The 57,671-nt window shown below is 68.5% G+C and carries 48 protein-coding genes and 2 pseudogenes (1 of these 50 running past the window's edge); 27 read left to right on the top strand and 23 right to left on the bottom strand.

Going from position 1 to position 57,671, the window contains the following annotated elements:
- Positions 1–204 carry the beginning of a DEAD/DEAH box helicase gene (locus AB0I34_RS33075; protein WP_360452712.1) on the bottom strand. Its footprint begins 1,725 nt before the window's first position, so 204 of the gene's 1,929 nt are visible here — the first part of the coding sequence; it begins with the start codon at positions 202–204; its stop codon lies off the left edge, out of view.
- 419 nt (positions 205–623) lie between these two features.
- Here AB0I34_RS33075 and soxR point away from each other — a divergent pair, with 419 nt between their 5' ends.
- Both soxR and snpA read left to right on the top strand, forming a co-directional pair.
- The gene (soxR, locus tag AB0I34_RS33070) at positions 624–1,097 is read left to right on the top strand and encodes a redox-sensitive transcriptional activator SoxR (RefSeq protein WP_131353068.1); all 474 of its coding nucleotides are present in this window, start codon (positions 624–626) and stop codon (positions 1,095–1,097) included.
- 223 nt (positions 1,098–1,320) lie between these two features.
- A complete protein-coding gene (gene snpA, locus AB0I34_RS33065; protein WP_360452709.1) occupies positions 1,321–1,989 on the top strand; it encodes a snapalysin in 669 nt (222 codons plus the stop codon).
- Between the two features lie 117 nt (positions 1,990–2,106).
- On the opposite strand, the gene AB0I34_RS33060 is transcribed toward snpA, so the two are convergent.
- Complete coding sequence (locus AB0I34_RS33060; protein WP_360452796.1) at positions 2,107–3,126, bottom strand: LacI family DNA-binding transcriptional regulator; 1,020 nt, start codon at positions 3,124–3,126, stop codon at positions 2,107–2,109.
- 230 nt (positions 3,127–3,356) lie between these two features.
- On the opposite strand from AB0I34_RS33060, the gene ugpC reads away from it, so the two are divergent.
- A complete protein-coding gene (ugpC, locus tag AB0I34_RS33055) occupies positions 3,357–4,436 on the top strand; it encodes a sn-glycerol-3-phosphate ABC transporter ATP-binding protein UgpC (protein ID WP_360452707.1) in 1,080 nt (359 codons plus the stop codon).
- Positions 4,437–4,445: 9 nt separating this feature from the next.
- Here ugpC and AB0I34_RS33050 read toward each other — a convergent pair whose 3' ends face one another.
- Entirely contained in the window at positions 4,446–5,444 is a 999-nt protein-coding gene (locus tag AB0I34_RS33050; protein ID WP_360452705.1) for a glycosyltransferase family 2 protein, read from the bottom strand.
- Positions 5,445–5,537: 93 nt separating this feature from the next.
- On the opposite strand from AB0I34_RS33050, the gene AB0I34_RS33045 reads away from it, so the two are divergent.
- A complete protein-coding gene (locus AB0I34_RS33045; RefSeq protein WP_360452703.1) occupies positions 5,538–8,027 on the top strand; it encodes a YfhO family protein in 2,490 nt (829 codons plus the stop codon).
- Here the strand turns inward: AB0I34_RS33045 and AB0I34_RS33040 are convergent.
- Both AB0I34_RS33040 and AB0I34_RS33035 read right to left on the bottom strand, forming a co-directional pair.
- Positions 8,017–9,009: an ABC transporter permease subunit gene (locus AB0I34_RS33040; protein ID WP_360452701.1), complete on the bottom strand. Its 993-nt coding sequence runs from the start codon at positions 9,007–9,009 to the stop codon at positions 8,017–8,019. The two genes, AB0I34_RS33045 and AB0I34_RS33040, sit on opposite strands and share 11 nt — an antisense overlap.
- Positions 9,009–9,929, bottom strand: coding sequence for an ATP-binding cassette domain-containing protein (locus AB0I34_RS33035; protein ID WP_360452699.1), 921 nt, complete (start codon positions 9,927–9,929; stop codon positions 9,009–9,011). The genes AB0I34_RS33040 and AB0I34_RS33035 overlap by 1 nt, the downstream gene beginning before the upstream one ends.
- A gap of 201 nt (positions 9,930–10,130) precedes the next feature.
- On the opposite strand from AB0I34_RS33035, the gene AB0I34_RS33030 reads away from it, so the two are divergent.
- Genes AB0I34_RS33030 through AB0I34_RS33015 form a run of 4 tightly spaced genes read left to right on the top strand, consistent with a single transcriptional unit; the run spans position 10,131 to position 13,891 of the window.
- Positions 10,131–10,412, top strand: coding sequence for a metal-sensitive transcriptional regulator (locus AB0I34_RS33030; protein ID WP_132189386.1), 282 nt, complete (start codon positions 10,131–10,133; stop codon positions 10,410–10,412).
- Positions 10,413–10,446: 34 nt separating this feature from the next.
- A complete protein-coding gene (locus AB0I34_RS33025) occupies positions 10,447–10,665 on the top strand; it encodes a heavy-metal-associated domain-containing protein (RefSeq protein WP_360452697.1) in 219 nt (72 codons plus the stop codon).
- Positions 10,662–11,660 (top strand): hypothetical protein, encoded by a 999-nt coding sequence (locus AB0I34_RS33020; protein ID WP_360452695.1) that lies wholly within the window; start codon positions 10,662–10,664, stop codon positions 11,658–11,660. Before AB0I34_RS33025 ends, AB0I34_RS33020 begins: the two co-directional genes overlap by 4 nt.
- Positions 11,661–11,671: 11 nt before the next feature.
- A complete protein-coding gene (locus AB0I34_RS33015) occupies positions 11,672–13,891 on the top strand; it encodes a heavy metal translocating P-type ATPase (protein ID WP_360452693.1) in 2,220 nt (739 codons plus the stop codon).
- Between the two features lie 428 nt (positions 13,892–14,319).
- Here AB0I34_RS33015 and AB0I34_RS33010 read toward each other — a convergent pair whose 3' ends face one another.
- From AB0I34_RS33010 to AB0I34_RS32990, 5 genes are all read right to left on the bottom strand, one after another.
- Positions 14,320–15,861 (bottom strand): alpha-amylase family glycosyl hydrolase, encoded by a 1,542-nt coding sequence (locus AB0I34_RS33010; protein WP_360452691.1) that lies wholly within the window; start codon positions 15,859–15,861, stop codon positions 14,320–14,322.
- 87 nt (positions 15,862–15,948) lie between these two features.
- The gene (locus tag AB0I34_RS33005; RefSeq protein ID WP_360452689.1) at positions 15,949–16,818 is read right to left on the bottom strand and encodes a carbohydrate ABC transporter permease; all 870 of its coding nucleotides are present in this window, start codon (positions 16,816–16,818) and stop codon (positions 15,949–15,951) included.
- Complete coding sequence (locus tag AB0I34_RS33000) at positions 16,815–17,771, bottom strand: sugar ABC transporter permease (RefSeq protein ID WP_360452687.1); 957 nt, start codon at positions 17,769–17,771, stop codon at positions 16,815–16,817. Before AB0I34_RS33000 ends, AB0I34_RS33005 begins: the two co-directional genes overlap by 4 nt.
- Positions 17,771–19,144 (bottom strand): extracellular solute-binding protein, encoded by a 1,374-nt coding sequence (locus AB0I34_RS32995; RefSeq protein ID WP_360452685.1) that lies wholly within the window; start codon positions 19,142–19,144, stop codon positions 17,771–17,773. The genes AB0I34_RS33000 and AB0I34_RS32995 overlap by 1 nt, the downstream gene beginning before the upstream one ends.
- Before the next feature lie 174 nt (positions 19,145–19,318).
- Complete coding sequence (locus AB0I34_RS32990) at positions 19,319–20,311, bottom strand: LacI family DNA-binding transcriptional regulator (RefSeq protein ID WP_360452683.1); 993 nt, start codon at positions 20,309–20,311, stop codon at positions 19,319–19,321.
- Between the two features lie 67 nt (positions 20,312–20,378).
- Here AB0I34_RS32990 and AB0I34_RS32985 point away from each other — a divergent pair, with 67 nt between their 5' ends.
- Positions 20,379–21,626 carry a DUF4032 domain-containing protein gene (locus AB0I34_RS32985; RefSeq protein WP_360452794.1) on the top strand — a complete coding sequence of 416 codons (1,248 nt, stop codon included), beginning with the start codon at positions 20,379–20,381 and terminating at the stop codon, positions 21,624–21,626.
- On the opposite strand, the gene AB0I34_RS32980 is transcribed toward AB0I34_RS32985, so the two are convergent.
- Both AB0I34_RS32980 and AB0I34_RS32975 read right to left on the bottom strand, forming a co-directional pair.
- Positions 21,627–22,394, bottom strand: coding sequence for an SDR family NAD(P)-dependent oxidoreductase (locus tag AB0I34_RS32980; protein WP_360452681.1), 768 nt, complete (start codon positions 22,392–22,394; stop codon positions 21,627–21,629).
- Positions 22,391–23,542 carry an acyl-CoA dehydrogenase family protein gene (locus AB0I34_RS32975; protein ID WP_360452679.1) on the bottom strand — a complete coding sequence of 384 codons (1,152 nt, stop codon included), beginning with the start codon at positions 23,540–23,542 and terminating at the stop codon, positions 22,391–22,393. The genes AB0I34_RS32980 and AB0I34_RS32975 overlap by 4 nt, the downstream gene beginning before the upstream one ends.
- Before the next feature lie 85 nt (positions 23,543–23,627).
- Here AB0I34_RS32975 and AB0I34_RS32970 point away from each other — a divergent pair, with 85 nt between their 5' ends.
- From AB0I34_RS32970 to AB0I34_RS32955, 4 genes are all read left to right on the top strand, one after another.
- A complete protein-coding gene (locus AB0I34_RS32970; RefSeq protein ID WP_360452677.1) occupies positions 23,628–24,212 on the top strand; it encodes a TetR/AcrR family transcriptional regulator in 585 nt (194 codons plus the stop codon).
- Between the two features lie 17 nt (positions 24,213–24,229).
- A complete protein-coding gene (locus AB0I34_RS32965; protein WP_360452675.1) occupies positions 24,230–25,885 on the top strand; it encodes an alkaline phosphatase D family protein in 1,656 nt (551 codons plus the stop codon).
- 48 nt (positions 25,886–25,933) lie between these two features.
- A complete protein-coding gene (locus tag AB0I34_RS32960) occupies positions 25,934–26,809 on the top strand; it encodes a S1 family peptidase (RefSeq protein ID WP_360452673.1) in 876 nt (291 codons plus the stop codon).
- A 129-nt stretch (positions 26,810–26,938) separates the two neighbouring features.
- Positions 26,939–27,823, top strand: a complete 885-nt coding sequence (locus AB0I34_RS32955) for a S1 family peptidase (RefSeq protein ID WP_360452671.1) — start codon at positions 26,939–26,941, stop codon at positions 27,821–27,823.
- 49 nt (positions 27,824–27,872) lie between these two features.
- Here AB0I34_RS32955 and rlmB read toward each other — a convergent pair whose 3' ends face one another.
- Positions 27,873–28,832 (bottom strand): 23S rRNA (guanosine(2251)-2'-O)-methyltransferase RlmB, encoded by a 960-nt coding sequence (gene rlmB, locus AB0I34_RS32950; protein ID WP_360452669.1) that lies wholly within the window; start codon positions 28,830–28,832, stop codon positions 27,873–27,875.
- Between the two features lies 1 nt (position 28,833).
- On the bottom strand, positions 28,834–30,270 hold the full coding sequence (gene cysS, locus AB0I34_RS32945; RefSeq protein WP_360452667.1) for a cysteine--tRNA ligase: 1,437 nt from the start codon (positions 30,268–30,270) through the stop codon (positions 28,834–28,836).
- Between the two features lie 73 nt (positions 30,271–30,343).
- Between cysS and AB0I34_RS32940 the strand changes: the two genes are divergently transcribed.
- The 4 genes from AB0I34_RS32940 (at position 30,344) to AB0I34_RS32925 (ending at position 34,421) form a co-directional block, all read left to right on the top strand.
- Positions 30,344–31,519, top strand: coding sequence for a neutral zinc metallopeptidase (locus AB0I34_RS32940; RefSeq protein WP_360452665.1), 1,176 nt, complete (start codon positions 30,344–30,346; stop codon positions 31,517–31,519).
- A 114-nt stretch (positions 31,520–31,633) separates the two neighbouring features.
- Positions 31,634–32,470 carry a lysozyme gene (locus tag AB0I34_RS32935; protein WP_360452663.1) on the top strand — a complete coding sequence of 279 codons (837 nt, stop codon included), beginning with the start codon at positions 31,634–31,636 and terminating at the stop codon, positions 32,468–32,470.
- A 40-nt stretch (positions 32,471–32,510) separates the two neighbouring features.
- On the top strand, positions 32,511–33,068 hold the full coding sequence (locus tag AB0I34_RS32930; protein ID WP_360452661.1) for a GNAT family protein: 558 nt from the start codon (positions 32,511–32,513) through the stop codon (positions 33,066–33,068).
- A 63-nt stretch (positions 33,069–33,131) separates the two neighbouring features.
- Positions 33,132–34,421, top strand: a complete 1,290-nt coding sequence (locus AB0I34_RS32925) for a peptidase C39 family protein (protein ID WP_360452659.1) — start codon at positions 33,132–33,134, stop codon at positions 34,419–34,421.
- 3 nt (positions 34,422–34,424) lie between these two features.
- On the opposite strand, the gene AB0I34_RS32920 is transcribed toward AB0I34_RS32925, so the two are convergent.
- Positions 34,425–35,999: a DUF2207 domain-containing protein gene (locus AB0I34_RS32920; protein ID WP_360452657.1), complete on the bottom strand. Its 1,575-nt coding sequence runs from the start codon at positions 35,997–35,999 to the stop codon at positions 34,425–34,427.
- A 207-nt stretch (positions 36,000–36,206) separates the two neighbouring features.
- Between AB0I34_RS32920 and AB0I34_RS32915 the strand changes: the two genes are divergently transcribed.
- The 3 genes from AB0I34_RS32915 (at position 36,207) to AB0I34_RS32905 (ending at position 40,610) form a co-directional block, all read left to right on the top strand.
- Complete coding sequence (locus tag AB0I34_RS32915; RefSeq protein ID WP_360452655.1) at positions 36,207–37,277, top strand: neutral zinc metallopeptidase; 1,071 nt, start codon at positions 36,207–36,209, stop codon at positions 37,275–37,277.
- A 158-nt stretch (positions 37,278–37,435) separates the two neighbouring features.
- Positions 37,436–38,467, top strand: coding sequence for a neutral zinc metallopeptidase (locus tag AB0I34_RS32910; protein WP_360452653.1), 1,032 nt, complete (start codon positions 37,436–37,438; stop codon positions 38,465–38,467).
- A gap of 1,129 nt (positions 38,468–39,596) precedes the next feature.
- A complete protein-coding gene (locus tag AB0I34_RS32905) occupies positions 39,597–40,610 on the top strand; it encodes a neutral zinc metallopeptidase (protein ID WP_360452651.1) in 1,014 nt (337 codons plus the stop codon).
- Here AB0I34_RS32905 and AB0I34_RS32900 read toward each other — a convergent pair.
- Positions 40,607–42,292 carry a DUF2207 domain-containing protein gene (locus AB0I34_RS32900; RefSeq protein ID WP_360452649.1) on the bottom strand — a complete coding sequence of 562 codons (1,686 nt, stop codon included), beginning with the start codon at positions 42,290–42,292 and terminating at the stop codon, positions 40,607–40,609. The two genes, AB0I34_RS32905 and AB0I34_RS32900, sit on opposite strands and share 4 nt — an antisense overlap.
- Before the next feature lie 57 nt (positions 42,293–42,349).
- Here AB0I34_RS32900 and AB0I34_RS32895 point away from each other — a divergent pair, with 57 nt between their 5' ends.
- Both AB0I34_RS32895 and AB0I34_RS32890 read left to right on the top strand, forming a co-directional pair.
- On the top strand, positions 42,350–43,438 hold the full coding sequence (locus tag AB0I34_RS32895) for a neutral zinc metallopeptidase (protein WP_360452647.1): 1,089 nt from the start codon (positions 42,350–42,352) through the stop codon (positions 43,436–43,438).
- A 37-nt stretch (positions 43,439–43,475) separates the two neighbouring features.
- Positions 43,476–43,736 (top strand): annotated as a pseudogene (locus tag AB0I34_RS32890) (protein kinase); the annotation flags it as partial.
- 12 nt (positions 43,737–43,748) lie between these two features.
- On the opposite strand, the pseudogene AB0I34_RS32885 reads toward AB0I34_RS32890, so the two are convergent.
- Both AB0I34_RS32885 and AB0I34_RS32880 read right to left on the bottom strand, forming a co-directional pair.
- Positions 43,749–44,092, bottom strand: a pseudogene (locus tag AB0I34_RS32885) (serine hydrolase domain-containing protein).
- Positions 44,093–44,172: 80 nt separating this feature from the next.
- Positions 44,173–44,721 carry an NUDIX hydrolase gene (locus AB0I34_RS32880; RefSeq protein WP_360452645.1) on the bottom strand — a complete coding sequence of 183 codons (549 nt, stop codon included), beginning with the start codon at positions 44,719–44,721 and terminating at the stop codon, positions 44,173–44,175.
- Between the two features lie 85 nt (positions 44,722–44,806).
- Between AB0I34_RS32880 and AB0I34_RS32875 the strand changes: the two genes are divergently transcribed.
- The 3 genes from AB0I34_RS32875 (at position 44,807) to AB0I34_RS32865 (ending at position 52,169) form a co-directional block, all read left to right on the top strand.
- Entirely contained in the window at positions 44,807–46,741 is a 1,935-nt protein-coding gene (locus tag AB0I34_RS32875; protein WP_360452643.1) for an HNH endonuclease signature motif containing protein, read from the top strand.
- Between the two features lie 158 nt (positions 46,742–46,899).
- The gene (locus AB0I34_RS32870) at positions 46,900–50,835 is read left to right on the top strand and encodes a Pls/PosA family non-ribosomal peptide synthetase (protein ID WP_360452641.1); all 3,936 of its coding nucleotides are present in this window, start codon (positions 46,900–46,902) and stop codon (positions 50,833–50,835) included.
- On the top strand, positions 50,835–52,169 hold the full coding sequence (locus AB0I34_RS32865) for a M1 family metallopeptidase (RefSeq protein ID WP_360452639.1): 1,335 nt from the start codon (positions 50,835–50,837) through the stop codon (positions 52,167–52,169). The genes AB0I34_RS32870 and AB0I34_RS32865 overlap by 1 nt, the downstream gene beginning before the upstream one ends.
- 16 nt (positions 52,170–52,185) lie before the next feature.
- On the opposite strand, the gene AB0I34_RS32860 is transcribed toward AB0I34_RS32865, so the two are convergent.
- Positions 52,186–53,049: a LysR family transcriptional regulator gene (locus AB0I34_RS32860; protein WP_360452637.1), complete on the bottom strand. Its 864-nt coding sequence runs from the start codon at positions 53,047–53,049 to the stop codon at positions 52,186–52,188.
- 70 nt (positions 53,050–53,119) lie between these two features.
- On the opposite strand from AB0I34_RS32860, the gene AB0I34_RS32855 reads away from it, so the two are divergent.
- Positions 53,120–54,085: a nitrilase family protein gene (locus AB0I34_RS32855; protein WP_360452636.1), complete on the top strand. Its 966-nt coding sequence runs from the start codon at positions 53,120–53,122 to the stop codon at positions 54,083–54,085.
- Here AB0I34_RS32855 and ispF read toward each other — a convergent pair.
- The 3 genes from ispF to AB0I34_RS32840 are packed head-to-tail and all read right to left on the bottom strand — an operon-like array spanning position 54,075 to position 55,743.
- The gene (gene ispF / locus AB0I34_RS32850) at positions 54,075–54,485 is read right to left on the bottom strand and encodes a 2-C-methyl-D-erythritol 2,4-cyclodiphosphate synthase (protein WP_360452792.1); all 411 of its coding nucleotides are present in this window, start codon (positions 54,483–54,485) and stop codon (positions 54,075–54,077) included. The genes AB0I34_RS32855 and ispF overlap by 11 nt on opposite strands.
- Before the next feature lie 56 nt (positions 54,486–54,541).
- Positions 54,542–55,237 carry a 2-C-methyl-D-erythritol 4-phosphate cytidylyltransferase gene (ispD, locus tag AB0I34_RS32845; RefSeq protein WP_360452634.1) on the bottom strand — a complete coding sequence of 232 codons (696 nt, stop codon included), beginning with the start codon at positions 55,235–55,237 and terminating at the stop codon, positions 54,542–54,544.
- A gap of 20 nt (positions 55,238–55,257) precedes the next feature.
- A complete protein-coding gene (locus AB0I34_RS32840; RefSeq protein WP_012918679.1) occupies positions 55,258–55,743 on the bottom strand; it encodes a CarD family transcriptional regulator in 486 nt (161 codons plus the stop codon).
- A 264-nt stretch (positions 55,744–56,007) separates the two neighbouring features.
- On the opposite strand from AB0I34_RS32840, the gene AB0I34_RS32835 reads away from it, so the two are divergent.
- Entirely contained in the window at positions 56,008–56,616 is a 609-nt protein-coding gene (locus tag AB0I34_RS32835; protein WP_360452632.1) for a hypothetical protein, read from the top strand.
- Between the two features lie 35 nt (positions 56,617–56,651).
- On the opposite strand, the gene AB0I34_RS32830 is transcribed toward AB0I34_RS32835, so the two are convergent.
- Positions 56,652–57,527: an iron-siderophore ABC transporter substrate-binding protein gene (locus tag AB0I34_RS32830; RefSeq protein WP_360452630.1), complete on the bottom strand. Its 876-nt coding sequence runs from the start codon at positions 57,525–57,527 to the stop codon at positions 56,652–56,654.
- Positions 57,528–57,671: the final 144 nt, after the last annotated feature.

Below are 57,671 nucleotides of genomic sequence, written 5' to 3'. Positions count from 1 at the left end.
GTACTGGGTGGGTCCGCCCCGGCGCTCACCGCGGGCGGTGTCGTCCCGGACCTCACCGGCCGCCGGGGAAGCGGTCGCGGCCTCGGCGGCCATCCGCTCGCCGTACGACTGGGTCTGGAACTTCTTGTGCCGCGGCTTCTTGATCCGGCCGTCGGCGGTGGTGCCGGCGGCAGGCTCGTGCTGGTCCTGGTGGTGCTGGGTCACGCAATCTCTCTCTCAACGTCACGGACGAAACCCGACCGGTACCCGCGCGCAAAGGCCGGCCAGGAGAAACTGGCCGGTCTGGACGAACTGGCAGGAGATAGGCATCGACCTGCGGGTGCTATCGCGTTGCACCCTCGTCGCCGGGAACCTTCAGCGGGATGCTGAAACCGACGGGTCGGAGCGCCTGGGAAATGCTCTGGTGACGCGACGCGCGCACCGACACCCCACAAGTGTACCCGAACCCTGGCCGAGGCTTGACCACTGTGGGGGGCGGACCGCCAGGCCATCACAATCGAGCCGGCCAGAACCCGCCGAGCGGGGCTGAAGCGCCCGCGGCACAATTGTGATGGCCTGGCGGTCCGCCACCCCTCCAGTTCAAGTGCAGTTGAGTTTTTGGCCCGCCGCCCTAGGGTGGCGATATGGCGCAGGAGAACGTCCCCAGCAAGGAGCACTGGCTCTCCATCGGGGAGATCGCACATCGGTCCGGAGTAGCGGCGTCGGCATTGCGGTTCTACGAGGACCAGGGCCTGATCACCTCGCGGCGGACGGCCGGCAACCAGCGGCAGTACCAGCGGAGCACCTTGCGGCGGATCGCCTTCGTGCAGGCGGCCCAGCGGGTCGGGCTGGCACTGTCCGAGATCAAGGGTGCACTCGACTCGCTGCCCGAGGACCGGACCCCGACCCGCTCGGACTGGAGCCGATTGTCCAAGACGTGGCGCGGCCGGCTCGACGAGCGGATCTCCGAGCTCGAGCGGCTGCGCGACGACCTGGACAGCTGCATCGGCTGCGGATGCCTCAGCCTGCAGCGGTGCAACCTCTACAACAAGGCCGATCGGCTGGCCGAACGCGGCCCCGGCGCCCGCATCCTGAACGTCGGCATCCCCGGCGAATGACCCGCACGGGTTGACCCCTAGGCAGGGGTCAGGCCATAGGTGGGGCGTTATGGATGACATAGAACCGGCTGGGCGAGTCGCGGGTTAACCCCCGAGTTTGGGGCGATCCGGTGCGGAATGTCCGGAGTCTTGGCAGCATCCGGAGGTAGCGAACAGTAATCCGCTGGTCGCTATCCGCCACAGATTTTCGGAGTGAGGCCCTCCCATGTCGCATCGCCGTGTCTTGAGTTCGTTAGCGGGGCTCGCCGCCGCCGCGCTCGCCGTCCCCGCCTTCGCCGCCGCGTCCCCCACTGCGTCGGCCCCCGCCACCAACCCGTCCGCCTCCACCTCCGCGACCCGGGCGGCGTACGTCGGTTCGCCGCAGGACGAGGCCGCCACCAAGGCCTTCTACGACGCGGTGATGAAGTCGGCCCGCGCCAAGATGGCCCAGCAGGCCAAGTCCGGCCAGAAGGTGGCCGCGGTCACCGTCACATACGCCGTCGACGCGCCGACCTTCCAGTCGCAGATCAACTCGAGCACGCAGATCTGGAACTCCTCGGTCAGCAACGTCCACCTGGTCGAGGGCAGCAACTACGACTTCTACTACACCGAGGGCAACGACCCACGCGGCTCGTACGCGTCCACCGACGGGCACGGCAGCGGCTACGTGTTCCTCGACTACGCCCAGGCGCAGGAGTACGACCCGACCCGGATCACCGCCCACGAAACCGGCCACGTGCTCGGCCTGCCGGACCACTACACCGGCCCCTGCTCCGAACTGATGTCCGGCGGCGGCCCCGGCCCGTCCTGCACCAACCCCTACCCGGACGCCACCGAGCGGTCCAGGGTGAACTCGCTGTGGGCCAACGGCAAGACCAGCCTGCCCACCGCAGCCTTCCACGTCGCCAAGTGATCAACCTCGAGTGATCCGGTTCTCCGGCTCGACCGTCCGGCAGGGGGCGGCCGGGCCGGAGTCATTCCGGTCTGCCCGGGCAGCCCGCCCCGATGCCCGGGCAGACCGCCTCGTCGTTCAGCGGGCGGGACCCGTCGTACCGCGGACCACCAACTCGGGGCGGAAGAGGAACTCGGTGTGGGGCGTGGCGTGGCCGCGGACCTCTTCCAGCAGGGACTGGACGGCCGCGAGGCCCATGGCCTGGACCGGCTGGCGAATGGTCGTCATCGGAGGATCGGTGAACTCCATCATCGGGGCGTCGTCGTAGCCGACCACCGAGATGTCGCCAGGGACCGAGAGACCGCGCTGACGGGCCGCCCGGATCACGCCGAGGGCCATCATGTCGGAGCCGCAGATGACCGCGCTGACGCCGGCGTCGACGAGCTGCTGAGCCGCCGCGGCGCCACCCTCGACACCGAACATGCTCAACGCGACCATCAGGTCCAGCTCGTCGTCGGACAGCCCGAGCTGGGCCTTCATCGCCGTCCGGTAGCCGGCCAGCTTGCGCTGCACCACGATGAACCGCTCCGGCCCGGACGCGAACCCGATCCGACGGTGGCCGAGGGCAACCAAATGGGTGACCGCCAGCTCCATCGCTGCGTTCTCGTCGGACGAGACGAACGGCGCCTCCACCCCGGGCAGCCAGCCGTTCACGAACACCACCGGCAGCCGCCGCTCGACCAGCGACTGGTACCGCGCATGGTCCGCGCCGGTGTCCGCGTGCAGACCGGAGACGAAGATGATCCCGGAGACGCCGCGCTCCAGCAGCATCTCGACGTACTCCTCCTCCGTCGCGCCGGACGGGGACTGTGTGCACAGCACCGGAGTGAAGCCGCGCTGGGACAGCGCCGACTCGATCACCTGGGCGAACGCCGGGAAGATCGGGTTGATCAACTCCGGCATCACCAGCCCGATCAGACCGGCCGACCGGCGCCGCAACCGGCTCGGCCGCTCGAACCCGAGGACGTCGAGTGCGGTCAGCACCGACTGTTTGGTGTCCTCCGCGACCCCCGGTTTGCCGTTCAGTACCCGCGAGACCGTCGCCTCACTGACCCCCGCCTTGGCCGCGATGTCCGCCAGCCGGGCCCTGCCGTTCACGCTGCTGCTCACGCCCGGCACTGTACCCAGCCCGGCGCTGATCTTGCAGCAAGATCCTGCAAGAACTTGCAGGATGCGTGGGAGTGTCCACTACGTGAACAGTACGGACACTTCACACGCCGTACACCTTGTCAGGACGAGCGGGGCGGGCGAGGATAAGCGAACCCCCGCCCGGGGGCCTTTACTCGGATCGTCCGGCACGTTCCTGCCGGTGAAGGGAAGTAATCGTCATGGCCACTGTGTCTTTCAAGTCGGCAACCCGGATCTACCCGGGTGGTGACACCCCCGCCGTCGACAAGCTCAACCTCGAGATCGAGGACGGCGAGTTCATGGTTCTCGTCGGCCCGTCGGGGTGCGGCAAGTCCACCTCGCTCCGGATGCTCGCCGGCCTCGAAGAGGTCAACGAGGGCTCCATCTACATCGGCGACCGCGACGTCACGCACCGTCCGCCGAAGGAGCGGGACATCGCGATGGTGTTCCAGAACTACGCGCTCTACCCGCACATGTCGGTCGCGGACAACATGGGCTTCGCCCTGAAGATGCAGGGTGTCTCCAAGGAGGACCGCGCCAAGCGCGTGATGGAGGCGGCCAAGCTGCTCGGCCTCGAGGAGTACCTCGAGCGCAAGCCGAAGGCTCTGTCCGGTGGTCAGCGTCAGCGTGTCGCGATGGGCCGCGCGATCGTCCGTAACCCGCAGGTCTTCCTGATGGACGAGCCGCTGTCCAACCTCGACGCCAAGCTGCGCGTGCAGACCCGTACCCAGATCGCCGAGCTGCAGCAGCGCCTCGGGGTCACGACCGTGTACGTCACGCACGACCAGGTCGAGGCCATGACGATGGGCGACCGGGTGGCCGTCCTCAAGGACGGTCTGCTCCAGCAGGTCGACACCCCGCTGAACCTGTACGACCACCCGAAGAACAAGTTCGTCGCGGGCTTCATCGGCTCACCGGCGATGAACCTGATCACCGCCGACATCACCGACGGCGGCGCGAAGCTGGGCGACTACGTCATCCCGATCGAGCGCGGCATCCTGTCCAAGGCCGGCAGCGACAAGACCCTGACCGTGGGCGTTCGCCCGGAGGCCTTCAAGGTCGCCGACCAGGGCCTGCCGGTTCACGTGGCCGTGGTCGAGGAGCTCGGCGCCGATGCGTACCTGTACGGCACCGCAGAGCACAACAACGAGCACCAGCAGATCGTCGCCCGGATCGACGCCCGGATGCCGGTCGAGAAGGGCTCGACCATCCACCTCGCGGCGGTGCCGGACAAGCTGCACCTGTTCTCCACCTCCACCGACGAGCGGCTGACCGCCTGATCCTCGGCTCTACATCACACGCCGGCCCCGGGTGGCTCTGCCAACCGGGGCCGGTGTCTTGTCCAGACGGTCGGCCGGGTCCATGTTGGTCTGCTTGAGCAGGTAGTGCGGGCGCTGCTTGGTCTCGTAGTAGATCCGGCCGATGTACTCGCCGATCACCCCGAGCATCACCATCTGCAGCCCGCCAAGACCGGTGATCGCCGCGATCAGCGTGACGTACCCCGGCATCTTCACCCCGTTCACGGCGGCCACCACGATCACCCAGACCGCGTAGGCGGCCGCGATCGCGGTGAGCACACCACCGACGTAGATCGCCAGTCGCAGGGGCTTGTTGTTGAACGACAGCAGCCCGTCCAGCCCGTACTCGAGCAGCCGCCGGAACGTCCACCGGCTCTTCCGGTCGGTCTGCTTCACGTTCTCGTACTCGAACAGGATCGACTCGAACCCGATCCAGGCGAACAGCCCTTTCGAGAACCGGTTGTACTCGCCCAGCTCCAGCAGCCCGTCCACCGCGCGCCGGGACAGCAGGCGGAAGTCGCCCACCCCGTCCATCAGCTCGACGTCGGCCCAGCGGTTGATCAGCCAGTAGTACGTCCGGGCGAACAGCGTCCGCGTGGCCGGGTCGCCGACCCGGGTCCGCCGCGCGATCACCTGGTCGAAGCCACGCTCGTAGTGCTCCAGCATCCGGCCGACAAGCTCCGGCGGGTGCTGCAGGTCCGCGTCCATGATCACCACGGCGTCGCCGCTGGCGTAGCGCAGGCCAGCCAGCATCGCGGACTCCTTGCCGAAGTTCCGGCTGAAGGACAGGTAGCGCACCGACTCGTCGGTGGCGGCCAGCTCGACGAGCGCGTCCAGCGTCCCGTCCGCGCTGCCGTCGTCGACGTACACGATCTCGTACGAACGCCCGGTGGCGGTCAGTTCCCGGCTGAGGGCCTGGTGGAACTTGGCGATCACCTCGGCCTCGTTGAAGCAGGGTACGACCAGACTCAGTCGCATCGTCGTCCTCATCGATCCCACCTGTCCGCGCCGATGCGATTTTTGTCTAGACCTGAACTAGGCGTTAGCTTTGCACGCCGGGGCGGACGAACAAAGGGGCGGGCTGTGGGATCGGAGCAAGGCGCGGCGGTACAGGACCGACCTGCCCAGGCGGGCAGAGCGGCGCTGGTGGCCGGGCTGGTGGTGGCGGCGGTGTTCGCCGCCTCCGGAGTCATCCGCGGTACCTTTCCCTTCGGTTCACTGTCCCGCAGCACCAATGATCTTGGCACGCAGTACATCCCGTTCTTCGCCCATCTCTGGGACGTCCTGCACGGCCGCGCACAGGGCGACCTGTTCTTCAACTGGCAGAGCGGCTTCGGCGTCGGCTTCCTCGGCGACTACGGCGTCGTCCTGGGCAGCCCCCTGTCGCTGCTGGTGGGGCTGTTCCCCCGCGACCAGATCGATCTGGCCGTCTACGTCATCACCGTCCTCAAGCTGAGCCTCGCCGCCGCCGCGATGGCGGTGCTACTGATCAAGATGCATCGAGGACCCCGTTGGGTTGCAGCACTTCTCGGAGCTTCGTACGGAGTCTGTGGCTGGGCGATCGACGACGGAGCATACGTGCCGATGTGGCTGGACGGCCTGATCGCCCTGCCGCTGTTCTTCCTGGTCGCAGAATGGTCACTGCGAAGGACCAACCGCCTGCTCAGTGTCCTGGTGGTGGGCGTCTTCTGGGTCTCCAACTTCTACACCGCCTACATGGCCACGATCGCCGGCGGAATCTACCTGATCGCACGGTTGCTGACCAGCGACCTGCACTGGGTGGACCGGCTGCGCGTCGTCGTCCGGCACGGAATCTCGTTCGTTCTCGGGATCGCCCTGTCGGCGCCCATCCTGCTCCCGGTCCTGATGGCCAACGGCGACGCAACGCCGTCGCCGCCCGGGATCTTCACGCCGAACGAGCTGAGCGAGTTCCTGTCCCGCCTGCTCCCGCTGTCCGAGGGCGTCGGCCGCACGGCCAGCCTGTACGTCGGAACGGTCGCGCTGCTGCTCGCCTGCACACTGCCGTTCAACCGAGCGGTGCCGATCCGGACCAAGCTGGTCTGGGTGGTGACCACCGTCCTCGTCACGCTGTCGTTCCGGTGGGCGCCGACGCAGTCGATGTGGCACGGCTTCGACACGCCGAACGGCAGCCAGTACCGCGAGGCGTTCGTCCTGTGCGGCCTGATCGTGGTCCTGGGCTGGTTGTCGGTCGCGTACCGCCTGCCCGGGCCGATCGCGCTGCTCGGCGGCGGCGCTCTGGTGGCCGTGATCGCGGTGTTGTCGGACGGGAGCCCCTACCTGACCGAGTACGCCGTGAGCCTGCTGATCATCTCGGGCGCCGTCACCATGGTCGCGCTCACCATCATCTGGGCGGTACGACGCTCGCCCTCGCTGAAACGGTCGAAGTGGCCGGTGGCAGTGGCGTTCGCGCTCGTGCTGGGCGTCGTCGCGGTGGAGACGACCTGGTCCGCGGTGGTGACGGACGAGCAGCGCAAGGAGATCCTCAGCGCGTCGCTGCGCCCCTGGGACGACCGGCAGACCCGGCGGCTCGACGCGCTGGAGGCGGCCGGCGACTGGCCGTCGTACCGGACGGATCCGGGGACCACCCTGACGCCGAACGACCCGGTGTTGCTCGGTGGGCAGGGGCCGGGTCTCTACAGCAGCCTGCTGCCGCACTCGTTGAACGAGACACTGACCGACATCGGCTTCGGCTGGACCGGCTACGGCAGGGCGAACCGCGACCTGGACAACCCGGTGGTCGACGCGATCTTCTCGGTCGGGGCCCGGATGCACCTGAACGGCGGCGACCCGGAGTTCACCCGCGCCACCGTACCGCCGCTCGTCACGGTCCGGCCCCAGCTCGGCGTGACCCAGGCGCCGAACGTCTTCGTCGCCCAGGAACGGCTGCTCGGAACCCAGGTCTACCAGGTGCCGGAGTACAAGGGCAGCCGGATGCCCGGCGGCGGAAACGTCATGCTCGTCGGGCAGTGCCGCCCGGGCTCCAAGCTCTTCCTGAACCTGCCGCACACGGTCGGACAGGTGCGGCAGACCGGTGACGCCAAATGGACGGAGCTGCTCGCGAGCCGCCGACCAGGCGTGACGACGAACAGCGGGGTGGTCGGCCTCGGCACTACGCCGGCCTCCGGTGCCGTGTCCGTGGAGGTCAAGTACCTCGGGAACGCGCAGCGTGGCCTCGCACCGCGGGGCGCGATCGGCTGCCTGGACGAGCCCGCGCTGGCGATTGCGGTCGAGGCGTTGCGCTCGACCGGGGCGACCAACGTCCAGGCCGGCGGTCATTCGATCAGCGCGACCCTCCCGGCGGGCAGCCAGGGGTACGCCGTGGTCGCCGTACCGAAGCTGCCCGGCTGGAGCTGCTCCGCCGGAGACGGCGCAGCCAAGACTCCACGGGACTTCGGCGGCGTGATCGCCGTACCACTCGGCGACTCGGCCGACCGGATCGACTGCAGCTACACGCCGCCCGGTCTGTGGCGCGGCCTGGCAATGGCCGCCGTAGCCGTTGCGGTCGCTGTCGGGGTGGCGCTGTTCGGGCGGATGCGGCGGCTCAGGAGTTGATGTCGCGGCGGTGGAACACCGCGGCGCCGAAGACCACCAGGATGACCGCGAGGATGCCCAGGTACCAGGCACCGCGTTCGAACGTCAGCGTCTTCAGAACGCTGTTGCACAGGTAGCCGCCGTCGCTGGTCGACGAACACTGGTTGACGTAGTACGTCGTGTCGTGGCGGATGAACGCGTCGAAGTTCAGCTTCACCAGCCACGGCTGGACCTTGTTCAGCAGGTTGCCGAAGATCGCCTCGACCAGGACCAGGTACCCCATCGCGAGACCGATCGCGGCGGCGGTGTGCCGCAGCAGCAGGCCGACCACGCCGCCAATAGCCGCGCCCAGCGCGGTCAGTACGACGGCTCGCCCGGCGGTCGCCAGCAGATCACCCCAGACCTTGCCGGTCGTGGTCGCGGTGCTGCCGAGCTGGTCGACGATCAGGTAGGTGCCGACCACGAGGACTCCGAGGACGACGACCGCCACCGGCACGAATCCGATAGCGGCCGCCAGCAGCTTGCTGCCGTAGACCTGTAGCCGGCGTGGTTCGAACGTGAGCCAGTTGCCGATGGCACCAGTGCTGAACTCGGCGGCGACGAAGCTCGCGCCCAGCAGGAACGCAGCGAACAGCAGGAGGTACGACACTCCGTGCAGCAGCTCGGGCATCAGCTCGGCGAACACCGTCGGCGGCCTGCCGAACTCCTCCGGCTTCGGTTCGGGGTAGCTGCACATGTCCTCGCGCTTGGGCTTCGGATCGGGCTGCTTCTCCCACTGCTCGTTGCACGCGGCCTCGTTCGCCACGTGACCGTCCACCCACTGCTGATGGGCGATCTCGTACTGCGACTGGGCCGCGCGCTGCTCTTCCGCCGAGGACGGCCGCGCCTCGAGCCAGGTCGCGAACAACAGGAGCAGGGTGATCAGCAGGAGGCCGATCACGCCGACGACGGTCATCCGCCGGGCGACCAGCCGGCGCAACTCGACAGTGGTGAGACGGACCATCAGATCTTCTCCTCCGCGGTCAGCTCGAGGAAGACGGACTCGAGGTCCGCGCGGACGGGGACGAGTTCGGACACGTACAGCTCCTGATGCGCCAGCCGGCGCGTGATCTCGGCCGGTTGCCCGGCGCCGTCCACCAGCAGATAGTTGCCATCGGCCCGCACCGTCATTCCAGCCGCGGCAAGGATCCGGGTCGCCACCTCGTGGTTGTCCACGGCAACCTTGACCGTGGTCGTCGTACCGCCGCCGATCACCTCCGCGACGGTGCCGGAGGCCAGTAGCCGGCCGTGGCCGATGATCGACACGGTGTCGGCGACCTGCTCGACCTCGGCGAGGATGTGACTGCTCACCAGCACCGTCCGGCCCTGGTTGCCGAGTCCGCGCATGGTCTCGCGGATCTCCCGGATGCCGGCCGGGTCGAGCCCGTTCGTCGGCTCGTCGAAGATCAGCAGATCGGGCTCCTTGAGCAGCGTGGCCGCGATCGCCAGCCGCTGCTTCATACCCAGCGAGTACGAGCGGAACCGGTCGTCGCCGCGCTCCGCGAGCGACGTCTGCTCGAGCACCTCGCCGACCCGCCGGCGGGGTACGCCGATCGCCTCGGCGAGCAGTTGCAGGTTCTTCTCACCGGTGAACGCCGGGAAGAACTTGGGCGACTCGACGATCGCACCGACCCGGCCGACCACCTCCGGCAACTGGGCCGGCACGCGCCGGCCGAACACCGTCATCGTCCCGGCGTCAGAGCGGATCAGGCCGAGCAGCATCCGGATCGACGTGGTCTTGCCCGAACCGTTCGGCCCGAGGAAGCCGTGCACTCCCCCGGCCGGCACGTCCAGGTCGAGCCCCTGGACCGCAACGACCTTGCGACCCAGCCGGGTCCGGTAGGTCTTGCGCAGACCGCGCGTACTGATCGCCAGTTCCGGCATCGTGCCCCTCTCGTCTCGTGGCAGACGCACAGCGTGACAGGTTTGTTGCCGGACCGCTCGATGTGATACCCCCCACCCGTATCGGCCGAGAACTTGCGCTCGATACCCCAAGGGGGTAACTTCATGCCTGTCGACATACCCCCGAGGGGTAGCCGCGGACCGCTGGAGGAACCTGAGATGACCACCGACGCCGACGCTCATGTGCACGGATACACCGCCGAGAAGAGCAGCCACCTGAAGCGGCTGCGGCGGATCGAGGGCCAGATCCGCGGCCTGCAGCGGATGGTCGAGGAGGACAAGTACTGCATCGACATCCTCACCCAGGTGTCGGCCGCGACGAAGGCACTGCAGTCCTTCTCCCTCGAGTTGCTCGACGAGCACCTGTCCCACTGCGTGGTCGAGGCCGCGCAGAAGGGTGGCGCCGAGGCCGAGGAGAAGGTCCGCGAGGCCTCCGACGCGATCGCCCGCCTGGTCCGCAGCTGACACACCTGAACGCATTCGAGCTAGGAGCACCGCTATGACCACCACGATCTACTCCGTCTCCGGGATGACCTGCGGCCACTGCACCGCGGCGGTCACCGAGGAGCTCAGCAAGCTGGCCGGCGTGCAAGAGGTCAGCATCGACCTCGTCGCGGGCGGCACCTCCGCGGTGCACGTGACGAGTGAGTCCGCGCTCGACGAGGCCGCCGTTCGCGAGGCCGTCGACGAGGCGGGTTACGAACTGGCGGCGTCGTGAGCCGGGCCGTCGCGCTCCGGCTCGGCGCGTTCGCCGGTGCGCTGGCGCTCGCCTTCGGGGCGGCGTACGCGATCGGCTCCGCGGTCGACCCGATCGCGGCGGCCGACACGCCCGCGGCTCCGGCTCACGGAGAGGAAATGGGCGGTATGGAGCAGACCTCAGGCCACGGCGCGGGACACGATGCCCCCGGGCAGCTGCCCGGGCTGGCGGTGTCCGACGCCGGCTACACCTTCGCGCCGGCGACGACGTTCTACCGGTCCGGCGCGAAGACCCAACTGCGCTTCACGATCCAGGGACCGGACGGAAAGCCGGTGACGCAGTACACGAAGACCCACGAGAAGGACTTGCACCTGATCGTGGTCCGGCGTGACCTGTCCGGCTTCCACCACGTGCACCCGACCATGGACGCGAGCGGGACGTGGAGCATCCCGTTCACCTTCACCGCCGGCGGCACCTGGCGGCTGTACGCCGACTTCCAGCCGGCCGGACTGGACCGCGGCCTGACGCTCGGCACCGACGTCAACGTCTCCGGTCTCTACGTCCCGGTCCCGCTGAGCGAGCCGGCGAGCATCTACAGCTTCGACGGGTACGACGTGACGCTGTCAGGCACTCCGGTCGCGGGGAAGGAATCCGAGCTGACGTTCCGGGTCAGCCGGGGCGGCAAGCCGGTCACCGATCTGCAGCCATACCTGGGCGCCTTCGGGCACCTGGTCTCCCTGCGCAGCGGCGACCTCGCCTACCTGCACAATCACCCGGCACAACACGCCGAGCCGGGGACGAGGGGCGGCCCGGAGATCACCTTCGGCACCACCTTCCCGACTGTCGCGACGTACAGCCTGTTCCTGGACTTCCAGCACGCGGGCGCCGTGCACACCGCCGAGTTCACCGTGAAGGTAGGCCCGAACGGGACCACGATCGTGCCGCCGACGCCGGTGCCGACCACCACGACAACCACGACCGCCCCGGGGCACGAAGAGACCCCGCACGGCCACTGAGGAGGCTTGCCATGAGTGATTCCGTCGAACTCATCATCGGTGGCATGACGTGCGCCTCCTGTGCCGCCCGGGTGGAGAAGAAGCTGAACCGGATGGACGGCGTCACCGCGACCGTCAACTACGCCACCGAGAAGGCGAAGGTGACGTACCCGGCCGGCATCACCACCGACGACCTGGTCGCCACCGTGGAGAAGACCGGCTACACCGCGACGCTGCCGGCGCCTGCGGTTGCTGACGGCAACGAGAACGAGCCGGACGACCTGAAGCCGCTGCGCGAGCGGCTGATCGCCAGCATCGTGCTGGCGGTGCCGGTGATCGCGTTCGGGATGATCCCGGCGCTGCAGTTCGACTACTGGCAATGGGCGTCGCTGACGCTGGCCTTCCCGGTGGCGACGTGGGCGGCCTGGCCGTTCCACAAAGCCGCCTGGACGAACCTGCGGCACGGCGCCACCACGATGGACACGCTGATCTCGCTGGGCGTGGTCAGTGCGTTCCTCTGGTCGCTGTACGCGCTGTTCCTTGGCTCCGCCGGTGAGCCGGGGATGACGATGCCGTTCACACTGATCCCGTCCCGCGGCACCGGCGCGGAGGAGATCTATCTCGAGGTCGTCACCGCCGTGACCACGTTCATCCTGGCCGGACGGTACTTCGAGGCTCGTGCCAAGCGCCGGTCCGGCGCGGCCCTGAAAGCGCTGCTGGAGCTCGGCGCGAAGGACGTCGCCGTACTGCGGAACGGGGCCGAGGTGCGGATCCCGGCCGACCAGCTGGCCGTGGGTGACGAGTTCGTCGTCCGGCCCGGCGAGAAGATCGCCACGGACGGCGTGATCGTGACCGGCAGCAGCGCGGTCGACGCGTCGATGCTGACCGGAGAGTCCGTCCCGGTCGAGGTCGGCCCCGGCGACGCGGTCGTCGGCGCCACCGTGAACGCCGGCGGTCGCCTGATCGTCCGGGCCACCCGGGTCGGCGCCGACACCCAGCTGGCGCAGATGGCGCGACTGGTCGAGGACGCGCAGAACGGGAAGGCCGAGGTCCAGCGGCTGGCGGACAAGGTGTCCGGGTTCTTCGTGCCGATCGTGATCGGGCTCTCGCTGACGACGATGGGCTTCTGGCTCGGCAACGGTTCCCCGGTCGAGGTGGCGTTCACCGCCGCGGTCGCCGTACTGATCATCGCCTGCCCATGTGCGCTCGGGCTGGCCACGCCGACCGCGTTGATGGTCGGCACCGGCCGCGGTGCGCAGCTCGGCATCCTGATCAAGGGTCCGGAGGTCCTGGAGTCCACACGTCGCGTCGACACTGTGGTCCTGGACAAGACCGGCACCGTGACCACGGGCCGGATGGAGCTGATCGACGTACTGCTGGCTCCCGGGCAGGAGCGGGCCGACGTACTGCGTCTGGCCGGCGCGCTGGAGCACTCCAGCGAGCACCCGATCGCGCAGGCCATCGCCCGCGGTGCGCAGGCCGAGCTCGGTCAGTTGCCCGAGGTCGAGGACTTCGGGAACGTCGAAGGCCTTGGAGTCCAGGGCATCGTCGACGGGCATGCGGTCCTGGTCGGACGCACGCGGCTGCTGGAGGAGTGGAGCCAGTACCTGCCCGACGACCTCGCGCATGCGAAGGACCACGCCGAGGCCGAAGGCAGTACGGCGGTCGCGGTCGGATGGGACGGGGAGGCGCGAGCGGTCCTGGTGGTCGCTGACACGGTGAAGCCGACGTCGGCAGAGGCGATCGGCCAACTGAAGGCGCTGGGACTGCGGCCGGTGCTGCTGACCGGCGACAACGAGGCAGTGGCACAGAAGGTCGCGGCCGAGGTCGGCATCGACGAGGTGATCGCCGAAGTACTGCCGGCCGGCAAGGTCGACGCGGTGAAGTTGCTGCAGGGCGAGGGCCGGGTCGTCGCGATGATCGGTGACGGCGTCAACGACGCCGCTGCCCTGGCCCAGGCCGACCTCGGCCTGAGCATGGGCACCGGCACCGACGTGGCGATCGAGGCCAGCGACCTGACCCTGGTCCGCGGCGACCTGCGAGCGGCGGCGGACGCCATCCGCCTGTCCCGCAGCACGTTGCGCACCATCAAGGGCAACCTGTTCTGGGCCTTCGCCTACAACGTGGCCGCGCTTCCGCTAGCCGCCGCCGGCCTGCTGAACCCGATGCTGGCCGGCGCCGCAATGGCCTTCAGCTCAGTCTTCGTCGTCTCAAACAGCCTCCGCCTACGCCGATTCCGCCCCCTCACTTGAGGCACCGCTGGACCTGTGGCCGTACGACGACATCGTGAGATGTTGCCGTACGGCCACATACCCAATTGTTGACGTACGGCAACATTTGCGAATGTGGACGTACGATCACATCTTGGAGGCGGGAGCCATGCAGCTCCACACAGTCAACGACGTAGGCGCCGCAGTACGCGATGCCCGAGTCAAACGTCGCCTCACTCAAGCCGAGCCTGCCCGGCAAGCGGGAGTGTCACGCGAATGGCTGGTGCGACTCGAGCACGGACACCCACGCCTGGAGATGCAACTGGTGCTCGACACGCTCGAGGCCGTGGGTCTGGCACTCACCGCGTCTGAGAGCGAGCCCGACGACACGTCCCATGGGACTACCTGGGATGACGTCTTGGCCGGTCTGGCAGGTACCACGCCCACACCTGATGAGACCGGTCCGGCAACTACCTGATCCAGGCTGTGCTGTCGGTTGGGAGCCTGCCGGCGTCGAGTGGGGTGCTGGTTAGCAGCACCTCCTCGTGCGGCGGCAGGTCGACCGGGGCGGCCGTCAGGTTGGTGATGCAGGTCAGGTTCTCCCGCTGGAATGTCAGCACACCGGATGGCGAGTCGAGCCAGCTGAGCGTCCCGTCGCCGAGGTAGGTGCGGCGGAGTGCGAGGCCGGTTCGGTAGAGGGTGAGCATCGAGTTCTGGTCGTCGTGCTGGGACTCGACGGTGAGGTTCTTCCAGTCGGCGGGTTGCGGAAGCCACGGCGTACCGGTTCCGAAGCCGAACGGGGGCTCCTTGCCCGACCACGGTAGGGGCACTCGGCAACCATCCCGGCCGCGGTCGGTGCCGCCGGAGCGGGCGAAGATCGGGTCCTGGAGCAGCTCGTCAGGCAGGTTCTCGACCTCCGGCAGACCGAGCTCCTCGCCCTGGTAGACGTACACCGCACCCGGCAGCGCCATCGCGAGCAGGGCCGCGGCGCGGGCGCGCCGTTCGCCGAGGACGAGGTCGGTACGCATGCCGTGCTTGCGGTCCTGATGGGAGAACGACGTGTCCGGGCGCCCGTACTTCGTCACCGGCCGGGTGACGTCGTGGTTGGACAGCACCCAGGTCGGCGGGGCTCCGATCGGGACATGCGTGGCCAGCGTGAGGTCGATCGACGCCTTGAGCTCGTCGGCCTGCCACGGGCGGGACAGGAAGTCGAAGTTGAACGCCGTGTGCATCTCGTCCGGGCGCAGGTACAGCGCGAACCGTTCCTGATCCGGCATCCACATCTCGCCGACCAGGAACCGGCCGTCGTACGCATCGGTGACCTGCCGCCAGCCGCGGTACACGTCGTGCACCTCGTCGTGGTCGGTGTACGACTCCTCGACACTGTCCAGGTCCTTGAACAGTACGGCGGCACTGTCGATCCGGATCCCGTCGACGCCGCGGTCCAGCCAGAACCGCAGGATCGCGTGGAACTCCTCGACCACCTCGGCGTTGCGCCAGTTGAAGTCCGGCTGCTCCGGGGCGAACAGGTGCAGGTACCACTCACCGTCCTCGACCTGGGTCCAGGCGGGGCCGTTGAAGATCGACTGCCAGTCGTTGGGCGGCAGCTCACCGCGTCCCGGGCGGAACAGGAACCGCTCCCGCTCGGGCGACCCCGGACCGGCCTGCAACGCCTGGACGAACCAGTCCTGCTGATCGGACGCGTGGTTCGGGACGATGTCGATGATGGTCCGGATGTTCAGCGCGTGCGCCTCCGCGATGTACGCCTCGGCCTCCTCGAGCGTGCCGAAGGCCGGGTCGATCGCGCGGTAGTCGGCGACGTCGTACCCGCCGTCGGCCATCGGGGACGGGTACCACGGATTCAGCCAGATCGCGTCCACGCCGAGCTCGGCCAGGTACGGCAGCCGCTCGCGCAGACCGGCCAGGTCGCCGATCCCGTCACCGTTGCCGTCGGCGAAACTGCGCAGGTACACCTGGTAGATCGCCGCGTCGCGCCACCACTCGTCAGCCATCGAATCCCCTTATCCTTTGAGACTTCCGGCGGTTGGACCCGCCCTCGCCATCCCGCCCCGAGCGGAGCGAGGGGCGGGATATTGTTCCTATCCTTTGAGACTTCCGGCAGTGAGGCCGGCCATAATGCTTCTTTGGAAAACGAAGAACACCAGGATCGTCGGCAGGCTGCCGATCACCAGCGATGCGATCAGCACGTTCTGCGGCATCTGCGCGGACAGCGAGGCGATGCCGACACTGATCGACATCTTGTCCGTCTCCGGCAGCACCAGCAGCGGCCAGACGAAGTCCTTCCACACCGTCACGACGGACAGGATCGACACCACACCGAGGATCGGCCGCGACACCGGCAGCACGATCGACCACAGGATCCGCAGCGGCGAGGCACCATCGATCTCCGCCGCCTCCAGCAGTTCGCGCGGGATCGAGTCGAAGAACCGCTTCAGCAGGAACACGAAGAAGCCGTTCGCTGCCGCCGGCAACCAGATCGCCCAGGGGGTGTTGAGCAGATCCAGGTGGAAGATCGGCAGATCCTTGGCCACCAGGTACGTCGGCAGCAGCAGGACCATCGGCGGAATCATCAGCGTCGCCAGCATCGCGCCGAGGATCAGCTTGCCGAAGAACGGCCGGAGCTTCGACAGGGCGTACGCCGCAGTGACGTCGACGGCGAGCGTGAACAGCCACGCGCCACCGGCGTACAGGGCGGTGTTCTTCAGGAAGACGCCCAGTTGCAGCTGTTCCCAGGCGTCGGCGTACACCCCGAGGTCGAACGACTTCGGGAAGAAGCTGGGTGGGATCTGGGCCAACTCGTCCGGCGACTTGAGCGCGCCGGTCACCATCCAGTACAGCGGGAACACGAAGGCGCCGGTGAAGCCGACCACGACGACCGTCAGGATCGTCCAGTACATCAGCCGGCCGCGCGGGGTCCGCAGCGCGAGCGGCGACACCAAGGTCCTCATCGAGCCTCCTCCTCGCGGGACACGCGCAGGTAGATCGTGGAGAACACCAGCAGGACGAGCATCAGCATCAAGCCGAGCGCACCGCCGCCACCGAAGTCGCCGAAGTTGAAGGCGTACTGGTACATCAGGTAGGCAACCGTGACGGTCGCGTTCTCCGGACCGCCGCCGGTCAGCAGGTACGGCTCGATGAACACCTGCATGGTCGCGACGACCTGCAGCAGCAACATCACCAGCAGGATCAGCTTGGTCTGCGGGATCGTCACGTGCCACACCCGCCGGAACAGGCCGGCGCCGTCGAGCTCGGCCGACTCGTACAGGTCGCCCGGGATGCTCTGCAGCGCGGCGAGGTAGATCAGCGTGCCGGTGCCGAGGTTCATCCAGGTGGACACCAGTACCAGGCTCACGAGCGCCGTACTGGTGGAGTCCAGCCAGCTCAGCGGCGGCAGGTGGAAGACGTCGAGGATCTGGTTGAACAGGCCGGAGCCCGGGTCGTAGAACCACTTGAACAGGAGGACGGCGACGGCCGGCGGCAGCATCACCGGGAGGTAGACGACGAACCGCAGGTAGGCCTTCGCGTGCCGGAGTTCGTTGAGTACGACGGCCAGCACGAACGGTACGGCGTACCCGATCACGAGGGCGAGACCGCTGAATGCGGCGGTGTTGAGCCACGCGGACCGGAACGCCGGATCCTCGATCACGGTCCGGAAGTTGTCGAACCCGACCCACTTCCCCGGGTCGACGAAGTTGTTCTCCTGGAAGCTGAGAACCACCTCGCGCACCATCGGATACCAAGAAAACAAGGCGAAACAGATCAACGCCCCGCACAAGAACCCGTAGGCGGTCAGATTCCGCCCCACCGCCCGCCGGATCGCACCCTGGGCATCCTCGTCAGGTCGCGGGTCCGCCGCCCCCATCAGCTGAGGGCGGCGCACCCGCTCGTCGGTAACAGCCATCAGGTGTTCTTGGCCAGGATCTTGTTGGCCTTGCCCTCCGCATCGGAGAGCAGCTTGTCTATGTCGGCGTCCTTTCGGGTCAGGACGGCGGACATCGCCACGTCCAGGACGGCGTACAGCTCCTGCGCCTTCGGCGGCTCGAGCTTGTTGGTGATGGTCGACTGCGCCGCGACGTACGGCGAGAAGTGGTCGACCGGGACCGTCGCGTACTGCTTGCGCAGGTCAACGATCTGCTTGCCTGGCGCGGAGTCGCCGTACAGGTCCGGGATCGGCAGCCCGACCGGACGTCCCTGCTCCTTGGCCCGCGCGTAGTTGAACTGCCCTTGACCCGGCGTCAGCTCGTGGAAGTTCAGCCACAGCAGGCCGGCCTTGATCTTCTCCGGCGTGGCCTTGGGGTTGAACATGTAGCCGTCGCCACCACTCAGCGACGCCTTGCCCTCGGACTCCGGTACGGCGGTGACGCCGTAGTCCTCGAACTTGCCCTGGAAGTCGTTGTTCACGCCCTGCACGACATCCGGCGCACCGATCATCATGCCGAGCTTGCCGGAACCCATCATCCGCATCAGGTCCTCCCACTGGAGGAGCTGCTTGCTGCCCATCGAGTTGTCGTTCCAGCGCATCTGCTTGAGGTTCTCCAGCACCGCCTTGCCTTCGGCGCTGTTGAACGCGGCGGTCTTGCCGTCGTCGCTGACCATCGAGCCGCCCCGTGCGTACAGCGAAGCGGCGAAGTGCCAGCCGCCGGTGTTGCCGGCGGAGTACTCACCGAAGCCGACGTACCCGGGGCCGATCGCGGCGATCTTCTTCGCCGCCTCCTGCACCTCGCCCCACGTCTTCGGCGGGCTGTCCGGGTTCAGGCCGGCCTGGGTGAACAGCTTGCGGTTGTAGACCAGGCCCATGTTGTAGTTGTTGCGCGGCAGCCCGTAGGTCTTGTCGCCGTCCTTGAACACGCCCATCACGTCCGGCCGCAGGTCCTTGACCGCCTTGACGTCACCGACGTACTGGCTGATGTCGGCGGCCTGCTTGGCCTTGATGATCTTCTGGACGTCGGTGTAGTAGACGTAGAACACATCCTCCTGACTGCCGCCGGCCAGCTTCGCCTGGAAGGTGTCCGGGTTGATGCAGGGGAACGCGTCCTTGCTCTGGATGGTGATGTTCGGGTGCTGTTGCTGGAACGCGGCCACGTCGGCGTCCCAGCCTTCCCGCTCCTTCGGATTGCTCTTCGGCGGCTGGCAGCCGACCGTGATGGTCACCGGGCCGTCGCTGCTCGCTGACGCCTGAGCACTCGGTTCGTCGTCCCCCGACCCGCAGGACGCGGCCACCAGCCCGAGTCCCGCGACCAGCAGCAGGCTGAGCCCGCGCCGCGTTGTCCTCATCGATCCACCCTCTCCCTCGATCTTGCGGACACCGTAGGCAACTCGACACCACTGCGCAATACTCAAATAGAAGATTGCAAAAACATGACTTCAGATGGGAAGGTGGCTCGCGCAGGGCAGACGACAGCAGCCGCCGACCGGTGACCGGTCAGCGGCTGCAGAGAGGGTGGTGGGTCAGATCCTGGCGCGTGCGGTGGAGGCCCGGACGACCAGTTCCGGCTCGAACAGCAATTCGTCGGCAGGTACGGCGGCCCGTTCGATCAAGGCGACCAGCATGTCGACGGCGGCCCGGCCCATCGCGTCGATCGGCTGCCGGACCGTGGTCAGCGGCGGGTCGGTGCAGTTCATCATCGCGGAGTCGTCGTACCCGATCACGGAGACCTCGTCGGGCACGGACAGGCCGGCCCGGCGGACCGCGCGGATCGCGCCGAGCGCCAGGATGTCGCTGGCGCAGACGATGCCCGTGACCCCTTTGTTGACCAGCCGGGTCGCGGCCGCGTGCCCACCCTCGAGCGAGAACATGGTGTGCTCGACCAGCTCCGGATCCGCCTCGTCCGCTGCCATGAACGCGTCCAGCTTGCGCCGCGACGGGATGTGGTCGCGCGGCCCGAGCACCATGCCGATCCGGCGGTGGCCGAGGGCGCGGAGGTGACCGATCGCCATCTCGGCGGCGACGAAGTCGTCCGAGGACACCTGCGGGAAGCCGAGGTGATCGACCGCCGCGTTGACCAGGACGGTCGGCAGCTTGCGCTCCTGGATCAGCTCGTAGTGCGCGTGTGGTGCGTCGGCCTGGGCATAGAAGCCGCCGGCGAACACCACCCCGGACACCTGCTGCTGCAACAGCAGGTCGACGTAGTCGGCCTCGGACACGCCGCCGACCGTGCGGGTGCAGAGCAAGGACGTGAAACCTTGCTGCGCCAGCGCGCCACCGACGACCTCGGCGAACGCCGGGAAGATCGGGTTCTGCAACTCCGGCAGCACCAGCCCGACGAGCCGGGCCCGGTCGCCGCGCAGCTGCGTGGGACGCTCGTACCCCAGGACATCGAGGGCGGTGAGCACCGCTTCCCGGGTCGCCTCGGACACACCCGGCTTCCCGTTCAGGACCCGGCTCACGGTGGCTTCACTGACGCCGACCTTCTTGGCCACCTCTGCAAGTCGTCGTGTCATAACGCAAACTCTACGCCTGATCACGCAAGTTCTTGCAATAGCTTGCGTACCTCGCTGAACTCTCGGGATTCCTGACAGACTTGGAGCCGTGCCCCGATTCGTCGCCACCCGCCCGGACACCGGTCTTCTGTCGCTTCCGTGGGACGTGCCCCTGGAGGACTGGCCCGAGGACCAGCTGGTCGCGCTGCCGCGCGGTATCTCGCGGCACGTGGTCCGGTTCGTCCGGGTCAACGGCAGCGTGTACGCGATCAAGGAAGTGATGGAGCACCTCGCGCTGCACGAGTACCGGCTGCTGCGCGACCTGGAACGGCTGGAGTCGCCCTCGGTCGAGCCCGTCGGCGTGATCACCGACCGGCTGGACCGCAACGGTGAGCCGATCGACTCGATCCTGATCACCCGGCATCTGCAGTTCTCGCTGCCGTACCGCGCTCTGTTCTCCAGCACTCTGCGGCCGGACACGGTGAACCGGCTGATCGACGCCCTGGTGGCGCTGATCGTCCGGCTGCACCTGCTCGGGTTCTTCTGGGGCGACTGCTCGCTGTCCAACACGTTGTTCCGCCGCGACGCCGGCGCTTTCGCGGCGTACCTGGTGGACGCCGAGACCGGCGAGCTGCACCAGGACATCTCCGACGGCCAGCGGGCGCACGATCTCTACACCGCGGAGATCAACCTCTTCGGCGAACTGCTCGACCTGCAGGAGGGCGGGCTGCTCGACCCGGACATCGACCCGCAGGAGACCGTCGAGTCGATCCAGAAGCGGTACGAGGCGCTGTGGGCCGAGCTGACCGCGCCGGAGGAGTTCACCACCGACGAGATGCACCGGCTGGACTCGCGGATCCGGCGGCTGAACGAGCTCGGCTTCGACGTCGCCGAGATCGACATCATCACCGACTGGGACGGCAGCCAGGTCCGGATCCAGCCGAAGGTCGTCGACGCCGGGCACCACTCGCGCCGGCTGCTGCGGCTCACCGGCCTGGATGTCGAGGAGAACCAGGCCCGCCGGCTGCTGAACGATCTGGACGCGTTCTCAGCCGCGACCGACCAGCAGAACGAGGACGAGGAGATCGTCGCGCACCAATGGCTGACCACGGTGTTCGAGCCGGTGGTCCGCTCGGTCCCGCGCGACCTGAAACGCAAGCTCGAGCCGGCCGAGGTGTTCCACGAGGTGCTCGAGCACCGCTGGTTCTTGTCCGAGCAGGCCGGCCACGAGATCGACACGATGGAAGCCGCGCGCTCCTACGTGGAGGATGTGCTGGCGGCCAAGCCGGACGAGAAGCTTGCGCTGCCCACCCCGACCTTGTCCGAACCGGAGTGATCAGCGCGGCGGCATCCGCAGGGCGCCGTCCAGCCGGATGACCTCGCCGTTGAGCATCTGGTTGTCGATGATGTGACCGACCAGAGCGGCGTACTCGGCCGGGCGGCCGAGCCGGGACGGGTGCGGGACCTGCTGCTCGAGGACCGTACGGGTCTCCTCCGGGAGGCCGGCCAGCATCGGTGTCTCCATGGTGCCCGGGGCAATGGTGACGACCCGGATCCCCTTGTCCGCAAGGTCTCTGGCCGCGGTCAGGGTGAGGCCGACGATGCCGCCCTTGCTGGCCGCGTACGCCGCCTGCCCGACCTGGCCGTCGTACGCCGCGATGGACGCGGTCATCACCACGACACCCCGGTCGCCGTCGTCGCCGGGCGGTTGCGCGATCATCCGCTCGGCGGCCAGCCGGAGCACGTTGAAGGTGCCGATCAGGTTCACCTCGACCACCTGACGGAATGTTGCCAGCGGCAACGGACCCTTCCGGCCGACGACCCGGCCGGGCGTCGCGATACCGGCGCAGGTGACGACCACCCGCAGCGTGCCGAGCCCGGCGGCCGCGTCCAGCGCTGCCGTCACAGCCGCCTCGTCGGTGACGTCGGCCGGCGCGAACACCACCCGGTCGCCCAGCTCGTCGGCGATCGCCTTGCCCGCGGAGGACGCCAGGTCAACGATCACCACCCCGGCTCCGTCGGCGGCCAGCCGCCGTACCGTCGCCTCACCGAGACCGGAACCGCCACCGGTGACCAGTGCGACGTCGGACGGGCCAAACTTCATCGAACACTCCTCAGGAGATCTCGGCTGATCACCAGCCGCTGGATCTGGTTGGTTCCTTCGAAGATCTGGGTGACCTTGGCCTCGCGCATGTACCGCTCGGCCGGGAACTCGCGCGTGTAACCGTACCCACCGAGCACCTGGACCGCGTCGGTGGTGACCTTCATCGCGGCGTCGGTGCAGATCAGCTTGGCGATCGCGGCCTGCTGGGTAAACGGGCGGCCGAGATCGCGGCGCCGCGCGGCCTGCAGGTACGTCGCCCGCGCGGACTCGACCGCGGCGGCCATGTCGGCGAGCAGGAACTGAACGCCCTGGAAGTCCGCGATCGCCTGACCGAACTGCTGCCGCTCCAGCGCGTACGCCGCGGCGACGTCGAGCGCGGCCTGGGCCAGACCGACCGCACACGCCGCGATGCCGAGCCGGCCGGAGTCGAGCGCGGACAGGGCGATCCGCATCCCCTCACCCTCGGCTCCGATCAGGTTGGCAGCCGGGATCCGGACCTGGTCGTAGTTGACCAGCGTGGTGGTCGACCCGGTCAGGCCCATCTTGCGCTCGGGCGCGCCGAAACTGAGGCCCTCGGCGGACGCCGGCACGTGGAAGGCGGAGATGCCGCGCTTCGGGTCTTGCGACGTACGGGCGAAGGTGGTGTAGAAGTCGGCGTGCGAGCCGTGGCTGATCCACGCCTTGGTGCCGGTCAGAACGTAGGAGTCGCCGTCGCGGACCGCGCGCGTGGTCATCCCGCTGATGTCGGAGCCGGCCTGCGGCTCGGACAGCGCGTACGCCCCGAGCATTTCGCCGCCGACCATGTCCGGCAGCAACCGGGCCCGCTGCTCCTCGGTCCCGAAGGTGGCCAGCCCGTAGCTGGTCATCGTGTGCACGGAGACGCCGACGCCGACCGACATCCAGGCGGCGGCGATCTCCTCGAGCATCTGCAGGTACACCTCGTACGGCTGCTCGGCGCCGCCGTACTGCTCCGGGTAGGGCAGGCCGAGCAGGCCGGCCTTGCCGAGTGTGCGGAACGCATCCCGCGGGAAGGTCTCGCTCTCCTCGGCCTGAGCGGCGTACGGCGCGAGTTCGTGCGCGCACAGGTCACGGACCAGGGCGAGCAGATCGGTGGATTCCTCGGTCGGCAGGAGACGATCGACAGCCATCAGACACCCCTCTCAACGGCTGACGAAATGATACTCGCAACGATACTGAAGCACCTAACTCCGTATCGTTCTATGCTGTCTCGATATGACAACAGTCGTTCCGGGGCGCCGTACCCGCAGGCAGTCCGAACTGCTCGACCGGCTCCTGACCCTGTTCCTCGAGCAGGGCTTCAGCCGGTTCACCCTGGACGACCTGGCCGCCGAGCTGCGCTGCAGCAAGACGACCCTGTACGCGCTCGCGCCGAGCAAGGAGCAGCTCGCCGTCGAGGTGGTGAAGCACTACTTCAAGAATGCCACCGCCCAGGTCGAATCCGCGGTCGCCCGGCAGACCCGGCACGACCGGCGGATCGCGGCGTACCTGAACGCGGTCGCGGACGCGCTCCGGCCGGCCAGCCGGACCTTCCTGGACGACGTCGCGACGTTCGCGCCGGCCCGGTCGGTGTACGAGCGGAACACCCGGATCGCGGCCGACCGGGTCCGGTCGCTGATCGAGGACGGGATCAACAACAAGTCGTTCCGGCAGGTCGACATCGCGTTCGCGGCCGAGATGGTCGCGCACACCATGCAGGCCATCCAGCGCGGCGACATCGCCCGTCGGACCGGTCTCAACGACGCCGAGGCCTACCGCGAGCTCGCGTCGTTCGTTCTGCACTCGCTGCGCTTGGATTGAGCTTGTAACTTTGCCCGATGGAACTCAGGCTGGGCCCGCTGCTGCGGTACGTCGACGAGACCCGGGCCACCGTCTGGGTGGAGACCAGCGGTCCGGCCGAGGTCGAGGTGCTCGGCCACAAGGCCCGGACCTGGTCGGTCCACGGCCACCACTACGCGCTGGTCCGGATCGAGGGCCTCGCGCCGGACTCCACGACGCCGTACGACGTGAAGCTCGACGGCGCGACGGTGTGGCCGCTTTCCTACAGCCCGTACGGCCCGAGCGTGATCCGGACGCCACTTGCGGACGGGAGCTTCCGGCTGACGTTCGGGTCGTGCCGCCGGTCCGCGCCGTTCGACGAGACGGGGTTCAAGGAGTTCGGCCCGGACGCGTTGGTCGCGCTGGCCGAGTCGGTCGCAGCCGGTGACGGTGATCAACCGGACGCGGTCCTGCTCCTCGGTGACCAGGTGTACGCCGACGACCCGTCCGACGCCGTACTGCGTCGACTGCACGAGGCCCATGGTGGGCGGCCGGGGTCCGAGGTCGCCGACGAGATCGGGAACTTCGAGGAGTACACCTGGCTGTACGACGACTCCTGGACCACGCCGGCCGTGCGATGGCTGTTCTCCACGATTCCCCTGTGCATGCTGCTCGACGACCACGACCTGCGCGACGACTGGAACACCTCGCTGACCTGGCGTCGCTGGGTGACCGCGCAGCCGTGGTGGCACGACCGGGTCGTCGGCGCGTATGCGTCGTACTGGGTCTATCAGCACCTCGGCAACCTCTCGCCCGAGCAGCTCGACCAGGACGCGACGTACCGTGCGATGCTCACGATCGAGGACGACGACGAACGTACGGCGTACCTGGACAGCTTCGCGTGGACCGCGGACGAGGACCCGGCGTCGTGCCGCTGGAGCTTCTATCGCGACTTCGGCGACGTCCGGCTGCTCGCGATCGACTCACGGTGCTCCCGGCACCTGGATCCGGACGAGCGAGCGATGGTCGACACCCATGAGTGGGAGTGGGTACGACGGCACACGGTCGGGGCGACACGTCCGATCCAGCATCTGCTGCTGGCCTCCACGCTGCCGTTCCTGCTCGCGCCCGGACTGCATCACCTGGAGGGATGGGACGAGGCGATCTCGTCCGGCGCCTGGGGAAAGCGCGGCGCCCGGGTCGGCGAGAGGATCCGGCAGGGCATGGATCTGGAGCACTGGGCGTCGTTCCGGAAGTCGCTCGACGATGTGACCACACTGCTGACCGAGGTGGTCGGTGGCGAGGATCCGCCGGCGTCGATCCTGATGCTGTCCGGCGACGTGCACTGCAGCTATCTGGCCGAGGCCCGGCTGACGACCGTCGAGCATCCGGGTACGGCGATCCGCCAGCTCACCATGTCGCCGTTCCGGAACCCGGTGCCGCAGCACATCAGATGGGCGAACCACATCCTCGGCACCCGGTGGATGACCGCGCTGCTGCACCGGCTCGCGCGGTCGGCCGGCGTACGGGATGTGGCGGCGAACTGGCGGTTGTCGCACGGGCCGTGGTTCGAGAACGGGGCGATGACGGTGACGCTGTCCGGCGAGGAGTGGGCGGTCGACGTCGACCACGCGATGTTGCGTGGTGATCTGCAGGTGTTGCGACGCACGGTGACCTGCAGCGGCCTAGACTCATCCAAGCGTTTGACGTCCTGAACCTGCCAATGGCCTCATCAGAACCGCACGCCCCGGAAGGCTGATGACATGCGATCTTCCACTCTCCGGCGCAGCGCCGCCGCGCTCGCCGTTGCCGCACTCACTCTGACCGCGCTCCCCGCCAAGGCCGATCCGGTGAAGCCGCCCCGACTGTCCGCCGCGGCGATCACCTCTGCCCTGAACGAGGACGTCGCGATCCCGGGCACCACCTGGATGACCCGGCCGGACGGAACCGTCGAGGTGTCCTACGACTCGACCGTCACCGGCTCCAAGCTGACCTCGCTGACGGGCGTGACCAAGAAGCTCGGGGAGGGCGTCGTACTGACGAAGCTGCCCGGCAAGCTGACCACACGGATCAGCGGCGGGAGCGCGATCTACGGCGGCAATGTGAAGTGTTCGGCCGGCTTCAACGTCTCCCGGCGGGGCGTCTACTACCTGCTCACCGCCGGTCACTGCGGCGCCGAGGCCGCGACCTGGTACAACAACTCGGCCAAGACCTCCCGGCTCGGCCAGCGGCACCACTTCAGCTTCCCGGGGAACGATTACTCGCTGATCGTCTACCGGACCGACATCTCACGGCCCGGCGGCAGCGTGAACCTGTACAACGGCCGGTCGCAGGACATCAGCCGGGCGGTCAATCCGAACCTCGGCAAGTACGTGTACCGCGCCGGCGGAACCACCGGTCTGCAGCACGGAACGGTCACCGGGCTCAACGTCACGGTGAACTACCCCGAGGGCCGGGTGACCGGGATGATCCGGTCCAGCGTCTGCTCGGAGCCGGGTGACTCGGGCGGTCCACTGTTCTACCGGCAGTACGCCTACGGATTGCTGTCCGGCGGCAGCGGCGACTGCAGTTCGGGCGGCGTCAGCTACTTCCAGCCAGTCGTCGAGGCCCTCACCCGGTACGGCGTCGCCGTGTACTGAACGGAGGATTACCCTCACGCTCCGAATTCGGACGAATACCCACGGACAGATCTGGGTACTACTGCTCACGGTTTTAAGTCAAGGACGCACCCGCCCCGAGCGCGTCCTCATCGTGAGGAGGCTGAAACCGTGAAATTCTCTCCGCTTCGCCGTACCACCGCGATCCTGGCCGCCGCCGGGCTCGCCGCTGCCGGGCTGCTGGCCACCCAGGCCAACGCCGCCCCGATCAACCCGTCGGCACTGTCGGCGACCGCCATCACCGCCACGCTGAGCAAGGACGCGTCCATCCCGGGCACGGCCTGGCAGACCAACCCGGACGGCCGGATCATCGTCTCGTACGACGACACGGTCACCGGCGCCAAGCTGTCCTCGCTCACCGGGGTCACCAAGCAGTTCGGCGACCGGGTCACGCTGGAGAAGATCTCCGGCAAGCTGACCAAGTACATCGCCGGCGGTGACGCGATCTACGGCGGGCAGTACCGCTGCTCGCTCGGCTTCAACGTCCGCAGCGGCAGCACGTACTACTTCCTGACCGCCGGTCACTGCGGCAACATCGCGTCCAGCTGGTACGCGAACTCGAGCAAGACCACGCTGCTCGGCACCACCTACGGGTCGAGCTTCCCCGGCAACGACTACGCGATCGTCCGGTACAGCACGTCGTACACGAACCACCCCGGAACGGTGGATCTGTACAACGGTACGAGTCAGGACATCACCACCGCGGGCAACGCGTCCGTCGGCCAGGCCGTCAAGCGCAGCGGTAGCACCACCGGTGTGCACAGCGGCTCGGTCACCGGCACGAACGCCACGGTGAACTACGCCGAAGGCACCGTCAGCGGCCTCATCCGCACCAACGTGTGCGCTGAGGGCGGCGACTCCGGCGGCGCGCTGTTCGCCGGTTCCAAGGCCCTCGGCCTCACCTCCGGCGGCTCCGGCAACTGCAGCAGCGGCGGGACGACGTACTTCCAGCCCGTGACCGAAGCGCTCTCCCGCTACGGCGTGAGCGTCTACTGACCCCTGCAACAGCAATGCCCCGGACCACCCGGTCCGGGGCGTTGTGCTGTCACGCGCGGCGGCGGGAGATTTCGTAGAGGGCGACGCCGGTGGCGATGCCGGCGTTGAGGGACTCGGTGGCCGACGTCATCGGGATCGAGACGATCAGGTCGCAGTTCTCGCGGACCAGCCGGGCCAGGCCCTTGCCTTCGGAGCCGACGACCAGGACCAGCGGCTCGGTCGCGACGTCCAGGTCGGGGAGCTCGACGGCGCCACCCATGTCGAGGCCGACGACCATCAGGCCGGCGTCCTTGTACGACTTCAGCGCGCGGTTGAGGTTGGTCGCCCGCGCGACCGGGATCCGCGCCGCGGCACCGGCCGACGTCTTCCACGCCGACGCCGACACCGACGCCGCCCGACGCTCCGGGACCAGTACGCCGTGAGCACCGAAAGCCGCCGCGGATCGGGTGATCGCGCCCAGGTTGCGCGGGTCGGTCACCCCGTCCAGCGCGACCACGAGCGGCACCTCGCCGGCGGCGTACGCCCGGTCGAGCAGGTCGTCGGGATGCGCGTACTCGTACGGCGGGATCTGCAGCGCTACACCCTGGTGGGCGCCGCCGGCGGTGACCCGGTCGAGCTCGGCCCGCGGCACCTCGAGCACCGAGACGCCGTACTCGACCGCGAGCAGCAGTGCCTCGCGCAGCCGTGCGTCCCGTTCGGTGCCTTCGGCAACATGTAGCGCCGCGGCCGGTACGCCGGCCCGCAGCGCCTCGACCACCGGGTTGCGCCCGTAGACCCACTCGACGGTGGAGTCGCTGTCCTTGCGGGCCGGGCGGCGGTTGCGCTCGCGCTCGTTGGCACGCTCCTTCGCCTTCGCCCGCTTGTGTGCCGGGTGCTTGGTCCGGTCCACCGCCTTCGGCGTCGGGCCCTTGCCCTCCAGACCGCGGCGGACCCGGCCACCGGATCCGGCGGTCGGGTTGCCTCGCGGCTTCTTGCGGATGGCGCCCTTGCGCTGGCTACTTCCGGGCACGTCAGCTTCCTTCGTCGGTTGTAGTCGGTGCCGCCAGCGACCAGCGTGGTCCCTGCGGCGTGTCCTCGACGACGACGCCGAGCGCCTTCAGCCGGTCGCGGATCGCGTCCGACGCGGCGTAGTCCTTGCGTTCGCGGGCGGCCTGCCGCTGCTCGAGCAGCGCCTTGACCAGCCCGTCCACCACCTCGGTCAGCTCGCTGCCGACGTCGGACCGCGACGCCCACGGGTCGGCCAGCGGGTCCAGCCCGAGGACGTCGAGCATCCCGCGCACGGCCGCCAGACTCTCGCGCAGCGCGGGCGAATCGCCGTCCGCGAGCAGCTTGTTCCCGTCCCGGACGGTGTTGTGCAGGACGGCGAACGCCGCCGGCGTCCCCAGGTCGTCGTCCATCGCGGCGCCGAAGTCGGGCGGCAACTCGGCGGCCGGCTCGACCCCGCCGGTCACCTCGGTGGCCCGGGTGACGAAGCCCTCGACCCGCTGGAACCCCTTCGCGGCCTCGTCCAGCGCCTCGAACGAGAACTCCACCACCGAGCGGTAGTGCGACTGCACCAGGTAGTACCGCAGTTCGATCGGCCGCACCCGCTGGACCACGTTGCGCACGATCGCGCCGTTGCCCATCGACTTCGACATCTTCTCCCCGGCGGTGGTGACGAGCGCGTTGTGCATCCAGAACCGGGCGAACTTCCGCCCGACCGCGGTCGACTGGGCCAGCTCGTTCTCGTGGTGCGGGAACCGCAGGTCCAGCCCGCCGCCGTGGATGTCGAACTCGTCGCCGAGGTACTTGCCCGCCATCGCCGAGCACTCCAGATGCCAGCCCGGGCGGCCGCGGCCGTACGGCGCCGGCCAGGAGGCGGTCCGCGGGGTGTCCTCGGTGTAGCCCTTCCAGAGCGCGAAGTCGCGGGGGTCGCGCTTGCCGCGCGGGTCCGCGTCCTCGGCGGCCTCCATGTCGTCGATCTTCTGGTGCGACAGCTCGCCGTACGACGGCCAGGACCTGATGTCGAAGTAGACGTCGCCGGATCCGTCCGGGGCGACGTACGCGTGGCCGCGCTCGATCAGCTCGTCGATCAGCTCGAGCATCTCGGGGATGTGACCGGTGGCGCGCGGCTCGTACGTCGGCGGGCGGCAGCCGAGCACGTCGTACGACCAGTGCAGTTCGCGCTCGAACTCGTAGGCGTGCGCCCACCACGGCACACCGCGCTCGGCCGACTTGGCCAGGATCTTGTCCTCGATGTCGGTCACGTTCGCGATGACGGTGACCTCGTACCCGGACCGCTCCAGCCAGCGCCGCAGAACGTCGAAGACGACTTCCTTGTAGATGTGCCCGACGTGCGGCGCACCCTGCACCGTCAGCCCACAGTGGTAGATCCCGACCTTGCCCGGATGGACCGGCTCGAAATCCCGCACTGCTGCCGTCATGGTGTCGTACAAGCGAAGTGTCACCGGTCAAGGGTAACGGGAAGTGGCACTCCCTCTTGACAAAATACCGGCAGGAGCACTTGTCAGGAGGAATCCGTTGCCGAACCAGCCGCCGTACGGCCCGCCGCCGCAACAGCCGGGGCCGTACCAGGGCCCGCCGCCCCCGCAGTACGGACCGCCACCGGGTCCGCCCCCGCAGTACTGGGGACCACCGCAGGGTCCACCGCACGGCCGTCCGCCGATGGGCCCGCCGCCGGGGCCGGGATTCGGCTGGGGGTCGAACGGATTCCCACCGCCGCCCAAGAAGAAGAGCAAGGCGGGCTGGATCGTGCTGCCGATCGCCATCGTGGCGCTCGCCGTCGTCGGGTTCTCGGTGCTCAGCAGCCTGCTGAAGCACAACAGTGACGACTACACCCAGCCGGAGCCGACGTCGTCGACGTACGAGCCGACCGACGGGCCGACGTACATCCCGACCACCACCAAGGTCCCGACGACGAAGCCGACCCAGGCCAAGCCGACCCAGACCAGGACGACGCCACCGCCGCCGTCGGACTCCGACATCGTCACCAAGAACCGGTTCTACCGGACCGGTGTGCAGAACACGGTGAACTGCAAGGAGTCCAAGTCCCGGGCCAACAGCATGGCGAACGCGCGCAAGTACTACACGAATGTGCTCAACTGCCTGATCCGCGCGTGGCCGAGGCAGGTGAACACGGGCGGGGCTCACTTCGTCGCTCCGCACCTGATCGCCTTCACCGGCAGCGTGTCCACCCCCTGCAGCGGCAATGCGCCGAGTTCGTTCTACTGCAGGTCGAACCGGACCATCTACATGGACGCGGGCAGTGACGTGACCTGGTACCGCGGGCACAGCAACGACTCGGTGGCCACCACCTGGCTGCGGGCCGACATGACGGACACGGTGGCACACGAGTTCGGCCACCACATCCAGTCCATGACCGGCATCCTGGAGGCCGAGAGCAACCTCGAGTACGAGCTCAGCGGCGACAAGTCGCTGGAGATGAGCCGGCGCACGGAGATCCAGGCGACCTGCTTCGGCAACGTCTTCATGGGCGCGAACAAGAGCAGCTACCGGCTCACCGGCTCGCTCAAGAGGGAACTGGACTTCCTGCACTCGCACCAGGGCGACGAGTACGGGACGGTCCGGGACCATGGCAGCCGGACGATCATCCCGCGCTGGGCCAAGGCCGGTTTCACCACCCGGAGCCCGGGGTCCTGCAATACCTATGTCGCCGCCGCGAAGTACGTGAAGTAGCCGGTCGGTAAATAATCACGTCGACTACACACTGGAGGTTTGATTCTTTCCGAAGCCGGGTAGAACCTCCGCCGAGCGCTCTGTCCGCCCCTCATCGCTCTGTGGAGGTTCACCGTGAAGTCCGTCCTCACGGGTGCCGCCGTCACTCTTGGCCTGCTCCTGGCCTCGATCGGCTCCGCCCAAGCCAGTACGCCGAACACCGACGCGTCGACCGCGTCCCACCAGCCCACCCCGCAGGCCCGCCAGCACGGCATCGACAAGGCCGGCGACGCCTACATGGGCTGGCTGCAGAACACCACGACCAGCGCCGCTCCGGCGGTGATGGCCCCGGCCGCCTCGGTCGAAGGCATCGACGTCTCCAGCCACCAGGGCAACGTCAACTGGGCCTCGCAGTGGTCGGCCGGCAAACGGTTCGCCTACGTGAAGGCGACCGAAGGCAACTACTACACGAACCCGTACTTCGCCCAGCAGTACAACGGGTCCTACAACGTCGGGATGATCCGCGGCGCCTACCACTTCGCCACTCCGAACGACTCCAGCGGCGCCAACCAGGCCACCTACTTCCTGGCCCACGGCGGCGGCTGGTCCCGGGACGGCAAGACCCTGCCCGGCGCGCTCGACATCGAGTACAACCCGTACGGCGCGACCTGCTACGGACTGAGCGCGGCCGCGATGGTCAGCTGGATCCGCGACTTCCTGAACACCTACAAGGCCCGCACCGGCCGCGACCCGGTCATCTACACCAACCTCGACTGGTGGAGCCGCTGCACCGGGAACAGCACCGCCTTCAACACGACCAACCCGCTCTGGGTGGCCCGCTACGCCTCGGCGCCGGGGACCCTGCCGGGCGGCTGGCCGTTCCACACCATCTGGCAGTACAGCTCGAGCCCGATCGACCAGGACCGTTTCAACGGCGACCAGTCCCGGCTGGTGGCCCTCGCCAACGGCTGACCCGGGAAATCAGGTTGCGGCGGTCTCATAGTCTCGATCGGTGACCTACTCGCTGCCGATCGAGACTGACCGCCTGACCCTTCGCCGCTATCGCGGCACCGACTACGACGACCTGCTGAAGCTGCAGTCCAACCCCGACGTCACCCGGTTCCTGCTGTACGACCCGAAGACGCCGGAGCAGGTCAAGGAGTCCCTCGCCGGCCGGCTGGCCGACGTTCCGATGGACACCGACGGTCAAGCGCTCACCGTCGCTGTGATCCTGCGGGAGACCGGCCGGCATGTCGGCGAGGTGACGTTGTTCGTGCGGAACGCGGAGCACCGTGGCGGCGAGCTCGGCTTCGTCTTCCACCCCGAGTTCCACGGCCGCGGGTTCGCGGCGGAGTCCTCGATCGAGCTGCTCCGGCTCGGCTTCGAGGAACTCGGCATGCACCGGATCATCGGCCGGCTGGACGCCACCAACACCAGCTCGGCGAACCTGCTCAAGCGGCTCGGGATGCGCCACGAGGCGACGTTCGTGAAGAACGAGTTCCTCAAGGGCCGATGGACCGACGAGGCAGTGTTCGCGATGCTCGCCGAGGAGTGGGACAAGCGCTCGTAATTATCTGACCGCGCGACACGCGATCGCGGCACGCGTTCACCGGCTCGGGTCTACCGTCGAAGCATGACCACCACCCGTTCCGTCACCGCCCTGATCGCCGGTGTGGTCGTGCTGACCGCCGGTTCGCTACCGAGCGAGGCGGCCAAGATCGCCCCGCCGCGTCAGATCGCCTACCGCACGTGGACGTCGACCACCGACTTCCTCGCCGGTGCCCAGAACGGCACCACCGTCACCGACGGTGCCCTGACCTTCGGCACCTCGACCGGCTCCACGTCGTACGTCGATCCGTTCGGCGACGGCACCGCGAAGAGCTACGACCAGACCAGCTGGGTCTCGCCGCAGGTGAGCACCGGCTTCGGGCTGACCGAGCTGGTCGCGTCCTGGAACGCGACCACGCCGCCCGGTACCTGGATCGAGGTCTCGATGGCAGGCCAGACGAACGCCGGCACCACGACCAAGTGGTACGTGCTCGGGCGCTGGTCCGGCGGGGACGACACCGCGGCCGGTGACATCCACCGGACCTCGGTGCCGAGTCAGGGTGACGCGGACGGATCCGTTGCCGTCGACACCTTCACCGCAGCCTCGGGCCGCTGGCTGGATCGGTGGCAGCTGAAGGTGACCCTGTACCGGCTGAGTGGTACGACGCAGAGCCCGGTGGTCCGGTCGGTCGGTGCGATGGCGTCCCGTCTGCCCGACGAGAAGAAGGTTGCCGCGAGCCCCCTTGGCGGTGCCGAGGGAATCGTTCTCGACGTACCGACGTACTCGCAGGAGACGCACCTCGGGCACTATCCGCAGTGGGACGGCGGCGGCGAGGCGTGGTGCTCGGCGACATCGACGGCGATGGTGCTCGACTACTACGGTGCCGGGCCGACCGCCGCCGAGACGTCCTGGGTCGACCCCGCCAACGCGGATCCGCAGGTGGACCACTCGGCCCGGTCGGTCTTCGACTACTCCTACGACGGTGCGGGGAACTGGCCGTTCAACACGGCGTACGCCGGATCCCGCGGGGTGGACGGGTTCATCACCCGGCTGCGGTCGCTCACCGAGGCGGAGCAGTTCATCAAGGCCGGCATCCCGCTGGTCGCCTCGCTGTCGTTCAAGAAGGGCGACCTGCCCGGCGCGGGCTACGGGACCAACGGGCACCTGATGGTGATCGTCGGGTTCGACCAGGACGGCAACGTGGTCGTCAACGATCCGGCCTCGCACCTGATCCCGAGCAACGGCGAGGTGCGGACGACGTACGACCGGACCGCCTTCGAGAACGCCTGGGTGCCGCACTCGGGCGGGCTCGTGTACGTCATCCACCCGAGCGGCCTGCAGCTCCCGCCACAGGAGCCACAGGCCAACTGGTAGAGATCAGCGCGCGAAGAGCGCGCCCGTCAGGTTCGTGGTGAGGTTGCGCAGCGAGTCCGGCAGGTACTGCAGGTGCCAGCCGCGCGGACCGCGGTACCACGGGAAGCCCTCGTCCTCGTCGGCGTCCTCGTCGGTCGCGACCAGCGCGTCGATCCAGCGCTCCGATCCGCCGAGGACGACGGCGTACGGCAGTGCGCGCGAGCAGAGCTCGGCGTGCTGGTCCGTGGGCAGTTCGCTGACGTCCATCTCGAGCAGCTCGCCGCGGATCGCAGCCACCTGGCCGAGCACCCGTCCGGCCGCCGGCGCCTTGGCCGGCATGTAGCGGCCGACCACGATCAGGCCGACGCCGATGGCGGTGAGCGCCAGGCCCAGCAGGCCCCAGGTCGAGAACAGTGCGAGGAGGACAGTCGCGATCACGCCGACCACTGTGGTGGCGATACCGATCGTTGCCCACAGCGACCGGGTCCGGTCCGGACGCTCGTTGAACCAGCCACGCTTGACCACACCGTCGTACAGGGCGTCCTGGACCTGGCTGAGGTTCTCCCGCACCTGGCGGCCGAGCTCCGAGACGAGCACCGAGTCCCCGTCGCCGAAGATGGCGCGGATCAGGACGTTCTCGTAGCGCTGCAGCTCCTCCGACGGCGCGTTCGCGACCCGGCGCAGCTCCCAGTCCGGTCGCGCGTACTCGGTCTCGTGCTCCAGCTCGATGATCGTGATGTGCCCGCGGACGGCCAGGTCGATGATCGTCGCGGTCACGTCGACCGGATCGATCCGCTCGTCGATCAGCGTGCCCACCTCGCCGGGCCGCAGGTCGGACGGCGGGGTGAAGTCGATCCGGGTGTCGTTGCCGAGGCTGAACAGCGAGGCCGGTACGACGCGGCGCGGGTCGACCTGGTCGCGGCCGCGGACCCGGTAGAGCAGCAACAGTCCGATCAGGCCGAGCAACAGCACGGCAAGCGCGGTGATCAACTGCGCGGTGTCGGTGGAGAACGCGCGCTTCAGGGTCTTGCGGTACTCGACGATCGAGTTCGCGGCGATCTCGCCCTCGGGGAAACCGATCGTCATCCGGACCGTGTTGCCCGGCGGCAGGCTCTGCTGCTGGAACGTCGGCCCGGACGTCTCACCGATCTGCGCCAGCGTGCACGGCGTGTTGCTGTCGATCGCCCCTGCGAAGCACGAGACGTGCGAGACCTCCGGAGTACTGAAGACGATGTTGGCCTGCTGGACGGTCAGGTTGATCCCGGTCAGCGGGGCGAACCGCACCTCGGTGCCGTTCAGCGTCTGGGCGACCGCGCCCTTGACCGTGTAGGTGAAGTCCAGCTCGGTGTTGCCACTGATGTCGGCGACCGCCATCGAGGTGACGTCACCGTCCGTGCTCAGCTCGGCCTGCTTGTCCTCGCCGCCGGACTTGACCTGCAGGTCCTGGATCTCCTGCACATGGTCGACGTCGTCGGGCAGATGGTCACGGGTGACGACGAACCGGGTGAACGTCCCGGTCACGTTGCTGAGCTTCCAGGTCTCGGAAACCCGTAGCAGGCCGTCACGTTCGACCCGGATCTGGCTGTCGAAGTTGGTCACGACCGGGTCGGCCGCACCGTTTGAACCGGTCGCACCGGCGGGGAGGCCTGTGAGGGCGGTAAGACCAAGGGCACACAGGGAGAGCCCGAGCAGACGAAGACGCATTGCTCAATCACACCGTATCGGAGGGGTCAGTGTTGACCTGGGCACCATATCGTGACGCACGTTCAACGGTGGTTGAGCCTGGGCTCCGCTACCGTCTGCCGCGTGTCAGGCAACCAATGGGGACCTCCACAGCAGCCCGGGTACTACGGTCCGCCGCCGACCGGCCCGCAGTACGGCTGGGGACCGATGCCGCCACAGCCACCGAAGAAGTCGCGCGGCGTGGCCGTCCTGGTCCTCGGCCTGCTCGCTGCCGCAGGCGCGGCCGCGGTCATCATCGCGCTCAAGATCGCCCAGGGTGACGACGACGATGTGGCCGTGACACGGCCAGTTGCCACCAGCGCTCCGACGTACTCGACCCCTTCGGTGCCGGTGGCAACGACCACCTCGTTGCCGCCGCCACCCACCACTCAGCCGCCGACGGCCCAGCCGACGCGGACGACCACTGCGCCGAAGGAGGTCAGCCCGCTGCAGTTCATCGCCACCCATCGGCTCTACAAGACCGGTACGCAGCGGTCGGTGAACTGCAAGGAGTCCCGCTCCGGGCTCGGTAACGGGTCGAAGGCAACGGCTTACTACCGCGCGGTCAAGGTCTGCCTGGATCGCGCGTGGCCGCGGCAGGTCCAGGCGTCCGGCAGCCGGTTCCGGACGCCCGGACTGATCTCCTGGGTGGGCAGCGCGAACTCCCCGTGCGGCAACTCCGACCGAAGTCTGTCGTTCTACTGCTCGTCGAACCACACGATCTACATGGATGTTGCCGACGACATCCAGTACTGGCGGCAGAACCAGCAGTTCACCCGGGCGCTGGCCATGCACACGGTGGCCCACGAGTACTCGCACGCGGTCCAGCAGATGACCGGCATCCTTCCGGCGTACTACAAGGTCCGCTACCAGATGCCGAACCAGGCGGCACAGCTCGAGGTCAACCGGCGGATGGAGTTGCAGGCGTCCTGCCTGGGCAACACGTTCCTCGGCGCCAACCGGGGCAGCTACCCGATCTCGGGCGGGCTCTACCGGCAGTGGCTCTACATCGTGAACAACAGCGGTGACAACACCTCACTACCCCGTGACCACGGGAGCCGGAAGAGCCACGGCGCCTGGAGCCGGTCGGCGTTCACCAGCCGGAACCTCAGCAAGTGCAACACCTACACGGCGTCGGCGGCCAGAGTGAGTTGAGCCGGGGCTCGGCTAGCGTCGGGCGGGTGTCTGGCAACCAGTGGGGCCCACCGCCGCCCGGGCAGTATCCGCCACCTCCTCCTCCGCCCGGACAGTTCGCTGGGTACGGCGGTCCGCCGCCACCACAGTTCGGGTGGGGCGCACCACCCGGTGGGCCGATGCCGCCGCGGAAGAAGGGCAGCGGCGCGAAGGTGCTGCTCGCGATCCTGGGTGTCGTCGTACTCGGTGGGATCGGTCTGGTGGGTGTGTCGAACGCCCTGAAGCACAACGACTCTCCCTACAGCAGTCCGTCGATTCCGACGTCGACCGACGGCCCGACGTACGAGCCGTCCGAGGAGCCTTCGCCGGCGCCTGCCACTGCCACTGCCACCAGCCGGCCGACAGCGACCCGGGCCACGGCCAAGCCGACGACCACGCGTCCGACCGCGCCGCGGACGACCAGTACGCCGAAGCCCAAGCCCGGACCGACCGATGCCGACCTGGTGCTGCGCAACAAGCTGTACAAGGCCGGGGGCATGAAGTCGGTGAACTGCAAGGAGAGCCGGTCGCGTCCGTCCACTGCATCCGGTGCGCGGGCGAATTACTCCACTCTGCTCAAGTGCCTGAACAAGGCCTGGCCGTCGATCGTCGCGAAGGCCGGTGGCCGGTTCCGGTCACCGCACGTGCTGTCGTTCAGCGGGACCATCCAGACGCCGTGCGGGAGCTACAGCGACACCGGTCCGCCGTTCTACTGCGGCAGCACCGAGACCATCTACATGAACCTCAATGAGGACATCGGCAACTACAACCGCCACCCGGAGGCCTATCAGAAGGTGTGGGCACGGATGTGGATGCTGCACCAGTTCGCCCATGAGTACGGGCACCACGTGCAGAACATGACCGGCATCCTCGCGGCCAACAGCCGGATCCGGTACGAGGCGCCGACCCAGGCAGCCGAACTCGAGGGCAGCCGGCGGCTGGAGCTGCAGGCGTCGTGCTTCGGCGACATCTTCATCGGGTCCAACCGGCGTACCTACCCGGTCACCGGCGAGTCGCTGTTCCAGTGGAAGTGGCTGATCCTGCACTGGACGGACTACAACAACGACCACGGCGACGGGGTGAACCACCGATACTGGGCCACCCGCGGCTTCAACAGCCGCAACCCGAACGTCTGCAACACGTTCGCCGCCTCGGCCGGGAAGGTTCGGTAGACCGGAATGCCCGCCCGACACCGGTCTGATGCGCGGTGAGAGCCCGGGGTGACTAGCCTGGGTGAGCCCGGATCACGCAAAGTATGTCCGGGATGTGCATCGTTGTCCGGGGGGAACCGACCGGGCGCGGCTTCGGCACCCCGAAACAGCGCCGGATGCATCACGTTGACGGCAACACCCAGCAAGGTCGTGAGGAGTATCGATGTCGGACAACTGGAACCCACCCCCGGGACATGACCCGGCAGACCGCGAACCGGCTGAGGGCGATCAGCCGACCGGTCCGCCGCGGCGGCCGACCGGGGACGGTCGGCCAGGCCAGTGGTGGACCGAAGAGGACATCGAGGCCAAGCGCGAGTTCCAGGACCCGTCCGGCGGCGAACGCCCGCAGAACAACTGGTTCGGCGAAGGCTGGGCCAACCGCCGCCCGGTAGATCCCGACCAGCCCTCCACCGGGCAAACCAACCCGGACCAGTCGAGGCCCGCCCAACAACGGCCATCGCAGCCCGGTCCTCGGCAATCCGGTCCCGCGCAGGGTGGTCCGCCGCAGGGTGGTCCCGCGCAAGGTGGTCCGAGGCAGTCCGGTCCTGGTCAGTCCGGTCCTGTGCAGGGTGGTCCGAGACAGTCCGCTCCTGGTCAGCAGGGTCCGGGGCAGTCCACATCCGGCCAGCCCGGTCCCGCACGCCCCGGTCCAGGACAGGCCGGTCCTACTGCAAGCGGTCCCGGTCAGTCCGGTCCCGCACAGACCGCTCCGGCACAGGGTGGTCCAGGACAGACCGGTCCCGCGCAGTCAGGTCCCGCGCAAGGTGGTCCCACGCAGTACCGTCCTGCCCAGTCAGGTCCCACGCAGTACCGCCCTGCCCAGTCGGGTCCTGCCCAGTCCGGTCCCGTGCAGCATGGTCCGGCGCAGTCCCGTCCAGCGCAGTCCGGGCCGTCCGGCCCCGGCCAAAGTCAGCCGCCGCAGCAGGGTGGACCGTACTCGCAGGGGTCTTATCTGTGGGGCCCACCCGAGCTCGGCAAGCCACAGCAGGAGGGCTCGTCAGCCTGGAGCCCAACACCACCGAGCGCCCAGCAAGGCGCCCGCTCCGGCGGTGCCCGCCACGCCGCCACACCAGGCGGCCAGACCGGCCCGATGGGTCAACCCGTCCAGCAGGCACCGACCTGGCAGTACCCTCCCGTCCCGATCCCCCAGCCACCCGGCTCCGGCCGCGGTCACCGGGCGAAGCGGAGCTCCCGCACTCTCCTGATCGGCCTGGTCGTCCTCGCCGTACTAGTCGTCGGCTCCGGCATCACCCTCCTGGTCCGCAACGCCGGCGACGACACCCCGCAGGCAACCAACACCCCGTCGACGGCAACGTCGGAGTCCCCTTCAGAGTCCCCTTCGGACTCGCCGTCCCCGAGCCCCACGCCGACGAAGCAGGTCCCGTCGCGCGACGACCAGCTCGTCACCGCGAACAAGCTCTACAAGATCGGTCCGATCGCCACCGCGAGCTGCGCCGAGCCGCCGTTCTCGCCGGCCAACTTCGCCGCCGCGCGGGCCTACTACAACCGCCTGCTGCCCTGCCTCAACCGCACCTGGTCGCTGGCGATGAAGAAGGCCGGCATTCGGTTCGTCCCGCCGAAGGCGGTCGTCTACGCCGGCCAGGTCCCCAGCCCGTGTGGCGTTCAGCGCAGCGTCCGGGCGGCGTACTGCGCGACGAACCTGACCATCTACATCCCGTACGCCGTGGACAACAGGAACTTCAAGTCCAACGCCGTCTACTCCCGCGCGCTGCGGCTGAACACGTTCGCGCACGAGTACGGCCACCACGTGCAGTACCTGACCGGCATCCTGGTCGCGTCGATGGCCCGGGCCCAGAAGATGACCCCGGCCCAGAAGCTGCTCGAGAGCCGGCGGCGCGAGCTCCAGGCGACCTGCCTCGGCGGTGCGTACCTGGGGGCGAACGCCCCGGTCATCCCGATGAACGGTCCGCTGCTGGTGAACTGGAAGTTCCTGATCGCCCACACCGGTGACGACTACTCGCGGCCGCGCGTGCACACCCACGGCAACCGGGTGAGCAACTACCGGTGGCTCGTTGCCGGGTACAACCGCAAGTCCCCCAACTACTGCAACACCTACACTGCCGTGCCCGCCCGGGTGGCCTAGAACAGCCGGCGCCCGGCGGACACCGAACCGCCGAACGCCATCACGAAGTTGCTGAGCGATTCGCCGACGTCGGACAGGTTCCAGTTCTCCGGACCGGAGTACCAGCCGATGCCTGCGTCCGCCTCGGCGTCGTCGTCTGTCGCTGCGATCTCGAGTGCCCACTTCTCGGTCAGCCCGAGGACAGCGGCGTACGGGAGGCATCGGGAGGCGAACTCGAGCCGGTGGCTCTGCGGCAGGTCTGCCGACGTCTCGTTGGCCAAGTACTGCTGCAGGCCCGCCACCCGGCCGAGTACGGCGGCGCCGCGGGCAGTGCGGGCCGGTGCGACCTGGCCGACGAGTGCGAGCGCCAGTCCGGCCAGCATCACCGCGAAGCCGACCAGACCGAACTTGCTGACGATGGCGAGCACGATGGTCAGTACGACGCCCGCACCCAGCAGGACCAGACCCGCAGTGGTCCAGCGGTTCCGTACGGCGTCCGGCCGGCTGCTGAACCAGCCCTGGGTGACGACATCGGCGTACAGCTGCTCGCGTACGAGGTTCAGCCGGGGTCGCAGCGACGGGCCGAGCGCGGAGACGACCGCGGTGGCGCCGTCGGCGAACACCGCGTCGAGCAGGGCCTTCTCGTACGGCAGCAGCTCGGGACCGCCCTGGTTGAGACGGCGCAGCTCCCAGTCCAGCTTGCCGAAGTGCGTCTCCCGCGGCAGCTCGACGATGGTGAGGTAGTTGCGGACAGCAAGGTCCAGCAGCGTCGCGGTGATGTCGACGACGTCGGCTGTCTCGTCCACCACCGTGCCGACCTGCCCCGGACGGATCCCGTCCGGCGCGGCGAACTGCGGACCGTCGGGGCCGTCCAGCACCGGCCGCTCCGGCGCGCCTCCGGCGACCTTGCCGGCGTCACGCCCGCGGAGGAACCAGAGTGCCGCTGCACCGAGCAGTCCGATGCCCAGCACGATCACTGCGAGGCCGACCGTGCTGGAGTCGGCGGTCAACGCGTGGCCGAGCGTCCAGCGGGTCTTGAACTCCGCGTTCGGCTGCACCGTTGCCTGGTCGCTCAGTCCGGTCAGGAAGGTCAGCCGTCCACCGGCCGGTACGCCGTTCTGCTCGATCTGCAAGGCGGCTGACTCGGCCAGCTGCGACGACGTACACGGCATGCTCGATCCGACGCGTCCGGCGAAGCAGGTCACCCAGGTCGCGAACGGCACGTTGACGGTGACGCTCGCCTTCGGGACCGCCGTACCGAAGCCCTGCAGGATCGGCCAGCTCACCTCGCGGCCCTCGGTGGAGTCGGCCACCACGTTGTCCACCGTGTAGCTGTAGACGACCTTCGACTGGCCGGACACGTTCACGGTGAGCCGGCGGCCGTCATCGGTGCCGTCGTTCTGGAAGCCCTGGGCCGGCTGGCCGTTCACCGTCGCCGACACGTCGCTCAGGCCGTACGTGCGGTCCCGCTCGGCGTCCGCGCGGACCCGCGTAGCCAGCGTCCGACTGAACGTGCTGCCACCGGCGGCCAGGTCGACCGTCTCCTTGACCTGCAGCTTGCCGTCCTTCGTCAGCGTCGCCTCGGCCGAGTACGCCGTGATCCGGTCGTCCGCGGCCTGCGCAGGCAATGTGCTCAGGGCAACGATCGGGACGGCCAGAGACAGCAGCAGGGCAGCCGGCAGGAGGCGGCGCTTCAGTGACATGGGTCGAGGGTAGTCTCGTGCCGGTTCGTCCAGTGCAGGGGCAGGAGGGCAGGATCCGTGAGCAGCCAGTACGGCTACGGCGGTCGTCCACAGGACCGGCCGGTGGGTCCGCCGCCCGGCGTTCTGCCACCTCCACAAGCGGCGCCACAGTTCCAGCAGCAACCGCCGTACCAGGGCCAGTGGGGTCAGCAGCAGCCGTACTACGGCGGCGGTCCGGGCCAGTTCAACGGGTTCCACCCACCGCCACGCCGGTCCGGTGCACTCCGGCTGATCCTGTTCGGCGTGTTCGTCGTGGCGGTCCTCGGTGTCTCTCTGACCGTGATCAGCATGATCATGTCCGGCGGCAACAGCGACGACAACACCGCCGGTCCCGGTGTGACCGGCCCGTCGATCGTGCCGACCGCGACCAGCCACCCGCAGCAGGGCAGCGCCGAGGACTTCCTGCTCCACGCCGACATCTACGAAACCGGCGCGCTGCCGGAGCAGAGCTGTAAGGCCGCCGACCTCGGTGACGGAAGTCTTGCCGCGCAGAAGGTGTACTACGAGAAGCTGTTCGGCTGCCTGAACGAGGCCTGGCGGCCGATCTTCAAGGAGATCGGGCAGGACAAGCCGGACCCGGGCCTGGTGGTGTTCGACAAGCCGGTGACCACGCCGTGCGGCCGGTTCGAACCGCTGTCCGGCCGGGTGCTGGCGTTCTACTGCTACGGCAACCAGGTGATGTACACCGACGTCGCGCAGATGAACAAGGCGTTCGGCCCGACCGAGGATCTGGCGTACCTGATGACCATCGCGCACGAGTACGGTCACCACGTGCAAGGTGTCAGCGGGCTGTTCTACGCGCGAGCGGTCTACCTGCAGGACCACCCGGACCAGAAGCTCGAGTCGTCACGCCGCAACGAGTTGCAGGCGTCCTGCTTCGCCGGTGTGTTCAGCAAGGCGGTCGAGGAGTCGTATCCGCTGACCGGCCGGCTGGCCGAGTTCAAGCGCCAGTCCAGCAGCAGTTTCGGCGAGTCGTCGGACACCCCGGAGGACGAGCGGACCCACGGCCTGGCGACCAGTCAGGGCTTCTGGATCCAGAACGGTTTCAACATCGGTGAGAACAAGGCCTGCAACACCTTCGCGGTATCGGCGGATCTGGTGAAGTGACCGATCGGCTGATTGGGGGCCGCTACGTACTGGGGAGCCGCTCGGCACGGGTGGCATGGGATCGGTCTGGCGTGCGCACGACCAGCAGCTGGACCGTGTGGTCGCACTGAAGCGTGCTCACCCCGGTGTGGACGACTCGGACGGCCGGAGGCTGCGGCGTGAGGCGCGGACTGGTGCCCGGATCCACGATTCGCACGTGGTGACGATCTTCGACGTGGTGAGCGACGGCGACGAGCACTGGCTGGTGCTGGAGTACCTGCCGTCCCGCAGTCTGGACGAGCTGATCGCAGACCGTTGAGCTCGGACATGTCTACGAGTTGGCTGCGCGCAATGGCTCCCAGTGCAGGAATCGGTCCCGGACAATGCCCGCCGCGTCAGGCAGGTCGTCGGTGTAGTTGTAGAGGCCACTCGTGTGGTTGAGGAGCTGGCGGAGCGTGATCCCGTCGCCTGCAGGCAGTACGCCGGGCAGCCAGCGGTCGACCTTGTCGTCCAGGCTCAGCCCTCGCCGATCAGCTGCCGTACGACGGTCGCGGTGAAGGTCTTGGTGACGCTGCCGATGCGGAACGATCCCGCCGGGTCCACCGGATACCGAGTGCCGAGTTCTGCCACCCCGCTCGCGCCACTCCAGAGTCCGTCGGCGTCGCGGTACTGCATCAGCACCCAGCTGCGCCCGCGTCGACCAGCGAGCCGAGGACTCCCTGCAGACGTTGCTCCCGAGGCCGCATCCCCCACTACTACACGAAGGCAATCACATGCAGCAGACCGACCAGGGACGCCGCACCGACGATCTCGCCGGCGGCGATACGTTCGCGGAGTGAGTCGATCCGGATCCACTCGACACGCTCCGCCTCGTTGATGTCCTCGGGCTCGCCGATGTACTCGGCACCCTGCGACACGAACAGCAGATGCTCGGCGTCCGTCGTACCGACAGATGGCTGCAGAGACACCAGCGGTACGACGTTGCGCGGCCGCCAACCGGTCTCTTCCTCGACCTCACGGGCGGCCGTGACGGCTGGATCCTCGTCCGGGTCGACGTACCCGCCCGGCAACTCCCACACCCAGCGATCGATGACGAAGCGGTGCCGCCACATCATCAGTACGTGCTCTCGGGCGTCATCGAGAACGACCACGATCGCCGCCTTGGGCATCCGCAACACGTACTGCTCGAACCGCAGCCCGTCCGGTAGCTCAACCGACGCGATACTCAACCGCAGTCGACGCGTGTCGTCGACAACCCGCTCGCCGAGAACCTTCCAGACCGTCGACCCATCCTGACCTGTCACATCGCGACAGTATCCGACCCGTCCGACTGCCGTCCGCCGGTGTATATCCGTTCGTGCGTGGTTCTTGAGTGTGACGTTTCCCCTTGTGGATAAGGGATTCCAGCATCTGATCGAGGCTTGCGCAGGGTCTAAACTAGAACACATGTTCGACGATGACCTGTCCGCGCTGCCGACGGCCGACCTGCTGGAGTCGGCCGCGCAGCACCGCGCCGAGATCAACCGTCTCGAAGCCCGCCTCCTCGAACACGCCCAGCATTTCGCCGACCACCATCACCCCACCACCAGCCCACCTCGCCCCGGGCTCCATGACTGCGAAGGCCGCGAACGCAGCATCGTGCTCGGCGGCGACGGCTGCCCCGAGATCACCGAGTTCGCCCCCGCCGAGTTCGGCGCCGTCCTGGGGATGTCGACCGGCGCCGCCGCCGGCTACATCGGGCAGGCCCTCGCGCTGCGGCATCGGTTCCCGTTCATCTGGGCCCGCGTCCAATCCGGCGACGCCACTCCCTGGCGCGCCGCCAAGATCGCCACCGCGTGCGAGGACCTCTCGCTCGAGGCCGCGGCGATGGTCGACCGGCGGCTCGCCCCGATCGTCGACACCGTCACCCCCTACCGGCTGGACAAGATCATCAAGGCCGCCCAGTGGCACGTCGACCCCGTCGGCGCCCGCGCCGCCGCCGAAGAGAAGGCCCGCGAACGCGGCGTGTACGTCGGCCATTCCGACGACCACGGCACCAAAACCCTCTACGTACGCGCCGCCACTGGCGACATCATCCGCTTCGACGCCACCATCACAAGCATCGCCGACGCCCTCCGCATCCTCGGCGACACCACCACCCTCGCTAGCCGCCGCGCCAAGGCCATCGGCATCATCGCCGACCCCCACTACACCGCCGAGCTCCTCCTCCAGGCCCGCGAATGCACACCCACCCCTCTCACCGCCAACCCGACTGAACCAGAGCCCGGCGATGAACCCGGCACCGACAACAGGCCCAGGACGAACACGCCGGACACTCCTGTTGGCCCGTACAACAACGCGGTCCCGGGCGAACCTGTCCCCACCGAACTCCGCCCCACGGAGCTTCGCTCCGGTGACCTTCGCCTGGGCGGACCCAGCGCCGGCCACGGACGCGGGCGGGACGGTTCACGCCGGCACGAACCAGTTCGCGACGGACTCGACCTGGGCGAGCATCCGGCCGGATCTGCTGACGGCCGCGTGCTTGATCTGAGCGGTCCCGACCCAGACGAACCGGGCCCCGACGACGAGGCCGACCGCGACGCAGCCCACCCCAGCTCCGGCAACCTCCCCGACCCGCTCGACACTCCACCCCGGCGCCCGCCGGTCGACCCCACTTGGCCCACCCCAACCACTACCGAGCTCGGCGAGCCCCTCGACGCCGAAGCTCAGCGCGCGCTCGATGCCCGCCTAGCCCACATCAGACAGACCGCCCACACGAGACGAGGCACCGACACAGCCACGCGAACCGGTGCCGCACTCAACCCTGCCCGCACTCGGCTACGCCCCGCACACACCCAGATCTACATCCACCTCACCGACCACACCCTCGCCACAGGCACCGGCATCCTCCGCGTCGAAAACCTCGGCCCGATGATCGCCGACCAGCTCACCGAACTCATCGGCCACGCCCCGTACACCGTCAAGCCCGTCATCGACCTCAACGACAGCATCAGCGTCGACGCCTACGAGATCCCCACCCGAATCCGCGAACGCGTCAAGCTCACCCACCCCATCGAGCTCTTCCCCTACGGCGGCCGCGAAACCACCCACACCATCGACCTCGACCACATCCAGCCCTATAACCCCGCCGGCCCACCCGGCCAAACCAGCACCGACAACCTCGCTCCACTCGGCCGACGCCATCACCGCATCAAGACCCATAGCAACTGGAACGTACGCCGCCTCGACCAAACCACCGTGGAATGGACCACCCCCAACGGCTTTACCTTCCACGTAACCCCCACAGGCACCCACCGAGTAGCCACACCCGAGGCCGAGGGGTGATCACCTGTCACCACAACCGCAGCAGCCCGCGGGTACTTGGTTACATCGGATGGCTTGTGGGCGTAGAGGTTTCACGAAGAGTTGGGTGGTTGCGGAGTGGGTGTCTGGTGGTTGGTTGGAATGCGGGGATTGTTAACTATGCGGCGTATTATCCGGCCGTGACGTTGCGACGCGGTGAGCTGGCGGCGCCCGCGCGAACGTTGGTGGGGGTGCTGCAGGACACGGCCGACAAGTACGCCGATGAGCCGGCGCTTGATGACGGCAGCGTGAGCCTGAGCTACCGCGAACTGCTGGCCCAGGTCACCAAGTTCGCCGGACGTCTGACCGCGGCGGGCATCGGCCCGGGCGATCGCGTCGGCGTACGAATCTCGTCCGGTCACAATGACCTGTACGTCGCCATCCTCGGCACCCTGCAGGCAGGCGCGGCGTACGTCCCGGTCGACGCAGACGACCCGGACGAACGCGCAGACCTGGTCTTCGGCGAGGCCGCGGTCGCCGCGACCGTCGCCGACGATCTCGAGCTGACCGTACTGCGCCCGCAGCCTGGCCCCATCCCGGACAACGAGAACGCCGACGGCTACTTCGACTACCCCTACAGCGCCCGGATGGATTCCCCCGGTACGACGGACGCCCGGCGACCGCATCACGACGGTCCGCGACCAGAGGACGACGCGTGGATCATCTTCACGTCGGGCTCGACCGGCGTACCGAAGGGCGTCGCGGTCACACACCGTTCGGCGGCCGCGTTCGTGGATGCGGAGGCACGGCTGTTCCTCCAGCAGGAGCCGATCGGCCCCGACGACCGCGTACTCGCCGGCCTGTCGGTCGCGTTCGACGCGTCCTGCGAGGAGATGTGGCTGGCCTGGCGTCACGGTGCGTGCCTGGTGCCGGCGCCGCGGTCGCTGGTCCGCAGCGGCATGGACCTCGGCCCATGGTTGGTTGCCCAGGGCATCACTATCGTCTCGACCGTGCCGACCCTGGCAGCACTCTGGCCGGCCGACGCGCTGGACCAGGTCCGGCTGCTGATCTTCGGCGGTGAGGCCTGCCCGCCCGAGCTCGCGGAGCGGCTCGCCGTCGACGGCCGGGAGGTCTGGAACACGTACGGCCCGACCGAAGCAACCGTTGTCGCCTGCGGCGCACAGCTGACCGGCGAGGGCCCGGTCCGGATCGGACTCCCCCTGGACGGCTGGGATCTCGCCGTCGTAGATGCCGAAGGCAACGAAATACCGGAAGGCGGCATCGGCGAGCTGATCATCGGCGGCGTCGGCCTGGCCCGGTACCTGGACCCGGTCAAGGATACCGAGAAGTTCGCCCCGATGCCGACCCTCGGCTGGGACCGCGCGTACCGCAGCGGCGACCTCGTCCGCTACGAACCCGAGGGCCTCCTCTTCCAGGGTCGCGCCGACGAGCAGATCAAGCTAGGCGGCCGCCGGATCGAGCTCGGCGAGGTCGACGCCGCGCTCCAAGCGCTACCTCATGTCACCGGCGCCGCAGCCGCGGTCCGCGCAAGTGCCGCCGGTAACCAGTTGCTCGTTGGGTACGTCGTACCCGAGGACCCGGACACGTTCGACCAAGCCAAGGCGACCGAGCGGCTCCGTGAAGCTCTCCCCGCGGCGCTCGTACCGCTGCTGGCGATCGTCGACACACTCCCCACCAGAACGTCGGGGAAAGTCGACCGCAACGCCCTCCCCTGGCCGCTGCCCGGCATGGACTCCGACGGCCCGCCCGCCATGCTCGACGGCACCGCCGGCTGGCTGGCCGAGCGCTGGACGAAGGTCCTCGGCGCCAAGGTCACCGGCCCGGACAATGACTTCTTCCTGCACGGCGGCGGCAGTCTCGCCGCAGCGCAGCTCGTGTCGGCGCTGCGTGAGCGCTACCCCGATGTGACCGTCGCCGACATCTACGAGTACCCGCGATTAGGCGCCCTGGCCGATCGGCTCGACGAGTCGACCGTCCTGATCACCGGCCCGGTCGAGGTCCGCGAGATCAGGCCGACGCCGAAGTCCACCCAGCTGCTCCAGACCGCGCTGACCCTGGTGCTCCAGACCGTCGTCGGCGTCCGGTGGCTGGTCTACCTGTTCACGCTGAACAACCTGCTCGCCGAGTTGGTCGGCCCGCTGCCTTGGCTCCGGACGGTTTCCTGGTGGTGGATCCTGGCCGGCTGGCTGATCCTGATCACCCCGGCCGGGCGGATGAGCATCGCCGTCGTCGGTGCCCGCCTGCTCCTGCGCGGCGTGAAACCCGGCACCTACCCACGCGGCGGCAGCGTCCACGTCCGGCTCTGGGCGGCCGAGAACCTCTCCGACGCCGCCGGTGCGGCCAACCTCGCCGGCGCACCCTGGATCGCGTACTACGCCCGCGCACTCGGCGCGAAGATCGGCCGCGGCGTCGACCTGCACACGCTCCCACCGGTCACCGGCATGCTCACGATGGGCCGCGGCGCATCGGTCGAGCCCGAGGTGGACCTGGCCGGTTACTGGACCGACGGCGACCAACTCCACGTCGGCGCGATCAGCATCGGCGCCGAGGCGGTCGTCGGCTCCCGCAGCACACTGCTGCCCGGTGCCGAGATCGGCCGGAACGCCGAGATCGCCGCCGGTTCCGCCGTCTCCGGCAAAGTCCCCCCGAATGAGCGCTGGTCCGGCTCGCCCGCCACCCGCGTCGGCCGCGCCCGGCATCCCTGGCCGGACCACCGCCCCGCCCGCGCGCCGTGGTGGGTTCTCGCGTACGGCGCTCAGTCCGCGGTGATGTCGTTGATCCCGGTGGCCGCTGCCGCCGCGGCGATCGTCGTACTGGGTCGCGCCCTCCGAGGAACCGAAACACTGCAAGCGGCAGCGCTCAAGGCCCTGTCCGCCATCCCGCTGATGACGCTGGTCGGATTCGTCACGCTGGCTCTGCTGACACTGATCGGCGTACGGCTGCTCGGCATCGGCATCAAGCCGGGCCATTACCCGGTACGCAGCCGGATCGGGTGGCAGGTGTGGGCGACCGAGCGGCTGCTGGACTCGGCCCGGACCCTCCTGTTCCCGCTGTACGCGAGCCTCCTGACGCCGTGGTGGTTGCGCGCGCTGGGCGCCAAGATCGGCCGGGACGTCGAGGCCTCGACCGTGCTGCTGCTGCCGAAGATGACGACGGTCGGTGAGGGTGCGTTCCTGGCCGACGACACGATGATCGCGTCGTACGAGCTGGGCGGCGGCTGGCTGCACGTGGCCGGCGCGAAGGTCGGCAAGCGTGCCTTCCTCGGGAACTCCGGGATGACCGCGCCGGGCCGCTCGGTGCCGAAGAACGGCCTGGTCGCGGTCCTGTCGGCGGCGCCGAAGAAGTCCAAGGCGGGTACGTCGTGGCTCGGTTCGCCGCCGGTGAAGCTACGCCGGCAGGCCGTCGAGGGCGACCAGAGCCGCACCTTCAACCCGCCGACGCGGTTGAAGGTCGCCCGGGCGCTGGTCGAGCTGTGCCGGTTCGTGCCGATGATGTGCACGGTGCTGATCGCACTCGGTGTGCTGTTCGCGCTGCAGGCGATGGATCTGTGGATCGGCCCGTGGGCGACGTTGCTGCTGTCCGGCGCGGTGATCCTCGCCGCCGGCGCGGTGGCGGGCGGGATGGCGACGGTCGCCAAGTGGCTGATCGTCGGCCGGACCCGCGCGGTGGAGTACCCGCTGTGGAGCTCGTTCGTCTGGCGCAACGAGGTCGTGGACAGCTTCGTCGAGCTGGTCGCGGCGCCCTGGTTCGCGAACGCGGCCGCGGGTACGCCGGTCCTCGCGCTCTGGCTGCGGTCCCTCGGGGCCAAGATCGGCAAGGGCGTCTGGTGCGAGACGTACTGGTTGCCGGAAGCGGATCTGGTCACCCTGGGCGACGGCGCCACGGTGAATCGCGGCTGCGTGCTGCAGACGCACCTTTTTCATGATCGAGTTCTCTCCATGAGCACAGTCACCTTCGGACCAGGCGCCACCCTCGGGCCGCACGGCATCGTCCTGCCGGCCGCGACGGTGGGCGCGGGGGCTACCATCGGTCCGGTGTCTCTGGTGATGCGTGGTGAAGGTGTGCCGGCCGGGACGCGCTGGGCCGGGAACCCGATCGCCCCCTGGCAGGGCTGATGGTTGCCCGCACGACAGGGCAGCCCGGAGCGTCGACGGCAGGCGATCCCTACGTGCCCTCCCACGGCAACGGCGGCTACCACGTGGAGTCGTACGAGCTCGACCTCGATTACCGGGTCAACAGCAACCGGCTGAGCGGCAAGGCGACGATCACCGCGGTCGCCAACCAGGCGCTGTCCCGGTTGACGTTCGACCTCTCCGGTCTGCGGGTCGCGAAGGTGTCGGTCAACGGCCGCCGGGCCGCCCGCTACATCCACCGCGCCGGCAAGCTACATGTGACGCCGCAGGCCGCGATCATGGACGGCGCCGAGTTCGTCGTCGACGTCCAGTACGCCGGCAACCCCAAGCCGGAGGACAGCCCCTGGGGTGAACTCGGGTGGGAGGAACTCACCGAGGGCGTGATCGTGGCGAGCCAGCCGAGCGGCGCGGCCACCTGGTTCCCGTGCAACGACCACCCCGGCGACAAGGCCCACTACCGGATCACGGTGACCACCGACTCGCCGTACCAGGTGGTCGCGAACGGCCGGCTCGTGTCACGCCGGGTGAAGGCGAGCCGCACGACCTGGGTGTTCGACCAGGCCGCGCCGATGGCGACGTACCTGGCGACGGTCCAGATCGGCCGGTACGACGTCCTCGACCTGGCCGCGTCACCGGTGCCGACCCGGGCGGTGCTGCCGGCCGCGCAGCTGCGGGAGTTCAGGACGGACTTCGGCCGGCAGCAGGAGATGATGAAGCTGTTCTGCCGGCAGTTCGGGCCGTACCCGTTCGAGGGCTACACGGTCGTGGTCACGGACGACGACCTGGAGATTCCGCTGGAGGCACAGGGCATCTCGGTCTTCGGCAGCAATCACGTGGACGGCCGACGGACGTCCGAGCGGCTGGTCGCGCACGAACTCGCCCACCAGTGGTTCGGCAACAGCCTGACTCCCTCGACCTGGCAGCACATCTGGCTCAACGAAGGCTTCGCCTGTTACGCCGAGTGGCTGTGGTCGGAGGCGTCCGGCGGCCTGACCGCCGACCAGCAGGTGTCCAAGGCGTACACCCGGATGAGGGGCCTGTCTGCGGACCTGATGCTGTCGGATCCCGGGCCGGAGATGATGTTCGACGACCGGCTCTACAAGCGCGGCGCGATGACCTTGCATGCCCTGCGCAAGCATCTCGGCGACGACGCGTTCTTCAACCTGCTCCGGACCTGGACCAGGACGTACCGCCACGGCTCGGTGACCACCGACGACTTCATCAGCCTGGCCGCGACGTTCAGCCCCGACGAAACAGCGCTCCTGGAACTGTTCGCCGCCTGGCTCGACACCTACGAACTCCCACGGCGGCGTTAGCCAGGAGCTAGGCGAGCTAGGCGCGAGCGACCTCTGCCGCGGCCTTCAGGAAGCGTTCTGTGAGCGGTGTCCGAGTGGACCAAGCGGCGCCGATCCACCACGACGCGGCCCGGCCGGGGAGCGGGGTCAGGCGGAGCTCCGGTGGGGCGATCCGTTCGGCGGACTGCGGTACGACGGAGGGCCCGGCACCGGCGGCCGTGAGAGCGAGCACCGTCTGCAGGTCGGCGGCCTCCTGAAGCACTTGCGGATGGCAACCGAGTTCGGCGTACAGGCCGTTGATCTGGGCGGTCAGGCCGGGACCCCGGGACGGCGTGAGGCGGACCAGCGGACGGTCGTCCAGCCAGCGCCCGACGTCGCGAGGTACGTCCTGACCGACCGGGAGGGCCAGGGCGAGCCGGTCCCTGCGGAGCCGGAGGCGTTCGAGGCCGGCCGGGACCGGCAGCCGGACGAAGCCGATCTGGAGGCTGCCGGCGAGCAGGCGTTCGCATTGCACCGCCGAGGACATGTCGTCGAGGGAGATCGACACTCCCGGCCATCGACTGCGGAACAAGGCGACGGCTCGTGGCGCGAGGTCGATCGCGGAGAGCCCGAATCCGATCGCCAGCGATCCCTCGTCACCCGCTGCGACCTGTACGGCGCGCCGGTCGAAGGCCTCGGATCGTTCGAGCAGTTCGAGTGCGTCGGGTAACAACAACTCGCCGGCCGGCGTCAGCCGGGCGCCGTGCCTACCGCGAGTGAACAGGACGGATCCGACCCTCCGCTCCAGGACCTGGATCTGCTTGGTCAGCGCCGGCTGACTGGTCGCCAACTCGTCGGCCGCGGCCCCGAAGTTCCGCAGCCGTGCCACCGTGACAAAGGTCCGGAGCAATCGGAGATCCATAACCTCAGGATATGGAATGTCGACCAATCGCTATTGGACGTCATGGATCAATCGGCGTTTCGATGGGCGCATGACCCTCTTCCGCAGCGCCGTCGTCCAGTTCGAGCCGGTCCCGGACCAGCCCGCGGCCAACCTCGCCACCGTCGAGGGCCTGGCCCGGGAGGCGGTCGCCGACGGCGCCCAGCTCGTCGTACTCCCGGAGATGTGTCTGCTCGGCTACTGGCACCTCCGCAACCATTCCGCCGAGCGGCTGCACGAGCTGGCCGAGGCCGCCGACGGACCGCTGGTCAGCTGGATCGCTGCCCTGGCTCAGGAGTTGGAGGCCGGCCTCGGCGTCGGCTTCCTGGAAGCTGCTGACGACAAGCTGTTCAACTCGTACGCCGTCTGCCTCCCCAACGGCGACGTCCACGTGCACCGGAAGCTGCATGCGTTCGAGCACGAGGAGATCGCGAGCGGATCGTCGTACACGGTCTTCGACACGCCGTGGGGCTTCCGGGCGGGGGTGCTGATCTGCTGGGACAACAACCTGGTCGAGAACGTCCGGATCACCGCGTTGCTCGGAGCAACCGTCCTGATCGCGCCACATCAGACCGGCGGGACCAACTCGCGCAGCCCGTATGGAATGAAGCCGATCCCGGTGGAGGTGTGGGAGAACAGGAAGCAGGATCCGGCGGCTGTCGAGGCCGCGTTCAACGGGCCTAGCGGCCGCGAGTGGCTGATGCGCTGGCTGCCGGCGCGGGCGCACGACAACGGGCTGTTCCTGCTGTTCAGCAACGGTGTCGGGCGGGACGACGACGAACTGCGGACCGGCAACTCGATGATCCTGGATCCGTACGGCCGGATCGTTGCCGAGACCCCGGTACCGGACGAGGCCGTGGTGACCGCGGACCTCGACCTGGATCTGGTGCCATTGGCAACCGGACAGCGGTGGATGCGCGGTCGCCGACCGGAGCTGTACGGCCTGCTGACGCAGGTGATGGGCGACGAACTCGATCCGCGGGCAGCCCGGTTCTCGACCGAGCCGGTCAGTAGATAAGGGCAGTAGCGAAGGCCGTGATGCCTTCGCCGCGGCCGGTGAACCCAAGGCCGTCGGTGGTTGCCGCGCTCACGGACACCTCGGCATCGCAGCCGGCGCTCAACACCTTCTCCGCCTCCTCGCGGCGGGGTCCGATGCGGGGCCGGTTGCAGACGATCTGGACCGTCACGTTGCCGATCTCGAACCCGGCGGCTCGCACCCGCCGCGCCGCCTCGGTCAGCAGGGTGATCCCGGACGCGCCGGCCCACTCGGGCTCGGCCGTACCGAAGTTCGACCCCAGGTCGCCCAGCCGGGCCGCACTCAGCAACGCCGTGCAGATCGCGTGCGCGGCCGCGTCGCCGTCGGAGTGACCCGCGAGCCCAGCCGTCTCCTCCGGCCAGTGCAGGCCGGCCAGCCACATCGGGCGGCCTTCCTCCAGGGGGTGTACGTCGATGCCGTTGCCGACCCGTGGGATCTTCACCCGAGCCGCCTCTCCGCCAGCAGTGCCTCGGCCAGCAACAGGTCCTGCGGCCGTGTCACCTTGAACGCGTCCTGCGAGCCCTCGACCGTCATCACCGGCACCCCGAGCCGCTCACACATCATCGCGTCGTCGGTCGCCCCATCGATGCCGGCGGCATGCGCACGACGCAGTACGCCGGGCTCGAAGCCCTGCGGAGTCTGTACGGCGACCAAAGTCGAGCGGTCGGGCGTGTCGACCACCTCGCCCGTCGGCGACACCCGCTTGATCGTGTCCGTCACCGGCACCGCCGGTACGACGGCCGGTGCGCCGCCACGAACCGCCGCGACCACCCGCTCGACCACCTCGGCCGGGACGAATGCGCGGGCCGCGTCATGGACCAGGATGCAGTCGATGCCCTCGGTCGGGACCACGTCCAGGGCCGCCCGGACCGAGTCGGGGCGTTCCGCGCCGCCCGGGACCACAAGCAGCCGGGCATCACCGGCGTACGGCTCGAGTTCCTTGGCCACCGATTCCTCGAACCCGGGCGGAACGGCGACGACAAGACAGACGAGGTCGGCGGCGGTCGCTGCCTTCAGTCCACGAACGGCGTGGACCAGCAGCGAATCGCCACCGACCTCTCGAAATGCTTTGTAGTTCTCACCACCGAGTCGCAGTCCCAGTCCGGCCGCCGGGATGATGGCCGCAGTGCTCATGCGACGCGATCTGACCGAAGTCAGGAAGCGAGAACCTCATCGAGGATAGCTTCCGCCTTGTCCTCATTGGTGTGCTCGGCCAGGGCCAGCTCGGAGACCAGAATCTGACGTGCCTTCGCCAGCATCCGCTTCTCACCGGCGGAGAGACCGCGGTCACGCTCACGGCGCCACAGATCGCGGACGACCTCTGCCACCTTCATCACGTCACCGGAGTGCAGCTTCTCCAGGTTCGCCTTGTAGCGACGCGACCAGTTGGTCGGCTCCTCCGTGTGCGGTGCGCGCAGCACGTCGAAGACGCGCTCCAGGCCAGCCTGATCCACGACGTCACGCACGCCGACGAGATCGAGGTTGCACGCGGGGACCCGGACGACCAGGTCGTTCTGAGCGACGATCCTCAAGACCAGATAGGTCTTGTCCTCACCTTTGATCTGACGGGTCTCGATGTCCTCGATGACGGCCGCTCCGTGATTGGGGTAAACAACCGTCTCGCCGACTGTGAAAGTCATATGTCACGTGCCCCTTTCCGAGATCCATCTTACCACGTGCTGGGTGGTCCGGTTTCGGCGTTTGCGCTGGTCAGAGGCCTATTCGTGCCTTGACAAACGCTGTCCGCCGTGCCTCGTGCGCGCGTGAATGGTTGCCGGGGACACCGCCGCCACACCCCGTGACGGGCATCCCGCCGTCGGGGCCGGAGCAGCCCCCGGCTACGCTTTCCTGCGCCGGAGGCTGCTGCCTGACGGCGTCGAACAGCTTGCAGAAGAGGGATTCCAGTGCCGATCACGTTGTCCTCGCGGTTTGTCCGGCGTACCGCGCTGGCCGGTGCCGCCGCCACTCTCAGTATCGCGCTGGCGGCGTGCGGCGCGAACTTCGGCGCCCAGACCGCGAAGCCGTACCAGGCCGCCGAGGGCACCAACGCCGACTCCGGCTCGATCAAGGTCCGCAACATGCTGGTGCTGGCCACCGCGGACGGCAAGGGCGAGCTGCACAGCGCGATCGTCAACGACGGCAGCACCGACGACACCCTGGTCAAGATCGAGCAGGCCCCGCCCGGCACGCAGGACGGCCAGGCCGGCGGCGACCAGCCGGGCCAGGTCACGTTCAGCAAGTTCGCGCCCATCGACCTGAAGGCCGGTACGTCGACCATGCTGCCGCCGGCGGCAGGCGAAGCGACGGCGAGCGCGACCCCTACGGAGACGCCGTCGGCGGACCCGACCGAGACGCCGGGCGGAGACTCCAGCAAGGGCATCTCCGTCACCGGGGGCAAGCCGGGCCAGATGATCAACGTGGTGATCACGTTCGGCCAGGCCGGCCCGATCACCACCTACATCCCGGTGCTGACCGAGAACCACTACTCGCCGACGCCGCCGCCGGCCGAGTAGTAGCCCCCCAGTAAGTCAGTGGAGGGCGGCCTGCGTCAGCCGGCCGCCTCGGCAGCCTTGGCCAGGTTCGGGATGGTCTTGTCCAGCACCCACGGGACGCTCAGCACGCTGACCGCGCTCATCCCGGAGATGACCTGCTGGTCCTCCATGGCGTACGCGCTGCCCCGCTTCACCGCGCCGAGCGAGGAGTAGACCGGGTCGGCCAGGAACTTCTGCGCTCCGAGGCCGTCGACGTACGCGACCAGTACGTCGGCGTCCACATCGGCCACCTTCTCCTTACTGATGGCCAGCGAGAACTCCCTCTTGGTGTTCGTCTTCTCCAGGGCCTCGACCCCCGGCGCGTTCTTGAAACCCATCTCGTTCAGGATCTGCACCCGCGGGTCACCCGGCATGTACACGTAGTTCTCGGCGCCGAACGAGCCGACCGTGATCGTCTTGCCCTTGAACTCGGGGTGATCGGTCGCGACCTGCTTGATCTTGTCCTGGATGCCACTGATCAGCTTCTCCGCGTCGGCCTTCTTGCCGAGCGCCTCACCGACCAGCAGGGTCTGGTCCTGCCAGGTGGTCTGCCACGGCGCGCCCGGGTACGCGACCGTCGGCGCGATCCCGGACAGGGTCTTGTACGTCGCCTCGTCGAAGCCCTCGTACGGCGCCAGGATCACGTCCGGCTTCAGCGCCGCGATCTTTTCGAACGGGTACTTGTCACCGGTGTCGAGCAACTGGGTCTTCGCGGGGTCGAACTTGCCGGCGTCCCACGCGGTGACGCCGGCCGCGGTCGGGCCGTAGGTCACCTTGGGCATCCCGACCGGCGTCTCGCCGAGCGCGTAGACCACGTCCTGCGCGTTCCAGCCGAGCGTGACGATCCGCTCCGGCTTCTTGGTGATGGTCGTCTCACCGAAGGTGTTCTTCAACGTGACCGGGAACCCGGCGGCCGCCGTACTGGCAGAGCCGCCGGCCTGCTCGTCGGCGTCGTTGCCGCACGCGGCCAGCGTGGTGGTCGCCCTCGGCCTGGTTGCGGCTCTCCACCGCCTCGCGGCGCTGGCGGTCCTCCTCGG

The organism is Kribbella sp. NPDC050281, from assembly GCF_040655855.1.
Classification (GTDB): domain Bacteria; phylum Actinomycetota; class Actinomycetes; order Propionibacteriales; family Kribbellaceae; genus Kribbella.
This window is presented reverse-complemented; position numbering and strand designations above follow the sequence as displayed.

Coding starts and splice junctions, on each gene's coding strand:
- soxR (WP_131353068.1), top strand. CDS start 624: ATGGCGCAGGAGAACGTCCCCAGCAAGGAGCACTGGCTCTCCATCGGG.
- ugpC (WP_360452707.1), top strand. CDS start 3,357: ATGGCCACTGTGTCTTTCAAGTCGGCAACCCGGATCTACCCGGGTGGT.
- AB0I34_RS33050 (WP_360452705.1), bottom strand. CDS start 5,444: ATGAGGACGACGATGCGACTGAGTCTGGTCGTACCCTGCTTCAACGAG.
- AB0I34_RS33040 (WP_360452701.1), bottom strand. CDS start 9,009: ATGGTCCGTCTCACCACTGTCGAGTTGCGCCGGCTGGTCGCCCGGCGG.
- AB0I34_RS33035 (WP_360452699.1), bottom strand. CDS start 9,929: ATGCCGGAACTGGCGATCAGTACGCGCGGTCTGCGCAAGACCTACCGG.
- AB0I34_RS33025 (WP_360452697.1), top strand. CDS start 10,447: ATGACCACCACGATCTACTCCGTCTCCGGGATGACCTGCGGCCACTGC.
- AB0I34_RS33015 (WP_360452693.1), top strand. CDS start 11,672: ATGAGTGATTCCGTCGAACTCATCATCGGTGGCATGACGTGCGCCTCC.
- AB0I34_RS33010 (WP_360452691.1), bottom strand. CDS start 15,861: ATGGCTGACGAGTGGTGGCGCGACGCGGCGATCTACCAGGTGTACCTG.
- AB0I34_RS33005 (WP_360452689.1), bottom strand. CDS start 16,818: ATGAGGACCTTGGTGTCGCCGCTCGCGCTGCGGACCCCGCGCGGCCGG.
- AB0I34_RS33000 (WP_360452687.1), bottom strand. CDS start 17,771: ATGGCTGTTACCGACGAGCGGGTGCGCCGCCCTCAGCTGATGGGGGCG.
- AB0I34_RS32995 (WP_360452685.1), bottom strand. CDS start 19,144: ATGAGGACAACGCGGCGCGGGCTCAGCCTGCTGCTGGTCGCGGGACTC.
- AB0I34_RS32990 (WP_360452683.1), bottom strand. CDS start 20,311: ATGACACGACGACTTGCAGAGGTGGCCAAGAAGGTCGGCGTCAGTGAA.
- AB0I34_RS32980 (WP_360452681.1), bottom strand. CDS start 22,394: ATGAAGTTTGGCCCGTCCGACGTCGCACTGGTCACCGGTGGCGGTTCC.
- AB0I34_RS32975 (WP_360452679.1), bottom strand. CDS start 23,542: ATGGCTGTCGATCGTCTCCTGCCGACCGAGGAATCCACCGATCTGCTC.
- AB0I34_RS32970 (WP_360452677.1), top strand. CDS start 23,628: ATGACAACAGTCGTTCCGGGGCGCCGTACCCGCAGGCAGTCCGAACTG.
- AB0I34_RS32965 (WP_360452675.1), top strand. CDS start 24,230: ATGGAACTCAGGCTGGGCCCGCTGCTGCGGTACGTCGACGAGACCCGG.
- AB0I34_RS32960 (WP_360452673.1), top strand. CDS start 25,934: ATGCGATCTTCCACTCTCCGGCGCAGCGCCGCCGCGCTCGCCGTTGCC.
- AB0I34_RS32925 (WP_360452659.1), top strand. CDS start 33,132: ATGACCACCACCCGTTCCGTCACCGCCCTGATCGCCGGTGTGGTCGTG.
- AB0I34_RS32910 (WP_360452653.1), top strand. CDS start 37,436: ATGCCGCCGCGGAAGAAGGGCAGCGGCGCGAAGGTGCTGCTCGCGATC.
- AB0I34_RS32905 (WP_360452651.1), top strand. CDS start 39,597: ATGGGTCAACCCGTCCAGCAGGCACCGACCTGGCAGTACCCTCCCGTC.
- AB0I34_RS32900 (WP_360452649.1), bottom strand. CDS start 42,292: ATGTCACTGAAGCGCCGCCTCCTGCCGGCTGCCCTGCTGCTGTCTCTG.
- AB0I34_RS32865 (WP_360452639.1), top strand. CDS start 50,835: ATGGTTGCCCGCACGACAGGGCAGCCCGGAGCGTCGACGGCAGGCGAT.
- AB0I34_RS32860 (WP_360452637.1), bottom strand. CDS start 53,049: ATGGATCTCCGATTGCTCCGGACCTTTGTCACGGTGGCACGGCTGCGG.
- AB0I34_RS32855 (WP_360452636.1), top strand. CDS start 53,120: ATGACCCTCTTCCGCAGCGCCGTCGTCCAGTTCGAGCCGGTCCCGGAC.
- ispF (WP_360452792.1), bottom strand. CDS start 54,485: ATGTGGCTGGCCGGCCTGCACTGGCCGGAGGAGACGGCTGGGCTCGCG.
- ispD (WP_360452634.1), bottom strand. CDS start 55,237: ATGAGCACTGCGGCCATCATCCCGGCGGCCGGACTGGGACTGCGACTC.
- AB0I34_RS32840 (WP_012918679.1), bottom strand. CDS start 55,743: ATGACTTTCACAGTCGGCGAGACGGTTGTTTACCCCAATCACGGAGCG.